Below are 55,464 nucleotides of genomic sequence, written 5' to 3'. Positions count from 1 at the left end.
ATTAATGCAACGATTTATGAAGCCGATCTGTTAGGCATACGAGGCGGAGAAGCTTTACTTGAAATGACACGAGTAAGTTACGGTTTTGATGATAAGCCACTCGAATTTACGGTAACAAAATATCGCAGTGACAAATATCATTACAATATTGAGCTTACAAGATAAAACGCTAATACAATTGGGGATGTGGAGATAATGACAAGTTTAACTCAAGTCAAACAATATGGTTTATATGTAAATGGGGAATGGGAAACAACAGCAGAAAAAATGGAAGTCTTAAATAAATATACGCAGCAGCCTGCAGCTGAAATCTCAGTAGCCAAAAAAGACGATGTAAATAAAGCTGTGGCCAGCGCGAAAGAGGCGTTAAAAAACACTTTTTCACCATATGAACGCTACGAGGTATTAATGAAGGCAGCTGAGTTATTACTAAGCCGTCAAGAAGAATTTGCTGAAATTTTGGCTGTTGAAGTTGGAAAGTCTATTCGTGAATCTCGCGGAGAAGTTGAGCGCGCCGCTACAACTTTACAAATTTCAGCGGAAGAGGCAAAGCGTATTCATGGAGAAGGTGTGCCTGTTGAATCAGCTCAAGGCTCAGAGAATCGTATGGCTTTTACAGTAAAAGTCCCGGTTGGAGTTGTTGCAGCTATCACACCGTTTAATGTACCTATCAATCTAGTTTGTCATAAACTTGGACCGGCAATTGCAGCTGGGAATAGCGTAGTATTAAAGCCTGCTGAAGTCACTCCAATTTGTGCGCTCAAGCTAGCTGAGTTAATGGAAGAAGCAGGGCTGCCAAAAGGGCGCCTTCAAGTATTGACTGGAGATGGGGCAGAAATTGGTGAATGGTTATTAGAAAACCAAGATGTTAATATGTTTACGTTCACAGGAAGCCCAAGAGTAGGAGAACTTATCCGATCTAAGGCGGGTTTACGTAAAGTTTCACTTGAACTAGGAAATAATTCGGCTACTGTCGTACATAAAGACGCTGATTTAGAAAAAGCTGCATCTTTAATTTCTCAAAAAAGCTTTAATAACGCAGGACAAGTTTGCATTTCCGTTCAACGAATTTATGTTCATACGAATATTTATACTGCTTTTGTTAATAAGCTAAAAGAAAAAACAGAAAAGTTAGTAGTCGGTAATCCAATGGATGAGCAAACTGATATTGGACCTATGATTCGTCTTAAAGAAGCAGAGCGAGTGGAAGAATGGGTAAAAGAAGCGGTGGAAGAAGGGGCGAAAATTGAACTAGGAGGAAAGCGTGACGGTGCTTTTTATCTTCCTACAATTTTGACTAATGTAAATGATGAGATGAAAGTTTGTCGTCAAGAAGTATTCGGGCCAGTAGTAGCCATTGCTCAATATGATGAGATTGATGAAGTGATTTCAAAAGTAAATGATTCTGACTATGGGTTACAGGCAGGCCTTTTTACGAACGACTTACAGTTTGCTATGAAGGCAGCTCGTGAAATCGAAGTAGGCGGATTAATTGTAAATGATGCTTCAGCGTATCGTGTCGATCATATGCCGTATGGCGGTGTGAAAAAGAGCGGTAACGGAAAAGAAGGTCCAAAATATGCAATTGAAGAAATGACGGAAGAACGTATCATTGTTCTAAATTTATAATGTATTAGTTTAAATGAAAGACCTAGATTCTTAATTTTCTAGGTCTTTCATTTGGAAAATAACAAAGAAAAAATGACGAAGGTGAACAAACATGGAGTTCCTAACAATCCTTCTTCCTATTTTCGGGATTTTTGCACTTGGATTTATTGGACAAAAGAAAATAGGATTTGATACCAAAACGATTTCAACAATGGCACTTTATTTGATGTCTCCAGTTCTAGTGTTCAAAACATTTTACACAACCAAATTTACGATTGATTACTTATATCTTACGTTATACACATTTGCACTTTGCTTTGCATTAATTGCTGTCGTCTATATTATTGCTTATTTTCAGCGATATTCTACTTCAGAAACCTGTGGAATGATATTAGCGTCTTCATTTATGAATAATGGAAACTACGGTACACCTGTTGTTTTATTACTTTTTGGCGTTACCGGCTTAGACTCTGCCATTATTCTCATGGTCATACAGCAACTGGTCATGTGTACAGTTGGAGTTTACTATGCTGCGAAAGGAAGTCCAAATGGAAATGGTATAAAATCAGCTATTGACGCAGTCCGACGGATACCAATTGTGTATGGGGGACTTTTAGGAGCTATATTTCAGTTTCTTCATATTCCGTTAAGCAACTCTGTAAAAGAAGCGGTTGATTTAGTAGCCGGTGCAGCTATTCCTACCATCATGATTGTACTTGGCATGCAGCTTGCTAAAATATCAATTAGAAATTTAGCCAAAGCCAAAGTTTCATGGTCATTAGCGATCAAGCTTGTAATCTCGCCGTTTATTGCTTATATACTAACGCTTCTGCTACCTGTGGATGAGATGGTGAAACAAATCATGATTATTATGGCTGCTATGCCCACAGCTGCTAATACAACTATGTACGCGCTGCAATTTAATACAGAGCCGGAGTTTGTATCAAGCGCAACGTTAATTAGTACCTCTCTAAGCCTTGCTACATTGCCTATCATTTTTCTAATTGTTTTGTAAAATAACACAGAAAAACGTTTCAATATAGGTTGAAAAAATAATTTTATTATATGACTTTAAAAGGAGTAGTCAACGTGAATTCTCCTCATAACGCAGTTTTAAAAAGATATTTAAAGTTTATTTTCTATTTTAGTTTTGTGTTCTTCTTATACTTCTACTTCACATACAGTTTTCAACACTATCTGACTAAATATTTGTTTCTTAATTGTTTACTGACAGGGATCTCTTTTTTAATTCGAAATTTAAGAGGTTATACGGAAAAACTGTAAAGGCACTGGTAACGGAAAAAACTTATTAAAAGGACCTATGGATTCTTTTAATAAGTTTTTTTGGGTTTTAGTATGATCCTTGAGTATATCTATACAGCAGAGGGGCTCCAATCACTAGTTAATAAAAAGAGTGCCTTACAGCTCATATAAAAATGCAAGAGAAATAAATAACAATTTTACTAAATTTCTTGCCTTCATCTAATCTACATAGTATATTTAAATCGTAATAATTACGATTTGTGTATAGGAGTGTTCTAATGAAGAAAATACCTGTTACCGTTTTAAGTGGCTATTTAGGCTCTGGAAAAACTACATTATTAAATCATATTTTAAAGAATCGACAAGGATTAAGAGTAGCAGTCATTGTAAATGACATGAGTGAAGTCAATATCGATGCTGAACTAGTAAAGCAGGGTGGAGATTTATCTCGAACTGAAGAAAAGCTTGTTGAAATGTCAAATGGGTGTATTTGCTGTACTTTAAGAGAAGATCTTCTAATTGAAGTAGAGAAATTAGCTAAAAGAGGAAATATTGATTATATAGTAATTGAGTCTACAGGCATAAGTGAACCCGTTCCTGTAGCACAAACGTTTTCATATATCGATGAAGAAGTAGGAATTGATCTAACTCAATTCTGTAAACTTGATACGATGGTGACGGTTGTAGATGCAAATCGCTTCTGGAAAGATTTCGAGTCAGGAGATTCTTTACTTGATCGTAAAGAATCGTTAGGAGAAGAGGATACAAGGGAAATAGCAGATCTGCTAATTGATCAAATTGAATTTTGTGATGTGCTGATTCTAAACAAATGTGACCTCGTAACAGAAGATGAGCTGCTGAAATTAGAGAACGTACTAAGAACATTACAACCTAGTGCTAAAATTATTCGTGCTAGTCATTCACAAGTTGAGTTAGGGAAAATTTTAAATACGAACTTATTTGATTTCGATAAAGCGAGCGCTTCGGCTGGCTGGATAAAGGAACTCAATGAAGGTCATCATGCGCATACACCTGAAACAGAGGAATATGGAATCAGTTCTTTTGTCTATGACATAAAAAGGCCTTTTCATTCAGAACGTTTTACTGAATGGGTTTATTCAATGCCAAAGCAAATAGTGAGAGCTAAAGGGATTGCATGGTGCGCTAGCCGAAATAATGTAGCGCTTTTAATGTCTCAAGCTGGACCATCTGTAAGTATTGAGCCTATTTCTTATTGGGTTGCCTCCTTGCCAAGAAACCAACAAGAGCAAATTATTAAACAAAATCCGCATTTATTGGATGAATGGGATGATCAGTTTGGTGACCGTCATACCAAATTAGTATTTATCGGTGTGGATTTAGAACAAGATAAAATTGAAAAGGAATTAGACCAATGTCTTCTAACGGAGGAAGAGCTGGAAGAGGATTGGAGTGAGTTTACAGATTCCTTCACTTGGAAGTTACAACAGGCGTAGTAGAAAATATCTTATCTCATTTGTTCTCATTTGTGGCTTCTAAAATGTCAAAAGGTTTGATGTATACTGCAATCGAAGGAAGCAGGTTAATACTTTTTAACCTGCTTATTCTTCATAAGGTGTAATCATTGTTTTTTTATAATAAAACGTAAAGAAAGCGAGAATATGATGATTTTATCTGATAAAACTATCGAACAGAAAATAAAAGACAAACAATTACATATTGAACCGTTAACGGATAATCAAATTCAACCTGCTTCAGTGGATTTAAGAATAGGATCTAGCTATTTAAAGGTTAAAGAGCATCAAGTAGGTGTTATGTCTTTAGACCAAGAAATTAAATATGAACGCCTAAAAAGTGATGAAATAATTATTCCGCCGCATTCTTTCTTGCTGGCAACTACATTGGAGTACATTAAACTTCCCAACGATTTAACTGCTTTTGTAGAAGGCAGAAGCTCTATAGGCAGAATGGGGTTGTTTATCCAAAATGCCGGCTGGGTAGATCCAGGGTTTGAAGGACAAATTACTCTTGAACTATATAATGCTAACCGCCTGCCCATAAGGCTAATTAAAGGGTGGAGAATTTGCCAACTAGTATTTGCCCAAATGGATCAATCGACCATTAATCCTTACAGAGGAAAATATCAGGGACAAAAGAATGCTACCGGCAGTAAAATTTTCTTAGATGAGGGTAGATAGAGGAATTAAGATTAATAGAAGAATTCCGGTATGATGTGAAACAACAGAGTATAACAAAAGATATATTGAAACTAAAAGTAAGCGCTCAGGTCATATGAAAGAAACGAAACATTGAATATAAAAGAAGAAATGAGTGAAGATAGGTGAAAAAAATTGAAATATATATACTTGGTGGTTTTTTAGGGAGTGGAAAAACGACCTTATTACAAACTATTTTAGAACAAGAGAAGAAACGAAAGAAAAAAGTGGCTGTTTTATTAAATGAAATAGGAGAGCACTCTGTTGATACAGATATTATTGGAAGAGAAACGCCGTTAAGAGAGCTTTTAAATGGCTGTATTTGCTGCACGATGAAGGATCAATTAGAACTGCAGCTATTATCTCTCTATCAACAGCATCAACCAGATGTTATTTACATAGAAACAACGGGAGTTGCACATCCTTTAGAAGTTTTAGACGCCTGTTTATCCCCTATTATTGCGCCATATATTGATGTTAAGTCTATTATTAGCGTCATTGATTTAAGCAGATGGAAAGATCGTAAGAAATTGAATAAATCAATTCAGAAGCTGCTTGTAGAACAAATAAAATATAGTGATCATTTAATCTTAAATAAAAGTGATTTAGTGACCAAAGAAGATCAATTATCTCTACAAGAGGAAATAAGAGAGGTGAATACTAAGGCTCAAATGAGCAAAACAACATATGGGAATATTTCATCCCTAGAAGAAATTAATCATTCCTTTCATTCCTCTGTGGATAATCATACTGAACTACACGTTCATCACCATCTGCATATTCAAACGATGACTTATCAATTTGAAGGTAAAGTTATAAAAGAAGAATTTGAAAAATGGATAAAAGAACTGCCTGGTACTATTTATCGAATAAAAGGCTTTTTACAGTTTGTAGGAAGTGAGGAAGATACTTATTTATTTCAATATTCATATGGAATTCCTTACTCTTTTCCACAAAAAAAATCCTTTCCAAACAATCTCGTCTTTATTGGCGAAAGATTTGATAAAGAAAAGTTAAACAAAGAGTTAAAAAGCTTAGAAGAAAGCGCGAAGCAAAAAAGCTTTTTATAAAAAAGACGACATCTTCACAATTTACCTATCCAATAAGGGGGATAGGTTGTTTGGTTCTGATTAAAGTAGAAGAAAAGGTGTAAGAAAAGCCTCAATTTTCTATCAGTAGATCGTTTTCCTTAAAAGCATAAGGGGGGAAATAAATGAACCTAGATCATTTATACAAGCATGTAATAATGGATCATGCGAAAAATAGAAGAAACCACAGAACGATGGAATCCTACACTCATAAAGTGCATTATAAAAACCCTACTTGTGGGGATATCATGACAATGTATGCAGTCATTAAAGGCGATCGAGTGCAAGATATATCTTTTATAGGAGAAGGTTGTTTTATTAGTATGGCTTCTTCATCAATGTTTACAACCATAGCGAAAGATAAAAAAACAGAAGAAATCAAGGATATTTCTACCCTTATAAAAAATATGATTGTACGTGGAAGTAAAGTAGAAGATCCTCAAATACAAGATGCGATTAGTTTAAAAGATATTCATAAGCTGCCTGCAAGACATAATTGTGCGTTAATGCCCTGGCAAGCATTTGATAAATTGTTAAAAGTGAAACAAGAACAACAAATTAAGTAAGAAGCAAAAAAAATTATGCAGCTCCATTTTGGACAAATCGTCTCAAAGTCATTGTAAGACCTTAATTAAATGGTGTCCATGAATCCATACTAACTCCAGTTGTTATACATGAAATCATCCATATTATAGGCTTTGAAGATGAAACAACTAGAGTATATTTCTATTTTCTTTAATGAGTTACCTCGCTTCTAATGTTGAGGTAGCTTTTTATTTTGTGTGAATACCTTCACTTGATAAACGAATATTGCCTATGTTCATAATTAGATTCCAAAGGCGTTTGTTTTATGGTAAACAAGCTACTTAAAACACATACAAATACTTTGCACCAGAACCCGACGAGGTCGTTCGATTAGAAATTTTGCAAGATGACTATCAGGATTTTTCTGTTTTTATAAAAATCTCTGCTACTTTCTTTCTGAATCTTTCAGATATATTGTGGAGTATGCGTTTTCATAATATGGTATACATACAAAATCAATAAAAAAGGAGAATACTATGAAACAGTCATTAAAAGAATTTCCTAAAGATTTTATGTGGGGCGGTGCAATCGCAGCCAATCAAGCTGAAGGAGCTTATCTGGAGGACGGAAAAGGTTTAGATATATCATCTGGATTTGCAAATGGGATTAAGCATGCTCATGATAAAGTAATTGACGAGAATAAATTCTATCCAAACCATGAAGCGATAGATTTTTATCATCGATACAAAGAAGACTTAGCCTTGATGGAAGAAATGAATTTTAATGTGTTTCGCACGTCTATTAATTGGTCAAGAATTTTTCCAAATGGAGATGATGTAGAGCCAAATGAGGCTGGACTAAAGTTTTACGATGATTTATTTGATGAAATGATTAAAAGGGGCATGAAACCCTTAATTACGTTAAGTCATTATGAAACGCCTTTACACCTTGTTGAAAAATATGGGAGCTGGAGAAACAGAAAGTTAATTACTTTCTTTTTAAATTATTGTGAGACAGTGTTTGAAAGATACAAGGACAAAGTGAAATATTGGCTTACTTTTAATGAGATCAATAATATGAGAAGAATGCCTGGGGGAGCTGGCGGTATCTTTTTTGAAGAAGGTGAAAACAGACAGCAAGTAGTCTATCAGGCTAGCCATAACATGTTTGTAGCGAACAGCTTGGCTATTAAAAAGTTTAGAACGATTATTCCTGATGGTAAAATTGGCTGCATGCTTTCACTGAGCAATGTTTACCCGCATACATGTAAGCCAGAAGATGTATTTGAAACAATGGAGTTACGCAGAAGGTCACTGATGTTTGGAGATGTAATGATCAGAGGGGAGTATCCAAGCTACACTTCAAGAATTTGGGAAGAAGAAGGCGTAGAAGTAAACATGCAGCCGGGAGATGAAGAAATTATTAAATGTTATACGAGTGATTTCCTTGCTTTAAGCTACTACAGAACTTCAACTCATGAGTATGGCCAGCCATTCTATGGTGATACAGGAGGAGATCAAGGAACGCCAAATCCGTATATTGGGACTACCCCTTGGGGATGGCAAATTGATCCTCTAGGGTTAAGATATACACTTAACGAACTTTATGATCGATATCAGCTTCCACTTTTTCTTGTGGAGAATGGACTAGGTCAAATCGATGAAATAGATGAGAATGGTGAAATTAACGATTTTTATCGTATTGAATACGTGAGGGATCATGTGAAAGCCATGAAAGAAGCTTTACAAGATGGGGTAGAAATTATGGGCTATACTTATTGGGGACCCATTGACATTATCAGTGCCGGGACGGCTGAAATGAAAAAAAGGTATGGTTTCATTTACGTTGATCGTGACAACGAAGGGAACGGCACCATGGAGCGAAGAAAGAAAGCTTCATTTGATTGGTATGCAAACTTAATAAAAAATAATGGAAACAATATCTAGAAAGCACAAAGCAGAAAGCACGCTCAGTGCCTTCTGCTTTCTATTCAAGATTATTGTTTTTGTAAAAGTAATCTCTTTCTGTTTTTCTTTTGGCAAAAGTAGATAAATTGTTACTATTTTTCTTATAGTTAAGGCTAAATAATTCACCGAAGACGCAGTCAAGGACGTAGAGCATCGCATTTCTCGATGTAAACGATCCCATTTTATATCTGCTTTCTGTCGAATGAATACGCAACGTCACATGAGCTAATTTTTCATAGGGCCAAGCGTTTTTAGAAGCAGTCAATAAAATAAATGGAATGTTGTTTGTTACTAGCTCATCGATAATGTAATGCATTTGATGACTATTAGAATACTGGGAAATTACCACTGCTGCTTTTTTAATATTTGTAGGATTATCATCTCGAAAACTTTGAGCTTCCTGAAATCCATTTAATGGCTCAAGAACGGATAGAAGTCCTAAACGAATCATTTTATAGTGTAAGTCTTCCGCAATGATTAATGATTCTCCGCGTCCATAAATATAAGTGATGTCTGCTTTATTAATCAATTGCGCAGCCATTTTAATATCAGAAATGTTCAGTGCTTTGTACTCATATTCTAAGGCTTGAAGTGACAGGCGATAGAACGTATTAGCAATTTCTTCTGTTGTAGCTTCCTCTGGGATTGGTAAATCAACAGACGGCATTTGTCCATCAAGTGCAAATGATGTCAATTCAGAAGCAAGTTTAATCTTAAAATCAGAAAAACCTTTTACACCTAATTTCTTACAAAGACGAATGATTGAGGCCTGAGAGACGTGACATTCTTCACTAAGTTCTTCTAATGAAATGTTAACTACTATTCTTGGATATTCTAAAATAAATGATGCAATAACATTCTCTGTACTCGTAAGATTATTTGTTTGTTTTAAATTATCAAAAATCATATTTATCACCTAATAGAAAGTAGGAACAACAATGAACCATAGAGAGATTGCCAAAAAAATAATAGAAGAAAGTGGCGGTATAGAGAACATTTCCAGCGTCACTCATTGTTCTACTCGATTACGAATCTTTATTAAGGATAAGTCTAAAGTAAATCAAGAACAAATACAAGCTATAAAGCCAGTTTTAGGAGTGGTTTTCCCAGAAGACGAACTGCAAATTGTGCTTGGTCAAAATATGATACCTATTTATGAAAGCGTTTCTAAAACATTTGAATCTCAATCAACAAATAGTAGTGCTAGCACAAATGAAACGCAAGAAGCTAGTCAAAGTAGTCATACGACGAAGAGTACGGAAACTGGTAAGAAGACGATCGGTAAATTTTTATATAAAGTTCTTGCATTTGTATCGGCTGCAGTTACACCAATGATTCCTGGTCTTGTTGCTGGAGGTATGCTAAAAGTATTTCTTTTATTAGCTACACTTGTATTTCCAGCATTCGAGAGCTCTTCTACGTATTCGATGCTAAATATGTTAGCGGATGTACCATTTTACTTTATGCCTATTTTTGTCGCTTATGGTGCTAGTAAAAAGCTAGGAGGCACGCCTTTATATAGTATGACTGTTGCAGCAGCACTTGTTTATCCTACTTTTATGACTGCTGTTACGGAAGGGACAAGTTTATCACTTTTAAATATCCCAGTGACACTCGTAAAGTATAATAGCACGCTGCTTCCAGCATTATTAATTAGTATATTTGCTTATTATTGCGAGAAATTTTTAGTGAAAGTAATTCCTGGTATCATTCGTCCAGTATTTGTTGGAATGCTGACTATTACAGCTGCATATATCCTTGGAATTACAGTACTAGGGCCACTAGGTGATATAGTTGGTAGCTATGTTGTTCATATTTTCTTATGGTCATCAGTAAATATTGGACCTTTTGCTGTGGGTATTTTAGCAGCATGTATGCCTTGGCTAGTAATGACAGGTATGCATCATGCCGTCACACCATTTATGGTACAAGCTATTACAAACCCTGGATATGACGGATTATTCAAACCAGCATATCTGCTGCATAACATGGCTGAAGGCGGAGCTTGTTTAGGGGTAGCTTTACGTACGAAAGACAAGGCTTTAAAAGCAGAATGCTATAGTTTGGCGGTGGGGTGTATTTTAGCTGGCGTTACTGAACCAGCGCTTTATGGAGTGAATTTAAGATTAAAAAAGCCCATGTATGGCGTAATGGCTGGCAGTGCTTTAGGGGGGATTGTAGCAGGACTAATGGGTGCAACAGCATATGTATACGGCTATTCTACTATACTAGCAATTCCAATTTTCCAACAAACTATCATGGCAATTGTAACCGCTATTATCGTCTCAATTGTCTCAGCTTGTATCATAACGATCATTATTGGATTTGACGAAGAATTACTTCGATAATTATGTAAAAGGATGGGAGAATAATGTTTAATATTTTCAAAAAGAAAGAGAAAGTTACCGAGATATATTCACCTGTAGAAGGGATTATTCATCATTTAGAAACTGCTTCAGACCTCGTTTTTAAACAAAAAATAATGGGAGACGGGTTCTATGCGTTACCTCATGCCAAAGAAATATATGCACCTATCGAAGGAGTAATCGATTCTATTTTTCCAACTAAACATGCCTTTACAATGAAAACTGACAGTGGAATCAGCATTTTGGTTCATATTGGTACCGACACAGTACAGCTAGAGGGCATCCCTTTTGAACTCAGTGCTAAAGAGGGAGACTATGTGAAACCAGGTGACTTACTCGGTACTGCTGACTTTGATTATATAAAAGACAAGGGTAAGGGAACAGAAGTATATGTGGTTTTTCCAGAACTTGATGATTCAAGAGAATTAACGCTGACTAAAAGGGAGAGAGTTAGTAGTCAAGATGTTATTGGTACGATTTGATTGTTCGGCAAACATAGAAGATAATGGTGTCTGCATGTAGAATAGTGAAAAGAGGTAACAAAAAAGACTAAGCGCCTTCGCGTTAGTCTTTTTTTATTTGCGCTACAATTTTTGTGAGAATATATCAGATGTTTTGTACAAAGATTGCCCGCGCTTAAAAGGTAATTTTGAGGTGATGCAACAACTCTTCAGCACTTTCATGGACTTGTTCGTTCGTTAAGATACGTGCTCCTTGTTTTATGAAAGAGGGCAAAAATCGCATACCGGTCAAGTTAGCTGTTGCTTGAAACGGTTTGGTTAGTTCACTCATGCTGAAAAGGTTAGATCCACCAGCTTGATAGGCTGCTTCAGGTCCGCCTGTTGAAATGGCTAACATAAACTCTTTTCCATGCAATTTTGTGCCTTCAGATCCGTATGCCCAACCATAACTAAGAACAACATCCTGCCACTCCTTTAATAAAGAAGGACTGCTGTACCAGTAGAGCGGGAATTGAAACACAATCCGTTCGTGTTCAAGCAGCAATTGTTGTTCGTAAGCAACATCAATAGTACCGTTTGGATATGTGGCATATAAATCATGAACAGTAATGTCGCTCTCTTGACTCAAGCGATCTTTCCATGTTTTGTTAATGGTTGAAGTGGTTAAATTGGGATGTGCAACAATAACTAATGTTTTTTTCATAACTAAACTCCTTTTATATTTGTATATACAAATGATGTGTTAAAAATTTTTACTTTTCTTCAAAAGTGACCTCTACGTCTTTTCGGTTTTCAAACATGTGATAGAAGGCCTCAGCAATATTTGCAGGTGAGACGTACGTTCCTTCTTCAACAAAACCCTTAATAGTCAACGTTCCAACGTAAATTCCTTTTGGAGCAAGTTCTTGATTTAAGCTATATGCTAAATTACGAATGCCTGCTTTTCCAATCGCTAATGAAGAATAGTCAGCATATGGATGAAGAGCTAATCCGCCGCCTGTTAACAAAATGGCTCCGTTTTGCATATGGGGAACTGTTTCTTTAACAGCAGTAAGAGCTCCAGCTACACTGATTTTAAAATCTTCTACTAATTGATCAGCGCTCAATGTTGTTGGTTTGCCAGGTCTTCCTGAAGCAGCATTATATAAAAGAACATCAACTTTTCCATAAGTTTTAATTACTTTATCAATGGCTTTTCTTAAAGATTCTTCAGAAGAGACATCACCTGGAAATCCTTTTGCTATAATTCCGTCGTTTTTAAGCTCATCTTCATATCTCTGTAAGGAGTCCATACTACGGGAAATCATAGCCACTTTAAACCCTTCTTTTCCAAATTTCTTTGCTGTATTTAAGCTAATCCCTGGACCAGAACCAACAATTAGTAATAGTTTTTCAGACACATTGAATCCTCCCATTATATTTGTATATGCAAATGAAGGGGTAAAAAAATTACGATTCTTTCTCTAACTTATTGCTCGCTTCATGCAGCATTTTACTTAAGTCTTTACTAAATTCATCTCCTAATATTTCTGAGTAATTAGTAAACAATTCTTTTAAAGAAACGCGAAACTGATGATACACTTTTTCTCCTTCATCCGTTAACGAGATCCGCGTCTGCTTTCCATCCATTTTTTTGACGACAAGCTTTAATTTTTCAAGTTTATCAATAAACCTCGTACTTGTAGAAGGAGCAATTGATAGCTTGTGGCACAGTTCTTTCTGAGTGATATCCGGATGAAACTTTACAATCATAATCATGTAAAGGTAGGAGGGAGCGACGTCACCAAAATCAAATGTTTTTTCAGCTAATTTTGTAATGTTGCGAGCAAATCGGCTAGCTGTAAAGTAAAGGCAGTGTATTAATATTTGTTCTTCTTCGTTATTCATGTAATCATTCCTTTTCTTCATTTGCATATACAAATTAACACGGAATAAAAGTAAAGTCAACTAAGTTGTGGTTGAATGTTTGGTTCAGTTATGCCGTCAACGAGAAAATAATAAAAACGAAAAATATACGTGAAAACGCAGGTTTTGTTTATAGATGATTGTTATAATACGAATAGTGCAGGGGCGATTGCAAGCCTAATACAGAGATAAAATCGGAGGTAGCAAAATGGGGAAAAGTGCAATGTTTACAGATTTTAATTTTAAATTAGTGGTTATTGAAGCTTTATTAGATCAAGAGCCATTATTTCTAGAAGAATTAACCGATTTAAAAGATAAGTATACCAATAATTTTGAATGGTATTCTGGTGCTGGCCCAATTGTTGAGATCAAAGATTATTTAGAAGAGTTAACTCTGGAAAAGAGTGATTTGGAAAAGGTTGAATGCCTTTGCTTTGATGGAGGTAATGAAATTTATCATATTCTAAAGCCAGACTGGGATGGAGAAGATAGTTTATTTGATGTACGGTCTGTTGAAGGATTTCAGAACTTAACGAATTTAAAAACAGTGGACTATATTTCAATGTGTGATCCACAAGTATTAGAACCATTTAAGCAAGCTGGAATTGAGATTGAGGATTAATGAGAAGGATGTTATTGTGCTAAAAGAAGCAATCCGTCTTTATGAAGAATAACGTTTCCTCATTATTGCCATCTAGAATTGCCATCTAGAAAAATCAATAAGCAATTCTCCTATACTCCGTTTACAAAAACAGAAAACCCAACCTTTAGAGCTCACAGGTTGGGTTTTCTATTTTTAGTTTGTATACGCCACATATGTTTAGTAAATATGATACCTCTTTGCAATACAAACTAAAAAAACGTTATTGGCTTTGAATTTGAAGTTGAATTCTTGTAATTGAATTCTCTATTCCATCTGCCATTACCTCATCAATCACGTATTCCTCATATGCATACTCCCCTATTTTTAACCCTTTTTCTCTAACGAATTGAATAATTCGATCGTAAGCATGTTCAGTTTCGGCACCTTTTTGATACCCAACAACATATAGTCCCTGGGGACGTGTATGACAATGAATTTTTTCTATCTCTTCTGGGATTTTGATATACAAATGTTCGTAATTGTAAAACTCTTTTTTTTGAATTTGTTCTCTCGCAAGCATTGCTCCAATTGGATATCCTCGGTCTAATTTATGAAGTTGAGTATAATGAATGAGCTCCGGAATAACTGTAGTATATTTTTGTTCGGCTTCTTCTAAAATATTTTCACTAATCATAAAGGTTTCTTCATCTAAATATTGCAATGAAATAGAAGAAAAATCAGTTTTTAAAGCATGTTCTGCTAACTGTAAACGCGTTTGAATAATTGCTTGTAAATGATTAAGGCTCTTAATTTTTTCTTCAATTTCAAGAGATTTTTCCTTTAAAAGAGTAATCATATTTATTGGTTTTTTATCTTTTAAAAGAACTTTTATCTCTTTTAATGGAACACCAAATTCTTTAAATAAGGCAATCACTTGAAAGACTTCAAATTGTTCATACGAATAGTATCTATATCCATTCTCTTTTTTTATTTGAGGTGAAAGTAACCCTATCTCGTCATAATGAAATAGAGTTTGCTTTTTTACACGACAGAGATTCGCGAATTCACCAGTACTAAAGTACTTTTCCAACTCTTCACTCATAAAATCCTCCTTGACTATACGGTAACCATATACTTTATGATGTTCATTGTACTGGAAAGGGGATATAAACAGCAATGACGAGTCCTTTATTTCATTAAAGTAAGTGAAAAGGCAAATTGATGATGAATTTGAAGATAAAGCAATGAATAGAATTAAAGTTTGTTTAATTAGAGAAAAGAAAGAGTAGATAAGATGCAAATGATAAAAAAGAAAAAATCCTCCGTAGGTCAACTCCTTCAAGGTATATGGTCAAAAAATCGTAAAGGAATTAGCCTTACCTATATGCTCACTCTTGTTGAAAATGTTTGCGATCTTCTTTACGCTGCAACAATTGGTTTTGCAATCGATGGGTTGCTTAAAGGGAATCCGGCTAGCCTTATACCACTTGCTCTACTATGGATCCTTCACCTAGGGGTTGGCTTGTTCAGACACGTTTACGATACCAAAGTATTCGTTGGAATTTATTCTAATGTTGCTGCAGAAATGGTAGAGCGCCAGCGTGCTGATGGAGTAAAAGGAACTCGAATTGTAGGGCGTGTCTCATTGTCTCGAGAGGTAGTAGATTTCTTTCAGATGGAGCTGCCAGCAGTTGTAACAACGGTTATTCGATTTTTAGGCGCTATTATCATGTTATTTCTTTATGACCAGTTTATTGGGTTCTTAAGTTTATTGGCACTAATTCCAATACTAATCATAAACCATTGGTTCGGTCGACGTTCTTATCGTTTGAATCACGCACTTAACAACCGGATTGAAGAAGAGGCAGATATAGTCGTTCATCGTCCACTTACCATTGTTCAAAAACATTTTGCACGATTACGTTTGTGGCGTGTTGCTATTTCTAACGCTGAGGCTAAAACATGGGGGATGATGGAGATTGTCGTCATTCTCTTAACCCTAGCTACACTACTTAGACTTACAGGTGTTCAGGGTACTACGCCTGGTGCTATTTATGCAGTTCTAGCTTATATTTGGATGTTTCAAGAGGCAGTAGTTGGTCTTCCTGAAATTGTGCAAAATATTTCGCGTGTACTTGATATTGGTGAACGCGTTGCTGAAGACGTTAACAGCTAAAACTACAAAAGCTTAGCCAACCATTATTGCTATGTTATCCCCTAAATTATTGTTGTTGTCTTTTCAGAGAAATAAGCCCGTAAATATAGGTTAGGAGGAATTTTAATGAAAAAGATTGAAACTGATCGATTACTATTGAGAAACTTTTCTAAAGCAGACTCTCAAGCTCTTTTGGAATACTTGGCTAATCCAAGGGTAAACTGCTTTCTTGAAGACAAAGTTCACACAATAGAGGAAGCTACTTTAAAAGCTCAAAAAAGAAGAAAAGATGACTCTTTTGTTGCAGTCTGCTTAAAAGGCAGTGATTATCTAATAGGAGAAATATTCTACTTAAAGGAAGATCCAGATACTTATTCCATTGGTTGGCACTTTAATGCTCAATATGAGGGGAAAGGGTACGCAAGCGAGAGTGTGAAGGAGTGCCTTAGGTATCTGTTTACTCAATTGGATGCAAGAAGAATCTATGCATACGTTGAGGAGGATAACTATAAATCACAAAAACTATGTGAAAAATTAGGAATGCGTAAAGAAGGACGTTTTGTTGAGTTTATTTCGTTTACTAAATACGAAGATGGAACACCTAAGTATGAAAATACTCTTCAGTATGCATTATTGAAAAAAGAGTGGATAAAAAATACTTCTTTTAATGAACCTGAGGAATAAGTATCTCCTTAATTCATCTAGATAAACAGAATTAGTATTAAATCCATTAATATTTAGTAATCTAAGATATATGCAATTTGTAGAAAAGCTATGTATTTGTCGTTATCTAATGTAAACATTAAAACCTTTATAATAAAAAACCCCAGATATTTTGATTATCTGGGGTTTAAGTAGGGGAGACAAAAGCTGTTTTTAATCATCTTTTTTATCTATTTTTACGTACATAAAGGCAAATAATAAAAGTAACACAATACTAATAGGGAAAATAACGTAGGAATCTGTCGCTTCACTCACACTAGATTTTAATGTGTAGTTGTAAACAACAAGTCCAATCGCAACAATAGCTATTAATATTTGATATGTTCTTTTTTTACTAAACATACAAAACAATCCCCTTTACCTGAATAAGCTACTCCAAGGGTGTAGTGAAACTTACTTTAGAAAATCATTAATAAACGTATCTATTTCTAGGGGTACTTATAATGCGTCAAAAGCACCTGGTGTAGCTCTAGCTGTCCTTTTCAACGCTAATTTCATAGCTTTTGTTTTGGAGTATTTAGCAACTCTGCTACCAGGCTTTTTAATTCTTGAATAGTAATCATAAGATTTAGCAAGTTTGTTAGCAAATTTAGTTGCACCACCTGTAACTTTAACAGTTTTTTTAATTTTTAATACTTTAGAAATCGAATAGCATTTGATGTTATGGCAGCAGCTATTTCTTTCTAGTTAACATAAAACATATTATCGGAAATAAAAAGTATCATTCTACTAAAATTTAATGATACTTTTTATTTTATACAAATTACATATATAATGTTAATAAATAACAATTATGGAGGCGTTTTTCATGAAGATTGAAGAAATATTTGGCGATTTACCCGAACTTGAAACAGAACGTCTGATATTAAGAAAAATAACGTTACATGATGTTGAAGATATGTACTCTTATTGCTCTAACGAAGAAGTATCTAAATACGTTACGTGGGACACTCATCAAGCACTTGACGATACTACTAACTTCGTTAAATTCGTGTTAAATCAATATGAGAATAGAAAAATTGCTCCCTGGGCGATAGAGTATAAAGAAAATGGCAAACTTATAGGTACTATTGATTTTATCTCTTGGCATACAGAACACAATATAGCTGAAATCGGATATATCATTTCTAAAGATTATTGGGGAAACGGTATAGCAACAGAAGCCGCAAACGAAGTGATTAAATTTGGTTTTAACCATATGGAACTTATTCGTGTCCAAGCAAGATGCTTTGTAGAAAACAAAGGATCAGCATGTGTAATGAAAAAATTGGGCATGTCCTTTGAAGGAACCCTTAGAAAAGCCATGTTTATAAAGGGAAAACATCAAAATTTAAAAATGTATTCAATATTAAAAGAAGAGTTCTTATACAATCATGAGTCATCATCAGAAAATGTATACCATATACAAAGCTAGTTTACATAAACACTCTTTCCAGAAGACACGAAAAAAGAGAACCCTTATGGGAGTAAGGGTTCTACAAGGGTCACTTTTATAGAATATTCAGCTTTTTATACATCCTTGATATGACGAATTTCTCCTTACAAGTAGTTGAAGAGATGATGCATAAAAAGCGCACCTTTTATTCATATGCAGCAACACGTTAAAAATATCCTTTAATTATATAAAATGGTAATATACTTATATTTCAATACTTCGGATACGTATGAACAAACCCTTATAAAAAAGCAACCTCGTTCATTGGCCACTCCATGCCGAGGTTGCTTTTTTATAACGTTATTCAAGTTCTAATTTTCACTCAAAGCTTTCGACCATCTCATTTTCTGATGCTCTTAACCACTTTTAAGGGTGAGTTAGATTTCCTAATACTGTATAACCCTTAGTACAACTTAATTTAATATGTACAAGATTACATTTTAACGGTATTGCTTCCTATATACCAGTTCTTAATTGATTCCCAAGATTTAGAGTATTTTACGATAGGCAAATATTTTTGTCAAAGCTCTCTAATCAAAAACCTTCTCCATGTTCTTTCCCCCATGTATGCATCAGGTCTAAGATGGGCATTAACGTTTTTCCCTTGCTGGTTAAGGAATAGTCCACTTTAGGTGGTACAGTATTGTATTGAGTCCTATTAATTAAGTCATCTTGCTCAAGTTCTTTTAATTGTTTCGTCATTACTTTATGGCTCACACCAGGTAACAAATGACGTAATTCACTATACCTTAATGTCCCGTCTACGCCTAAATGCCATAGGATCAACGTTTTCCATTTATTACCTATTTTTCCTAATGTATATTCAATAGAACATTTTAATTTTCCTGTATCGTCTATCGGAGTGCTCATTCCATTCTTCAGTCCTTTCTTACCTTTAGGTTAGTTTCTTACAAAAAAGTGCGTTCTTCCATAATTTAAAATTGTGAAATACACTATTTATGTGTTCGACAGCAAACACTAAAATCATTAAAAATATTGGAGGAATATAAATTATGTTCACATATCCTAAAACATTTTCTCATATTGGTCTTTCAGTACCTAACCTAGATGAGGCAATTAAATTCTATACTGATGTGTTCGGTTGGTACGTTATTATGGAACCTTCAGATGTAGAAAATGATGACACACCTATCGGTCAAATGTGTCGAGATGTATTTGGAGATGACTGGGATAAATTCAGAATTGCACATTTAGCTACGGGAGATAAAATTGGCGTAGAAATGTTTGAGTTCCCTGAAAATGAAAAACCTGAAAATAACTTTGAGTATTGGAAAACAGGAATTTTCCATTTCTGCATTCAGGATCCAGATATTGAAGGTCTTGTAGAGAAAATTAAGCAACATGGTGGTAAACAACGTATGCCTATCAGAGAATATTACCCAGGAGAAAAACCATATAAAATGGTTTATGTAGAAGATCCATTTGGAAATATTTTTGAAATTTATACGCATAGCTATGAGTTAACTTATTCACAAGGCGCTTACTAATAAATAATCTCTTTCCACCAGCAAAATCTTTTGCTGGTGTTTTTTATTATATGGTAGCGCCATGTTACAAAACAATAAAAAAGAGAGTTTATTAATATTTCTAAATTTAATGATCCAATGGTTTTTGACACTGCGAAACAGAAGTAAAAAGAAAAGGCCGTAAAAGTATACTGACTCCAAACTTGATGATAATAGAAAGAAGAGTGCATAATGAAATATGCATGTTTTTTTCTAAACTATAAGCAGCCGTATGAAATATATTAAAACTATATTCGTAAAAAAGAAGGGGACTGTTCTATGAAAGCTGTACAAGTAACAGGGTATGGAGACGTAAGTAAATTAAGCCTAGTAGAAATTCCTATACCTGAACCGAAAGAAAATGAAGTTCTTATAAAAGTGAAGGCCTGTGCTATTAACAATACAGAAATTTGGATGAGAGAGGGTGCTTACGGTACTGACTCAAAATCTGGATGGCGACCGGAAGGAGTCCAGTTTCCACGTACACCAGGATCTGATATAACGGGAAAAGTAGTAAAAGCAGGAAAGTTAGTAGAGGATTCTATAGTGGGAAAAGATGTTGTGTTATTCCCTTTTATATCTAGTGGAGAAGAAGGGTACGAACATATTTCTGATGATATGTCCTTTATAGGTTCAGAATACGATGGTGGTTATGCTGAATATGTGGTTTGGCCTGCTGAACTTTGCTTTGACATGCCCCTATCAAGCTATTCAGAAAGTGCTGTTTTTTCGGTAAGTGGGTTAACTGCTTGGCACATGGTCAACCAAATTCAAGCTCAACCAGGTGAGACAGTTATAGTAACTGGAGCAAATGGTGGTGTGGGATCATTAAATGTACAGATTGCCTCTAAAGTCTTTGGTGCTAAAGTTATTGCAATCACGGGGGACTTAGAGAATCAAGAAAGAATTAAGGAATTGGGAGCCACACACGTATTATCATATAAATCTGATGCTCTTTCAGAAGACATTTTAGAACTGAACGGAGGTCCGGTCGATTCCGTTCTAGATGTTGTAGGAGATGCTTTGTTTTCCATATCTCTTCAAGTGTTAAAAAACGGCGGGAAATTTTGCATTTCAGGTTCTGCTGGTGGTCAGCATACAAATTTTGATTTTAGAACATTGTATCTAAAACATATTACAATGTATGGATCTGTGTTGGGAACGAGAGCAGAGTTTAAAGATATGCTTAAGGCCATTTCTGAGGGGGAAATTAAACCGGTTATCGATAAAATTTTCCCTTTAGACAAAGCAAAAGAAGCCCAAGTGTATTTTAAAAATAAAGGGAAGTTAGGGAAGATTTTATTACTTCCCGAAGAATAACCTTGTATCACAAAGGGTTCTTTCAACGAGCATGAAAGAACCCTTTTAACATTATTTTTGGTTTTTGTTTGCTTGAGCGTTTTGACGTTTAACGTGTTGTACGTCAGTCTCGCTAGCAAATTCCGTACCGTATTTGCCAGAAGATGCTTGAGCATTCTTTTGCTTCACGTGTTGTACATCTGTTCCTGAAGCTGTCTTGTTAGAGTATTTGTTTTCCATTACTATCACCTCCACAAGAATTAATATATCCAAGTGGAGAGACAGTATCCTTAGAAGTACCTGGTAAGAAAAAATGGAAATTTAAGGAAGTATTGTGCATACCACTATGAGGCAACATGTACAAGAAAACACCGTCAATAAGTTGTTCAAATTTTTACCGATTACATATTATAATCCTTAGGCAGCATGCTCTTAAGATAATTCGTTGTGTAATTTTAGAATAGATGTACACCTTAAAATAGAGAGGTGTATAAAATCATGAAAAAGAATAGACTATTTTTAATACTGTTAGTTATCACTTGTTGGTCCAGCTTTTCATTTATGAAAGGCAAGGATTTTAAACGTTTTCTTCCAGCGTCCATTGCTATTTGTATGGTAACTAAATACCTTAATTCTTATGCTAAAAGAAAGAATTTTTGGTCTTTTAAACAAAGTATACATCCGAAAATTCCTGGTGAAGATGTGTGGACATGGGGGCCCTTTTTTACTGTATCCATGTGGGTGCTTAAATCCACATACCGTAAATTGCCTGTGTATATAGCTGTAAACTTTATGATTCATACTACATTTACATTTGTAGTTGTACCTAAATTAAAAAAGGGCAGCATCTTTAAGCTTAAGAAAATTAATCCTTTTCAGTACGTAACCATTTTGACTGTTAGACAACTTCTGTTATATGGTTTTCAACATATGAGTGAGTTTATAATGTCGAAGAAACTAGAGATAAAGTCGGATAATGGGGAGCATTAATAGGAGCATTCCTTTATTGGGTAAGTGATAAAAGTATCTAAGCATCTTCATCAGTACACAGGTCACGAGCCGTTTGGATAAAGGCATCCGTTTCTTTTGATGTACCTTTCCTAGCACTGCTATATTAATTTCTCTGAACGTGTTGGGCTTTAACTCTCTAGAAACTACTTGTTCTGGCAGTGACAAGTAGTTTCTTTTTGTTGTAATCGTAATTCCTAATCCTCCTTGTACCATACTTAAGGCTGTGTCATATGTAGTTCTTCGCCGTCTTTTGTAAAACTTCCGGTTTTCGATATCTGAACAATAAGCTGAATTTGCGATTTTGTCATATCAATTTTGTTATATACCATATAATTAATATGCATTTTATTTATGTTGGAACCTAATGTACCATAAAGGAGAATTAAACTTCAAGAAATCAACCGGAGGTAATTAGTATGGTCAATCGTAATAAATTGTTTCTGCTTGCACTTATACTAGCTGCATTTAACCTTAGGCCGGGTCTAACTTCAGTTAGCCCAGTATTGCATGGAATAACGAAGGATCTAGGTATGAGTTCAACTTTAGCTAGTTTGCTCACTTCCATTCCTTTGGTATGTTTTGGTTTTTGTTCGTTATTTGCTGGTCGTTTAGCAAATCGCTATCAACCAGAGAAGATGATTACTTTTGCTATAACTTGCATAGGTATTGCAACGTTTCTAAGGGCCTTTACGAATTCCTCAATTTACCTGTTAATAACGGCTTTATTAATTGGTGCAGGAATTGGTGTTGTAAGCCCTTTGCTTTCTGGTTTCATTAAAAGTCATTTTCCAGACAAGGCAGCATCGATGATAGGCATATACTCTACTTCAATGGTAGTGGGTGCATCTATTTCTATTGGGCTAACGACACCACTTCAACACTGGTTCAATCATTCATGGAAAAATGGATTAGCATTTTGGAGTATTCTTGCGCTACTCGCTATTCCACTTTGGCTTGTGGTAATAAAACAATCTCGTATTCCTGCAAGTAGTTTTTCACAAAAGACGAAGGTTTCTTTACCATTAAAAAATAAAAAAGCCTGGCTATTAACTTCTTTTGTAGGGATTGTAACTCTGTTGTTTTATTGTTTTGCAGCATGGCTACCAGCCATTGTAGAGGAAAAAGGATGGACGCCAGCATTTGGTGGTCTTGTAGGTACAATCGCTATGATTGCACAGCTACCAGCTACGCTTTTATTACCTAGTCTTTTAAAAGTGCTACCGAGCAGAAGGTTTTGGATTACAACCTTTACCTTGAGTATAATAATTGGTTTATCCCTTTTATGTTTTACAAACGTAACACCTATTGTTTCAAGTATATGTTTAGGAGTTGGTGCCGGTGGTCTTGTGTCGCTAACTTTGTTGTTACCATTAGATATGGCATCTTCCCCTATGGAAGCAAGTACTTGGTCAGCAATGACTCAAGCAATTGGATATATGATCGGTGCAGTCGGCCCGTTCATAATTGGATTTCTGCGTGATTATCTAGGAAGTTTTGTTCCGACGTTATATCTTCTTATAATTATAGGGTTCATTGCCATCTTATTAGGATGGAAAATCACAAAACCAGCTAGGGGTAAAGCAGAGGGTCTACCTGTGAAATAAAAACCACGAAGTAAATCGTGGTTTTTATTTTAACTTTTGAGAAAGCCTATATAACAACTTTTAAAGTATAGAGTGATATTACTGTGTGCAAGAGGGGGAGATCCCATGAATGCATTTGATCAGATAAATAGTAGCGATTATATAGAATCACGCGTGGGTATCGCCTACTAATAAGACTTTATATTATTCGATTATTAGCTAAAGATATATTTTTCTATCTTTCTGAGGTGACGTTATGGATTTACATGATTTAACAAGCCATCTTATTCATCGTACAGATGTAAGAGCAATGAATTATTTCAAGAAAAAGCTCAAACCTTATGGCATGACTCCAGTACGATGGAGCATCATTAGTGTTCTAGACTCTCACAAAGGGATAACCCAAACAGAACTAGCAGAAGCAATTGATAAGAAACAAACAACTATTGTAGAAATGATTTATGCGATGGAGGAAAAAGGACTCATAAAAAGAATGTACAGTGAACGAGATCGTCGCTTACACTATCTATTTCTTACAGAAAGGGGAGAAGAGTTAAAGGAAACTCTTTCACCTTTAGTTAAAGACGTTCACCTCTTCGTCACGCGTCAATTAAGTGATGAAGAAAATACTCAACTAAAGACATTGTTAAACAAAGTATATAACGGTATACAATAAGCCGTGTTACTGAATATTCCTTTCTCTAATCAGGACGTATACGGATTCTTCCATCATCCTTTTTTTTGATCAACAACGATTAAAAATAGTAGAAAGAAAAAAGACAGCCACTTTTTGAATCAACCGGCTGTCTTTTTTATATGCACTAAATAGCAACACATGTTTCTTTAAGTGCTATTTAAGCATCTTCTTGAGCAAAAAGAGTGAGAGCTGTTTGAATAAAGGCATCTGTTGCTTTGGATGTATCTTTACTATCTAGCACTGCTATATTGATATCTCTAAACGTATCTGGTTTTAATTCACGAAAAACGACTTGGTCTGGCAACCACCAAATATTTTGTTTCGTTGTAATGGTAATTCCTAATCCTTCTTGTATCATACTTAATCCTGTCTCTATATAATCCATTTCAAACCGTACTTTAGGAGTCAAGTTATACTCGTTGAATAAAGCATGAATTTGTACCTCATAACCGCATTTTCCAATTAGTATATCTTCACCTTGTAGGTCAGGGATACTTATTGTTTCTTTCTGAGATAAAGGATGGCTTGAGTGCATAAGTACAATCAGTTGATCTTTTATCAAAGGTACGGTGTCAAAATCTTTATCAGGAGGAATAATAATTCCTACATCAATGCATTTGGAACGTAACCACTCTTTTACTTGATCTACACTACCTTCCGAAAGCTTGATTTCTATACCAGGATACTGACTTTCCATTGTACGTATGATTTTAGGAATAAACCTCGTACAAGCAGTTCGGTAAGCGCCAATGTGTACCTTCCCAATTTCTAACCCCTGTTCAGCCACAATTAATTCATCTACTTTTTGTAATTCACTCAGGATTGTTCTAAAAGTAATTAATATGCGCTCTCCTACATCTGTAAAAGATAATCCATTCTTCTTATCTCTCTTGATTAACTTCGTTCCTAGTTGCGATTCAATTGTTGCTACAGCGCGACTTACCGCAGGTTGTGTCATATGTAGCTCTTCACCGGCTTTTGTAAAACTTCCTGTTTCTGATATCCGGACAATAAGTTCAATTTGTGATTTGTTCATATCAATTTTGTTATCTCCTGTATAATTAATATGCATTTCATTTGTATTAGAATCCAATGTATCATGAAAGAGAATTAAACTTCAAGAAATTAACCGAAGATAATTAGGATTAGCGATTGTAATAAATTATTTTCATTTGTGCTTATAGTACTGTTTTGAGGATTTTATTTTTAAAGTGCATTTGGCTTTAGTAAATGAGATCTCAATAGTGTATTTGCTACTGTAATGTTAGCTTGTACTCATATGATGTATCTAATTGATTTAGGAAAGCGGGGTGCTAACAAATGGAGAATAACTCGAAGTTACAGCAGGCGATAAAAATATATAAAGCACTCGGTGAACCAACACGATTAAAAATTGCTCGTTTGCTTGCTAATGAAGCAAATTTATGTTGTTCGGATATTGGGACAAAACTTGAATCAATTGCTGGATCAACTTTATCCCATCACTTAAAACAATTAACTGATTGCGGACTTCTGTTTACTTACAAAGAAGGAACATATATATATTACAGCCTAGACCGTGAGTTAATTGGAAAGTATGCTCCATATGTGATGGAGTAATTTCTCTTATTTCTATACTTAAGGAAATATAGAAATAAGAGGTATGATTTTTCTTGTCTGGATTATGGCTAAAGTGCTTAATAGGTATCCTCATCTAAATTCTGAGTATATCCATTACTGGTACTTTAGATAAAAAGGCTAAAGCAAATCACTTATCGTTATCATAAGCGCGTTAAATTCATGGTGTGTCACCTTTATAAAACATTTTTTAAGAAACTGTAAAGGTCACTTTGTCTACGCGCAAAGATCAGCTCTTTACAGTTAACTTTTCAAACACTCGGTTAATTTACGAACTTAAATCTGTATTTCTAGAAATACCGAAATATAAAAACAAAAGGTGTGATTTATTTTGTCAAATATATGGAAAATTTATTTATTAGCTGCCATTAGTTTTCTTAATGGCACATCAGAATATGTTATTGCCGGAATCTTAGACAGAATTGCTGAGGCCAATAACATTTCAGTTTCATCTGCAGGACAGCTAATTACTGTGTTCTCAATAGCTTTTGGAGCAGGGACACCTTTTCTAATTGCTATGACTGCTCGACTGGAACGAAAAAAACTGCTTGTCTATGCTTTAACCGTTTTCTCTGTCATTAATATTCTTATTGCGATTATAACAGGATATGAAATGCTAATGGCAGCTAGAATCATCTCTGCTCTGAGTGCCGGTGTTATTCAAGTTACGCTTCTAACCCTTGCTGCAGTTTTAGCAGCTCCAGGAAAGCAGGGAGGTGCGATTGCTACAGTTGTTACGGGGCAAAGTACTGCTTTGGTTGTAGGTGTACCTATAGGAAGAGTTGTGGCTTCGCATTATGATTGGAATGTAATATTCATTGGGCTTGGTGTAGTAGGCTTACTTTTCACCGCCTTAGCGTCGTTTACTATACCAAAAACAGTTGCTGAAGAACCTGTACCTTTGCGTGAGCAGTTTAAATTTCTTATGAAACCACGAATCTCAGCATACTTGCTCATCACGTTTCTATGGTTAGGTTCATATTCCATTGTATTTACGTACATTTCACCGTATTTCTTAAATACATTCGGAATGAGCAATCAAGGGGTAACTACAGCTCTCTTTATATTTGGTATTGCTAGCGCTATTGGATCCAAATTAGGAGGTTTTAGTACAGATAAGTGGGGATCATTTCGTACATTAACTGGAGGAATATTACTCCATGCTATTGCACTAATGCTATTTCCGTTTATCGGTCACTTTGCTTTTCTTTTCTATGTATTGCTTATTTTCTGGGCGCTTTCAGCTTGGTCTTCCGGTGCGCCAATACAATTTCAGCTTATAAGCCTTGCTCCTGCTGCAGCAAGCATTGTACTTAGTTTACACAGTGCTTTTGGACAACTTGGAATGGCAGCTGGAGCTGGTATCGGCGGTGTTGCTGTCAAAAATGGCTTGTTGAATTATATTCCTTGGATTGGGGCTTTTGCTCTTGCCGTTTCTGTCGTAGTAATTGTTGTCGACAACGTTTTATCTAAACGAAAACAGACTAAACAAGCTCAGAGCAATCTTTGTATAGAAAAATAAAAGTCTCATATCTAACGTAGCAAAAGGCCACTTGTTTTATACAAGTGGCTTTTTACGTTGGCTATTTTTTTGTTTTGAATCACTATACAAAGCGAACATCGATTAAATCGCTTAACCTCATTTTGTTCCTTCATAAACCATCCATTGAAATGGATACAATTAAAGAAAACTCTGTACACCTTAATGGGAGCCTTACATACAAATAAACAAGTATACCTTAGATAGTATGTATAACAAAAACGAGATGCAAACGATTATGCATCCCGTCATGTGAAGAAGGGAAAATCAGCTTTTAATGCAGCATATGATCTTTAAGGAACACCTCATTTACGTAATTACATTGCCTAATGAAACAGTAACTTGAAAAAGTATATTCTCTTTAACAAACACCTCATTTAAGCATTGAGCTAAAAAAATATACAATGTGAACGAAATCGTTCTTGGTCTGGGACAAACACCTCATTTGTATAGTGATAAATGAATATTATTGTCTACCCATTATATATATTCTTACTACGTTCATGACTACCATCCCCTTATGAATCAAACATACATCGATTTACAATAAGGTTTTCTGAAATAGGCCTGCTGTAGACACCTCATCCTAAATGTAAGAAGCTTTGTAATGATTAGTTGTAATCAATAACTTGTTTTCCTTCTTCCCTAAATAGAATATCCCAATAGCCTCTTTATAATTCAGTAAAGTTAACAGGTGTTTTTTGGATTACATATGCTCTTCATTTATAAGAAAGATTAAATAATGAATTATTAGGAATAGCTATAATAAATGAAGATATACACATATTCAATACGCTCGAATATTCATAAGCCATGCTACATATGCCTATCATAAGTCTTGGTAACGGAAAGATGAATAGCTAGAACTTGTTGAAGGGGATATTTTTCTTGTTTGCTATCAATCCTACTATGTGTTACACTACAGATAACTTATTTTTGTTCGGTATATTGAGAAAAGAAAAAACCCTAAGTAGAAGTTTTTATCTTGAAATAGTATGTTTGGGCAAGATTAGTAATACATTTGTGGAGTATTCCACAGCAGGAGGCAACATTATGACACAAGGTACAGTAAAATGGTTTAATGCAGACAAAGGTTTCGGTTTCATCGAAGTTGAAGGCGGAGAAGATGTATTCGTTCATTTCAGTGCTATTCAAGGTGAAGGTTTCAAATCATTAGAAGAAGGTCAAAAAGTTACTTTTGATATCGAGCAAGGTCAACGCGGAGCACAAGCTGCTAACGTTCACAAAGCATAATTAAAAGTGATAAAAAAAGACTCCTGTGAAGGGGTCTTTTTTTTATGGTGTCATAATTAGCATACTATTGGTTCAATAGAAAACCCAGGCTTTGAAAAAGCCTGGGTTTTAGACAAGACGATTGGTACAAGGTTAACTAGTTATAACATACAACAGAAATAGAAAGCAAATAGGAACCAAGACTTCTTTATGGATAAATAGTGTTTAATCTTTTAGAAAGCATAGGTTTATATTATTTTTTATGCGGATTACGGGGGATTTTATCAATAAGCCGTTTTTTAGCTTCCATCTGACTTTTACACAAAGGACATTTCTGATGACTATCGTAAGAGAAGTCTTTCCTCATCCAGCCTTTACACTCTTCTACTGTACATTCCCAAATTTCTGTTTCCTCTTGAATCGGAGGTTCTTGATTTCTTTTACTATAATGCATATTAATCACTACTCCTCTCCTTAGAAGTATACCTTATAAAGAGAACATACATACTAGACTTGAGTCAATAACTTGGACACAAAAAAACTGTCTCAAATAAGACAGTCTAAAAACGAACCTCTATTAGAAAATAGGTAAATTATCTTCAGTCGATGATTGATAGCCATCACCTAAAATCCAAATTTGCTGATTATCTGGTGCGGAGTTCTTAGTGTATAAGACACTTTTTGGTGAAAGCACAGTGCTAGCTGTACCTGCTTTGATAATGTTAGAACTTGAACCTAAAGTTGGAGAGTATTGATAGTTTACAGTATCTGTATCAATTTCAAAATGTAAGTGTGCTCCTGTAGAATACTTTCCTGTGTTTCCGTAAATACCTAAAGACGTATCTTTTGTGACGCTTTGACCTTTTGCTACTTTTATTGATGCGAGGTGATTATAACGAATTACAATGTCTTTGGTCGCTTTTGTACTATGAATGTATGCTTGAGGATATTTTACTATAATCGTATTACCTAGAACCCCATCATATCCAGTGGCTAAAACTTTCCCTTTACCACTTGCCCAAACTGTACGATTACTTGTTGCTGAGACTAAATCCCAACCGTAATGTTTGAAGCCAAACTTTTGTTGGTATTTAGTATTGAGGTATCCGGCTGTAATTCGTGCATTATTAATTGGTTGAATTAACTTTTGCGAAGCCGCCTCTGCAAACGTTGGTAAAGCTATTCCCATAGAAAAAACAAATAATGTAACTAAACTAAGTATTTTTTTCATATTACCCTCCTTTTTTGTCTATATTATCATATAAATGTAATAAAAAATCCAAATTTACCAAAAAATAATATTTTACATTAAAGATACAATCTATATACAGCTATGTATTCATGTAGTGACCTTGGTTTAACTATGATTAAAGAAAATCAATATTCTGAAAGGAAGCTATATATTTTTTCTAATAGATACAATTATTGTGCTAGAATCAAACAACTCATGTTTTATAAAACATGAGTTGTTGTTTAACTAATTTTTTCTACAATTATATAATGTTTATTAATAGTACCTGTAGAACAATGTCCAACAATTGAAATATTCTTTATTATAGATTCGACGTTATTCATAGAAATAATTTGGAAAACTTTATAGTTTTCATTGAAAAAAGAACATTTGTTCCTATATAATATAGAGAACGAATGTTCTTTTTTGTAGGTTCTTTGAATCTAGTATGAGTAGCTATCAAACAGAGTCATTATATGTACCGACATGAAGACATTCCTTGCTTTGTTTTGTTTCTCTATATTAAATGCAAACGTTGAAGAAGAGGAGAAAATGAGATTGTTGGAGGATATTGTAATCAGCGTAAAAGAAGCCCATGCGCTTGCCAAAACGATTGTTTAAATTTGGCTTTCCCTTCAAGAACACCCAACTATACCATCATCTTAAAGAGAAAAGATAACCAAGATATAAATTATATAAAATTAGTTTTCTAAGGAGAAATAACATTGAACTCTACACTCAATAATTCAGAAGATATAAAAAGGGAAGAAGGACAAAAGCAGCTGCTTGAAAAAAGTCTTCAAGCTCATAGAAATAAAAAATGGATAATCAACTTTACTTGTACTATATCTTTTCTTTTAGCAGTATTATGTTTTTGCTTCCAAGTGCCAGAGGCTATAATTATTACTGTTATCTTACTGTTCATATGTGTAACTTTCCAAACCGCACATAAAATGTTAGATAGAAAAATAGAGCTGCGCTTGAAACGTATAAAGCAGGATCATAGAAAGACCATATTCAAGATAAAATAAATCCTAACTTCCTGCCTATATTTTTCTAAAGTTTAGACAATCTTGCCGCGAACCAATAACGCGTCATTTTTTTGCCTGTTAGTTTAAAGTTAAAGGTTTTTGAATAGATGTAATCCAAGAATGAACGCTTTTTTACTTGTTATTGAACTCACTCGATGCTTTAGTTTAAAAAAGGAGGGTTTTATGAATTACTCTAAACTGCTTCAATATCAAGGCTGTATTTATTTAAACTCTATATTTGAACCTGAGGATAACGCGTTAATAGTGGATATTGAACGTTGCAAAGTTAATGGAAATGCAGCTGAAGAGATAACAGGAGAAAGCACTTCTTCTTCGTATGCCTCTATTGATGTGGATTACGCACTCCCTATAATTCGACTTACATTTGATTGGTACATTGCATACTCTGTTAGAAACGAAAGTTTTACTGTAATAGATGAATATGAAATGTATACAGGAAGCGCTTTTGCAGTTTATTCAAAGTCCAGATATCTAGATTTTATCGAAATTGGTACCATAGCTGACGATATACACCCTGGCCCGTTTAAACACTATGGAATACATGCTTTAAATCATATAATTGATGTGGTTTCAACTGAACCTCCAAGTATTTCAGTAATACAAAGAGATCGCGAACCAAAGTGAAAAAATGAGGTTAATATGTAGCACATTAACTATATTAAGAGGGGAGTAACGCTTAAGGAATCAAGAGGTGTTACGAGACGAGGATAGCTTTGCTATATCATTTGGAATATTTAAGACGCGATTCGAGGAAAGAAATACAAACCACGTATTATTAATTGAAGAGGGCTATAAACATAAGGGGTAAAAACAATGGAATTTTATGAGGCGTTAACCTATGTAAATGAGAATTTTTATAAACCCAATCACTTCGCTATAAAAGCTATTCGAGAAGAAGCTCAAAATTCAGATTATGGCGCTGGTATCTTTCAGTTAAATTCAAAATCTGTACGATTTAGGGTGGCGAAAACTACACCTAATAAGGTAGGACAGTTTGTATCCTTTTGGGAAAAAGATGCGACTCATAAAAACCAGGCCTTTTCGGATGGAAAAGCTACCGATCTATTAGTTATTAATACCTTCACTAGTACAAATAGATTTGGACAGTTCATTTTTCCAAAAGAAATTCTTTTAAAACAAAAAATCCTTGAAACGGCTACCACAAAAGGTAAGATGGCAATTAGAGTGTATCCGATATGGGATAAACCAACTAGCAAACAAGCTATTGAAACACAAAAATGGCAATTAGAATATTTTGTTGAGACGAACGATGCGAACAATTTCCCCCGTCAAAAATTCTTAAAGCTATACTTCGAGAGTCCCAACGATTAAAGTCTTACATACAAATAAACAAGTTTACCTTACGTACTATAAGAGAGGCCAATGCGTAACAAAGACAGGATTCATTCAGTTTGTTGATTCTCTTGGTAATTTATTTACCTTCATGGATCACATGCGGTTAAGTGAACCAATCGATGTCCGCTTTGTATAGTGAGCAAACATACTTAAAATGTTTATAATTTTAATAACTATCAAGTCAATTGAAGAAGGGCATTTCCTACATTTGAAGAATAGTAACACCATTAAATGAATTGACGGCTGACTATATCATTGCGAGAGCCACAGATTAAAAAATTGAATAGGAGTGTTCCTTGATGACAAATAGCAAAATGAATCCTAAGGTCGATGAATTTTTAACTAAAGCTAAAAAGTGGAAAGAAGAATATGAGACGTTGAGAAAGATTGTTCTTGACTGTGAGTTGACCGAAGATTTTAAGTGGATGAATCCTTGTTATACGTTTGAGAAAAAAAACATTGTTTTAATACATGGATTTAAAGAATACTGTGCGCTGCTGTTTCCTAAAGGTTCTCTGCTACAAGATTCTCATGGTATTTTAATCCAACAAACGGAGAATGTACAAGGGGCGCGACAAATTCGGTTTACCAATGTGCAAGAAATAATTGAAAAGGAAGCCATCTTAAAAGCTTATATTTATGAGGCTATTGAGGTGGAAAAAGCCGGATTAAAAGTCAAAGTTAAAAAGCCTGAAGAACTCATTATTCCTGAAGAGCTACAGTATAAATTTGATGAAATACCTGCTTTAGAAACTGCTTTTACTACATTGACTCCAGGACGGCAAAGAGCATATATTCTTCATTTTTCTGCGGCCAAACAATCTAAGACTCGAGCATCAAGAGTTGAAAAATGCATTCCAAACATTCTTAATGGAAAAGGATTAAATGATTAGTACATTTTATTTAAAACATGGCCAATATAAATTGTTAATGTATTTGAGTTAAAAATGAAATAAGGTTAAGTGAACTGACTGGTGTTCCATTTGTATAAAAGTAGAGTAGATTAAAAAATTTTTTATTTGAGGAGAAGATGCTATGGAAGTTTTTGCAGAATATTTAGCGCGTATAGATAGCCCTGCCCACCGTGACCGAATGGAGGAGGTTTTGGCTTGGGTTGCTAATACTTTCCCGAATTTGGAACCACAAATGAAATGGAATACGCCAATGTTTACTGATCATGGAACATTTATCATCGGCTTTGCCTCAGCGAAACATCATTTGAGCGTTTCACCTGAAGAAACAGGCATGGCGCACTTTAATCATGACATTGATCAGGCTGGATACAGCGCTACCAAAGGTCTGTTTCGAATTTTATGGACTGAGCGGGTAAACTATGAATTACTTAAGAAAATAATCGAGTTTAATATGTTAGATAAGAAAGACTGTTCAACTTTTTGGCGTAAATAAAAAGCAGATTATGAACGGAGAAGAAGGAGGGTACAGAACGGTGGACTTTGAAATGGTTATGAAAGAACTTGAAGCGCTTGGCACAGAACGAATTAAAAAGACTTACATAAACAATGGTGCATACGATCCACTTTTTGGAGTAGCAACAGGAAAAATGAAGCCGATTGCAAAGAAAATCAAGAAAAATCAGGCTTTAGCCGAGCAGCTTTATGCGTCTGGAAATTACGATGCTATGTATTTTGCTGGTATCATTGCAGACCCAACAGAGATGACTGCGGAGGATTTTGAGCGTTGGATTGATAAAGCGTATTTCTACATGCTATCCGATTATGTAGTTGCAGTAACTTTGTCAGAAACCGATTTTGCGCAAGTTGTTGCTGATAAATGGGTGGCAAGCGGTGAAGAATTGAAAATGTCGGCAGGTTGGAGTTGCTACTGCTGGCTTTTGGGTAATCGTCCTGACGATGAATTTAGCACAAGCAAGATTGCCGATATGCTTAATCAAGTGAAAAATACGATTCACGATTCTCCAGATCGAACGAAATCGGCTATGAATAATTTTATCTATACAGTCGGTGTTTCATATTTGCCACTTCATGAAAAGGCCCTTGAAACGGCAAAGACAGTAGGTCCAGTCGAAGTTAAGAAGGATAAGAAAAAAAGTAGTATTCTTCTTGCGTCTGAAAACATTCAAAAGGATATAGATAGAGGACGACTTGGTTTCAAACGCAAACATGTAAGGTGTTAGCATAATTTGTAATGGAGCTGCACTACCTGAAACGAGACTCATAAGTATTTAATGATAATTAGCTTACTATACGCATGATGTTTTGTTTCTCCATAAATCATCCATTGAAGAAGTGGCAGGGGATAAAAGCTAAAAAACTCTTGTGAAATGGAGAGAATAAAAATGAAAATCCAAAAGGGAAATCTAAGAATCTGTCATAAAGGACACAAATATTATAAAAGCAGTAACTGTCCGACCTGCCCAACCTGTGAGCAAGAACGAAAACCTGACAATGGATTTCTTTCCGTGCTATCAGCACCAGCAAGACGAGCATTGGAAAACAAGGGGATAACTTCTTTGCAGCAGCTATCAACATTTAGTGAAAAAGAGATATTACAATTTCATGGTATGGGCCAGCTTCTTTACCTAAACTTAGAGAAGCTTTAAAGAACAATGGGTTAGCCTTTAAAAATTAAACATCAAGGATAGTTAAAGCAAGAAATAGATCTGGATAAAGTGTATGAATACGCTGAATTTCCGGATATGGAAGGGTGTTAAGAGATAAATAGGGGGAAAAAGAAGGGCTGGAGATTTAGATAATGAATAACAAACTAGATAAAGCATTAGCGTTACGAAAGAATGGAAATCACAAAGAATCTAACGAATTGCTAAGTGAATTAGTTAAGGAATGTCCAGACAATGCTTTATATAACTATCAATGTGCTTGGAGCTTTGACGTATTAGGAGAAGAAGAAAAGGCAGTGCCCTTTTACGAAAATGCCATAAAGATAGGATTACCTCCTAAAGATATGGAAGGTGCAGTATTAGGATTGGGCAGCACATATAGAGCCTTGGGGGAGTATGAAAAGTCAAAAGAGACATTTTTAAAAGGAATAGAATTATTCCCAGATAATCATGTAATTAAAGTGTTTTATTCTATGACCTTATACAATTTAAAAGAGCATAGCAAAGCGATGGAACTGATACTGAAATGCTTACTAAATACGACAAATGACAATGAAATACTAAGTTATAAAAGAGCCTTACATTTCTATTCAGATAAACTTGATCAGACTTGGAAGTAGCTTGTAAAATTCACTGCATATAAGTTCTTTTCCTGAAACGAGGAGAGGACTTTTTTGTAACAATATTGGCAGGCTTCCTTTGATAAAATGACTTTTAAAATGATAGACTGTGAAGAAATACATTTAAACTATAGGAGGCTTTGTTGAACAAGAAAGCCCTTACATATTATATATGTCTAATATGTAAGGAGCCCTATACGAATTACGTTTGAAATAGGAGATTCCTGCTTTGGATCTTGCGCTTCTTTTTTTGTTGAAGCACTTATGTTTGTACAACCCTATCCTTACTAAACTCTTCTTCAATTAGCTTATCCATGAGAAAATGATAAAAAACGTGATAATTTGTTTTAGTTAGTTTGTCCAGTTCCTGGTGAGTGATGATATTATGTTGGATGAGTAAACCTATAGCAGCTGATATACAATTTACTTTTAAATCTTCTTCCCCTAACATATAAATCACCTTCCCTTATTTACTAAGTAACCCATTCTATATAATAGGCATACTTAAGACACGGACTGATATAAGCTCTTTTCTCAAATTATGGATCTCGTGCTGATAAAAAATGATCATAAAATATTCTCAACACTTTTTGATGCATACTGTTATCTTTATATACTTTGCTTTTTTTTCCTGCAAAAAAAACAAAATGATTTCAAATTTCCCTTATTATGGAATAATTCATTTATTTTTGACAGTTAGGGGAGCTTCTGAACGTTCAGTATGTATTTAAATGCCAACACTAAAAACTTATGAACGCCATCCAAGGAAAGCGAATAATGGAATTTATTTTAATTGGTTCCTATTATTTCTCTTATGTAAATACGAAATAAATGTGGTTTTCCTGTAGGTGAAAAAGGGGATTTTAACCATGTTATAAACCTCCCTGTAGGTAATTATTAAATTATATAGGGAAATTTACATTTCAATAAAATACTGTTATTACAAGTTAGTGAGGTAGAAGTATGGAAGAAAACAATAGTGAAAATTTAAAATCGGAAATTATAAAAAAGCACGAGGTATTATTTGCAAAGAGATTGAAGCTTGAGAGTGAAGCAAGCCGTTTGATGTTAGAAATCAATTTATTGGATGCACGGAATACTCTTGATAAAGTAAGTCAGTTAAACCAACAGATAGATGATATAACCTCTGAAATGGATTATTTGAAACAAGCTCTTGAAGCCATTAATTAATTCTATAAGTATAAGCACGAGCAAATTAGAAAAAAGTGATCAACATGGAAGAGAAAGAAGGTATTTCTATGAAATCTATATTATTAATTGGACAATCAAATATGGCAGGCAGAGGATTTATTGAGGATGTACCGCCGATTTATAATGAGCATATACATATGTTGAGAAACGGTAGATGGCAAACGATGGCAGAACCACTTAATTTTGATCGTCACATATCTGGTGTTGGGCCGGCAGCCTCTTTTGCCCAAGCTTGGACAGAGGATCATCCGGGCGAGTCCATTGGGTTAATACCATGTGCCGAGGGAGGAAGCTCAATTGATGAGTGGACAATTGACGGACTATTAACCAGACACGCGATTTCTGAAGCAAAATTCGCAATGGAAACAAGTGAGTTAGTGGGAATTCTGTGGCATCAAGGAGAAAGCGACAGTTACGGAGAACGTTATAAGACGTATGAAGATAAACTGCTTTCATTATTTAAACACTTGAGAGAAGAATTGAATGCACCAGATATCCCGATTATTATTGGTGAGTTGGGACATTACCTTGGAGACGTCGGATTTGGAAAAAGCGCCGTAGAATATAAACAAATAAACGAGATATTATCTAAAGTTGCTCATACTGAAAAAAATTGTTATTTTGTAACATCAAAAGACTTAACAGCAAATCCAGATGGCATTCATATTGATGCCGTCTCTCAAAGAAAGTTTGGATTAAGATACTATGAGGCTTTTTCAAAACAAAAGCATGTTTTAGATGTTTTGGACGTTGAGCATGAATGGATTGAAAAGGAAGCAAAGCGTGAACTAACTAAAAATGAACGTATATTTGTTGAAAGTATGAAGCTTGCCTTGGGACAAGTAAGTTTTGAGGAGTTTTCTCTTAATATCTCTATTATTAATGAAAGTAAGTAAACCAGAATTAAAAGGTTGAGGCAGGTTACAGGATAAATCCAACAGAAAGCTTGTAGTATTGCTGAAGAAGGAGAAAAGCAATGAAAAAAGCTCTCATTTTTTGTTCAGTCCTTATACTCCTACTCGTAGGAGCAGGAATGTACATGAATCATTCTAAAGAAAAACAAATGGAGCAAAAACAATATGATCAAATGTTCCATAAGGCAGAGGAGGCAGCCGTTACATATTTTAAAGAAAAGAGACATAAAGACCTGGTGGTGAAAAAGGCAGATTTTGCGGACCGTGGTTTTGATTATATAGAGGTAACGGGAAAGGTGAAAGAAGGCGAATCGAAGCAATACGTAGTAAACGTCAGCTACAATGATAACTACCGCGTTACTTCTATTGTAGATATGGATTAAAAACAGATAGAAAATGCTAAAAAAGCACTCACCACAAGTGAGTGCTTTCTCATTAAATAAACAATCCAACCATAATACCTGTTAAAATCGATCCCATTGTCGCTACTAACAGCATCTTCAAGCCGAACTTTGCAACGCGTGAAGCTTGTTCGCCGTTGATTGCTTGGATCGTACCAAGAACGATACCAATTGAGCTGAAGTTTGCAAATGAGATTAAGTAAGCTGATACGATACCAATCGTTTTTTCAGAAAGGTGAGGCATCATTTTTTGGAAGTCAAGCATGGCAACGAATTCGTTTGCTACTACTTTTGTTCCCATTACGCCGCCCGCTCTCATCAGTTCGTCTGCCGGGATACCCATGATAAAGGCAATTGGGTAGAAGATATAACCTAAAATATCTTGAACCGTTAATCCGATTACGCCGTTTAATACGTAGTTCACTAATGCTAAAAGACCAACGTATGTAACAAGCATCGCTGCTACGATTAACGCAACGCGTCCGCCGTCTAGGGCACCGTCACCGATTGCTTCAAACAGCGTGCCTTGTTTAGCAGGCGCTTTGATATCGACTTCGTTTTCATCTTCTACTTTTACTGGTGCAACGATAGAAGAAACGATTAAGCCAGAGAATACGTTTAGCGGAAGGGCAATTAATACGTATTCAGCCGGAATCATCTGCATGTACGCGCCTAGAATCGAACAAGAAACGGATACTAAAGACGTTGTTGTAACGATAAATAAACGGTTTGGTGTTAAACCTCCGATGTGGTTTTTCACCGCAATTAGCGCCGTTGTATCACCAAAAATCATTGCGTTCACGGCTGTGAAGCTTTCAATTTGGGGAAGTCCGGTAATTTTTGAAACAAGTCCTCCGATATATTTGATCCCAAAGGGTAAAATACGAGAGTAGTTTAAAATACTTAATAATGCTGAAACGAATACAATCATAACTAACGTTTGGATAAAGAAAATGCCTTTTCCTGCAAGATCTCCAAACACGAACGAAATTCCGTCGTTACCAAATGATAAGATCTTTGTAAATACACTTGTGATAAAGTCAAGCACCTTGCGACCAATCGATGTATTCATCATAAAAGCAGAGATAGCAAGCTGGATGACAAGCATAACTGCGATGCCTTTATAGTTGATAAGTTTCCTGTCGTTTGACATGAGGAATGCAACTGCTAAGATAATTACAATCCCGATAATTCCCATTAAAATTGACATTTACTTTTCTCCTTACATGTATCCTATATTTATAAAAGAGGGACGTGCATAGAAATGACTATATAAATCGGCCTCTATTTTATACAAAAACGGAACTTCTACGCCAATTTTGTTAAAAATGGGCAAAATTTTTTAGGCCATTATAAAAAATGACGTAATTGTAAAATAATATTTACTATGTGCTAATATGTAAAAAAACATGCGGAACTGACATAATAACTTATATTTCGACAGCCTCTACTATCTTAAATCATTTTGAACAAAAGAAAAAGGGGAAATGAAGATATTTTTAATATAATTGTGAAATATTTTTAAAAATTTATGATACTTCCGGTTCTTGGAATTCTAATATGAGAAGTAAAAAAGAGACAAAATGACCTATAATACGTCGTTTGAGAGAAATGTTTCCTTTTTAATGGTAGAATATTCATGAGGAATGACAAAGTAGTTGTATAAAGGCGTTAGCAATGAATAGTATTCAAACATTTTTTTCAAAGCATCCCAAATGGTCGTATACCGGAAATTTTGTGGTAACACTGGCGTGCGTAGCGATGTTTCCATCTTTGTTTATGCCGACCGTTCCAGGAGTGCTGCTTGGATTTGTCGCAGCTACCGCTATTAATTATGCATTAGGACTTAAGTGGAAGCCGCTGAGAGAGCTAACAAGTAAATAAAATGCTCTATAAATGTGGTAAACTAGTAAAAATGATAAAAGAGGTGTAAACATAATGACAACACCCGAGAGAAAGCTGATTCATTTAGCAACCGGCATGCCCGAACAAATGGCATACGGCTCTGACAAAGAAATGCGGACAGGTATATGCAAAAAGCAAGTAGACGAAACGTTTTTAGCAAAAGAAGGGTTTCAAGGCGACGGCGTAGCTGACTTAAGGTATCACGGCGGACCGGATCGTGCGGTGTGCGTGTATCCGTATGAGCACTACAAAAAATGGAACGAAGAGTTTGATACGGAGCTGCCAATGTCTGCGTTTGGAGAAAATCTTGTCTTAGCGGGCATGGTTGAAAAAGACGTATGTATTGGAGACGTTTATCAAGTGGGAGACGCCGTTATTCAAGTGACGCAAGGGCGAAACCCATGTGACACGATTACAAAGAGAACAGGCGTTAAAGGTCTTTTAAAACGAATGATTGAGACAAGCTATACCGGCTACCTTTGCCGCGTGCTGAAAGAAGGCACAATTACGAAAGACGCGGAAGTGAAATTAATTCAAGCCCATCCAGACCAAGTATCCGTTTGGTTCACGCTTGATTTATATTTCCATCATTCAAAAGATGTAGAAGGGATGAAGCGAGCGTTAGAAGTTTCTGAACTTGCGGAAGACTGGAAAAATAAATTTCAAACGCGGATTGAAAAGGCTCTTTCTGTCGCGCAGCGATAAAAAGTAAATGCCCTCCAATCGTTAGAACGTATCTAACGATTGGAGGGCATTTTTTTCTTAGAAGCGTCCGTATCCTAAGAAATGATCTTGATAGTAAGAAACATCTAGGTCAGCTACTGCTACACCGTGTGAACCAGCATGAATCATTTGGCCGTTTCCGATGTAGATTCCCATGTGAGATGGGCCGCTTGTGTATGTGTTTTGGAAGAATACTAGATCGCCTGGTTGTGGAGACGAAATTTTTGTCGCCATGTTCCAGTAGTTGGCTACGCTTGTACGTGAAATGCTGTGACCGCTATGGTTGAACACGTATGCGATAAAGCCTGAGCAGTCAAATCCGCTTGGTGTGTTTCCTGCCCATTGGTAAGGTGATCCTACTAAACTACGTGCAACATTTACTGTGCTTCCAGAAGCCGTGCTTGTTGTTGGAGCAGGTGCTGGTGTGCTAGTTTCTTTTGCTGCTGATGTAGTTGCAGATGCTGTAGAAGTAGAAGGAGTTGATGTGCTTACACCTTTTACTTGGCTTGCGCTAGGTTTACCTGATGCAATTGTTACGTAGCTTGAGCTTTTTGAAATCCATTTGTTTGGTGCAATTTCAACTAAGCCGTTTGCTTCTTTTAAAATAGCAAACTCTTGACCTTGTGTTGCAGTTCCAACAACTGGAGATGAAAAGCTAGCTCCTTGACGAATATTTAACGCACTCACGTTTACGATGACTTTTTGATTAGTAGTAGTTGCTTGTTGTTGAGGTACGCTTGGCGTTACCTTTTCTTGTACGGGTGCTGGTGCAGCGCCTCCGTCATTTGCACTTGCTGAAGTTGTGCTAAATGTTAGGGCAGCGGGAACAAGTAATGCTGCTAACCCCATATTCATAACTGTACGATTTGCTTTCTTTAGCATGTTCTTTCTCCCTTTCCATAACTTGTTTTATTCACAACTGTGAGTCTATCAATCCTGACAGGAAAAGTAAACATCTAATTCCAAATTACGACATTTTGTAACATAGTTTTAATATTAAAGGGCGATATAAGTAGAATTGTCACCATCTCTGTAATAATTCTGACAATTCATCTAGGTAGAAATGTTTAGGAGATTCATAGATTTATTAGAAAATATGTAAGGAGGATGGAATTTTTCCGTTTTTCCGTTAAAAAAGAGGGTGCAAAATAAAAACCAGCAGCTAAATAGCTGCTGGTTTTTAGGGTTATAGTCCCATTGAAATATATTTCACTTCTAAATAGTCTTCGATGCCGTAATGACTTCCTTCACGGCCAAGACCGCTTTCTTTGAAGCCGCCGAACGGAGCCTGTGCGGCTGATGGAGAGCCGTCGTTTACCCCAACAATTCCGTATTCTAATTCTTCAGAGATATACGTTGCTTCTTTGATGTTTTCTGTGAAAACGTATGCCGCCAAGCCGTAAGGGCTGTTGTTTGCTCGTTCGATCGCTTCATCAATTGTTTTAAATGTAGCGACAGGAGCCAGAGGGCCAAACGTTTCATCAAACATACAGTTCATGTCATCAGTTACATTTGTTAAAATAGTCGGTTCCATAAAAAATCCGTTTTCCGTTGTCACAGCTTGTCCGCCGAGAACAATTTCAGCGCCTTTTGCTTTGGCATCTTCAATTTGTTTTTGCACTTTTTCAACAGCTTTTTCATTGATAAGAGGGCCTACGTCCGTGTCTTTTTCCAAGCCGTTTCCTACTTTTAGCTCAGCTGTTTTTTCTTTGAATTTTTCAACAAAAGCTGCTTCAATCGATTCGTGCACGTAAATACGGTTTGTACAAATACACGTCTGGCCGGCATTAATAAATTTAGATGCGACTGCGCCTTCAACGGTTGCGTCAAGATCAGCGTGTTTTGTGACGATGAACGGGGCATGTCCGCCAAGTTCAAGCGATAATTTTTTGACCGTATCCGCTGCGCCGCGCATTAAATGTTTTCCGACAGCCGTTGAACCTGTGAATGTTAGCTTGCGGATGCGTCCGTCTTTTTGCCACGTATCACCGATTGCCGCTGCGTCTCCTGTTACAACATTTAGTACACCTTTTGGTACGCCGGCTTCTTCTGCCAGTTCAGTCAAGCGAAAAGCGGTAAACGGCGTTTCTTCAGATGGTTTTAACACGATTGTACAGCCTGCAGCAAGAGCCGGAGCTACTTTACGTGTAATCATGGCTGCCGGGAAGTTCCACGGTGTAATCGCTGCAACGACGCCAACCGGCTGTTTTTTTACAGTGATGCGCTTGTTTTCGTAAGGTGCTGGAATCGTTTCTCCGTAGATGCGTTTTCCTTCTTCAGCAAACCAAGCGATATAGTCATTTCCGTATTGAATTTCGCCTTTTGCTTCTTCAACCGGCTTTCCTTGTTCCGTTGTCATAATTTCAGCTAATTCATCTTGATGCTGTTCAATGAGCTGATGCCACTTCATTAAAATGGTACTGCGTTCTTGCGCCGTTTTTTTCGACCACGTTTTAAAAGCTGTCGCCGCGGCATCAGCAGCCGCTGCGGCTTCTTTTTCTCCGCCTTTTGGAATATGGCCAATCACTTCTTTTGTTGCGGGATTTACTACGTCAATTGTGTCTTCAGTCGTTTTCCATTCTCCGTTAATATACAATTTATTTGGGTACATGATGTGTCCTCCTTAGATGTTTTAATTAGTTAAGATGGAATAAAAGAAATAAACTTTTTAGCCGCGGGGGACAAATAGCTGTTTTCTTTCCATGCGATGCCAATTGTCCTCATGCAGTAGGGCTGAATGACTTTAATCAGTTTGAACGTCGTTTTGTCGAGCGAATGGAGGTCCGGCGTCAGCGTAATGCCAAAACCTGTAGAGACGCACGCTAAAATAGAAGAAAGCTCTTCACCTTCAAAAATGACGCGCGGAGTAAAACCGGCTTGTTCGCAAAACGTATCCATCAGCGTACGAAGCCCATAGCCTGCTTTATAAGTGACAAAGTGCTCATCTTTTAACGACTTTAAATCAAGCTGATCATACTTAGCTAAAGCGTGATTCCGTGAAACCACGATAAAAAGTTCTTCTTTATAAACGGGTTCAACGTTTATCAGTTTGTCCTCGATCGGAATTAACGATACAAAGCCAATATCTGCTTCGCCGGACTGCAGCATACGGATAATGCCGTTTGAGCCCGTTTGAGTTAAGCGGTAATCAATGTGAGGGTATTCAGTCTGAAAAGAGTGAATAAGCCCCACCACAAAATCCGATTGAACAAATGCAATCGATAAATGTCCGTATTCAGGATCTGTAAAGTCCTGTAATTCTTGTTTTCCTATTTCAATTTCTTTTAACGCATTTTCCACACGATGAAGAAAAATTTCTCCGTATTTCGTGAGCTTGATATTTCGTCCGATACGTTCAAACAAAGGAACTTCGAGCTCTGCTTCGAGTTTGGCAATCGACCTGCTAAGAGCCGGCTGCGAAATTGCTGCTTGCTCGGCTGCTTTAGAATAGTGCTGAATGCGCGCTAGCGTCTGAAAATACTTTAGCTGGTGCCACTCCATAAAACGACTCCTTTAAGCTTTTCTTTGTCATCTGCCTATTTAGCTTATCTACTTTTTTATATTAAATCTATTACCACTTAGTTATTAAAACTATGCATGAAGGTTATAGATAAAAAACGATATCGTCATTGGGAATCCACGTTATCTTTTTCTGGATTAGCTTATAAATAAGAAAGATAAGCTTTCATAAAAGAAAAGAACAAAATCATTATTTATAACTACTATGCATCGATTACATAAAAAACATGCAATTGAAGCGAGTAAAAAAGAGGCGTAGTATACAAGGAGGAATGAACGCGTGAGTCATTTACATTCATATATGTAGGAGTGGTTGTTGTATGAAACAGTCATCATCTTTTATTAACGGGATTCTTTTAGCTGCTCTTGTACTGATTTGGGGATTAACGTGGCCGGTATCGAAGCTGGCGCTTGGGTATTCATCGCCCATTTTGTTATCTGGCGTGAGGTCATTACTTGCAGGAATCGTATTATTAGCAGTTGCACTGCCACGATATAAACGGCTTCACTGGAAGCAGAACTGGCATAAATACATGGTATCAGGTTTATTTAATGCCATCTTATTCTACGGACTGCAAACGCTCGGACTTATGTTTATGCCAGCGGGTGTCTTCAGCGTGATTGTCTACTTGCAGCCCGTGCTTATTGGCATCATTGCATGGCTATGGATTGGAGAAAGCATGAACGCTGTGAAAGTAGGGGGCTTGCTTCTTGGGTTTGTGGGCGTAGCCACTATCAGCATGGGGGAATTATCTGCTAATGCTTCAGCCGTTGGAATTATTCTTGCTGTCCTTACAGCGCTGAGCTGGGCGATTGGAACGGTCTATATCAAACGTATTAGCGACAGCGTAGACGGCATTTGGCTTATTACCATTCAAAGTCTTGTCGGCGGAGTGGTTATGACAGCGACAGGCAGTGGAGTAGAAGGGTGGTCTCATATGGTGTGGAATTCATCATCTGTGCTGCTGCTTTTATTTTTAGCACTGTTTTCCGTTGCCGTTGCGTGGCTTATTTATTTTCATTTAATCAGCCACGGAGATGCCAGCAAAGTGGCGTCGTTTAATTTTCTTGTTCCGATTATTTCAATTGTCATTGGAACACTCTTTTTAGACGAACCGTTTACATCGTCACTTCTTGTAGGGTTAGCGCTTATTATTATCAGTATTTATTTAGTGAATAAAAAAGCGAAGAATAAAAAGGCAAGACCTTCTGCTGGAGGAGACCAGGCAGCTTGAAATCACCCATAAAAAACCGTATTCGCAACTCGAATACGGTTTTTCTTCTATTCAGCAACTTCTGTTTCATTTGCTTTTAGCTTTTCATAGAATACGCCAAGCGAAGTCGTTACATACGGAACAAGCCATAATAACCCGATGCCAAGCGTAATCAAGCTTAAAATTCCCCAGCCGATAAAGCTTAAAACGAGTAAAAAGTAGGTCCACTTGTAGCCGTTCATTAACCGTCTGCTTTCAGTAATAGACTGGTTCACCGAATAATCTGGGTTATCGCGGAATACGTAGTAAGCCTGTGAATAGGCAAGGCTTTTGATGATGCCGGGAATGATTAGTAAAATACTCCACAGCACGGTATAAATAATCGTTAGCAAGTAAAGTCCGAGGGTTCTAAAGTATAATCCCGCAGATGAAAACGAATCAAACACGTTTCCTACACGTACACTTTCTCCTCGCACCAGACGCAATAGTACCCAGTAGTAAGAAAAAAAGAGCGGTACGAGCAGCAGAGATACAATATTAGCTAAGGTAGACTGTGAGTATTCGGTTTCAGACCCGCTTGGAAATCCGTTAACAAGAAAGTCAATAAGTCCTGGAATACCGGCAGCAATTAGGTACGTAACGAACGTAAGCAGTACGGCGAATCCCCAGCGGTTTTTCAGCGCTGTGAGTGCACCTTGCTTCACTTCTTTTATTCTCATAACTTGATGTCCCCCTCTAGGTGAGTTTATACAGAGAATTTAACCTGTACATTAGTCAATATATTAGCGATTTTTAAATATATGAATGCTTGCACTAATAAGTTGGATAAAGTTTTTTAGAGACTTGAAATTTATGGAAAGTCCTTTAAAATGGAAGTATAAGGATATTTTAAGTCGGAAGGAGGGACGGAAATGACGCTTGTGTATTTGCTGATTCTGGCAGTCGTTTATATCTTTCTGGATCTTGCCATGCGAAAGAAGCTGAATACAAAGATGAAAAAAAGCTATTGGAGAAGCTTTAAAGGAAGGCGTCCGCTGTTTATCACACTTGAAATGGTGATGCTTGCTGCGTTTGTAGTGCTGATCTTTGTTATACCTCCAGCCTATACCTCCGTTTTTATGTTTCTTTTCTTTTTTTTCCTGTACGTAATTCGAGGATTTGAAGAATGGAAGTTTGAAAGAAAACAAAAAGAGCACTATCACTCGTGGTTTGGTGCAACTTTTTTCTTGTTTGGGACGTTTATACTACTGATGACAGATATGTAAAACAAAATTGTGAAACGACGAAACGAACCGCGGTTGATTTCCGTGCAAGACTTCGCTTTCCGCGGGCGGCCGGTGAGCCTCCTCGTCGCGTACGCTCCTGCGGGGTCTCACTTGTTCCGTTTTTCCCGCAGGAGTCTTCGTCTTGCCCTCCAATCAACCATTAGAAGCACCTACATATATGAAACAAACCTACATGCACCATATCCATAAAAAAATCCGAACGAATTGGATTCTGCATCAAGAATCAAGTTCGTTCGAATTTTTCTTCAATTAAATAAACTACTTATATACAAGCCTCTTTTTTTACGTAAAGCATTGAACAACTGTGCCTTTATTCTTCTCTACGTTAACACGAGCATACGCGCCGTTAATAAGCGTGAGCTGAGGAGGAAGGTGGCCGCAGTCGATGTCATAGATAACTGGAATATGTAAGTCAGAGGCGAGGTCATGATACACGTCTTCAGCAGTGTAGGAATCAACGGGTTCATTAGCTATGCTTCTGCCAAATAAAATACCCGAGCAGTTATCAAACCAGCCCGCTAGCTTAAGCTGAAGAAGCGAACGGCGAAGGTCTACAGTCGTCAGTTCACAGTTGTCAAAATACCAAATCACCGGTTCAGCAGGAATATGTTTTTCTCGAAAAGCTTTTACATCTCCAAAAGGAGTTCCCGCTAAGTGTCTGATCACGTCGATACATCCTCCAAGCAAGCGCCCTTCGAGGTGAACGTCACGTGACTCTGTATGTTTCCAAGCCGTTTGTTCCGTTAAATGAAACACGCATGGTGACGGGTTATCGTGCTGCCATTCTGTTTGATAGGAATCAGAAGAAACTTGAACCACGCTTTCGCCTTCTTTGGTCGTTAATACTTGCTGCCACATCGCAGTCGTTGGATCCCAGTACTCTCCGCGTAAATCCACAAAGTTCGTTCCATGAGCCGTTGCGATTCCCGTATTAAGTGTAATAGCCAGCAGAAGAACGCTGGTGTCAGAGTAACCAAGCACCCATTTTGTTTTCCATTTTGTAAAGTCAAGATGTTCAAGAATTTCAATGAGCAGCTCGCCTCCCCAAGGCGGGATAAGGATATCAATGTTTTCATCAGTAATCATGGCTTGAAGCTCATTTGCACGTTTTTTAGGAGAAGCAGATTTTGCTTTGTGCTGCGTCCACAAGGTTTCTCCGGGTATAACAGAAAAACCTTTTTCCTCCATTCGTTCACACGATAAAGAAAACATGGAGTGAAGAGGCTTCGGTACACCAGAAGACGGTGCGGTTACGCCAATAGTTGGGTTAGGTGTAAGGAAAGGATAAGTAATCATAGCAGCCTCCTTCAAAGGTTTTAGCTTATTTTACCAGCGAGAGAAATACGGAACAAGCTTATTTTTTATTTAATTTAAGAAGATTGATAGGTTTTGTAAAAAGAATGCGTATTAATAGATGTAAAAGCAAGGAGAAAGGAGCAATGTCATGGAAGATGACTGGATTGTTGCGAGTATAATGCGTAAAAAAGAAAAAGGGCTGGAGCTGTTAATTGATCAGTACGGAGGATTAATTACGGCTATCGTCCGCAAGCATTTAGGCACGTTAAAAAGCTATGAAGAAGAATGTATAAACGACGTATTATTAGCGGTATGGCACCATATTCACCGCTTTGATTCGGAGAAAAATACGTTTAAAAACTGGGTTGCGGCTGTTGCTAAGTACAAAGCCATTGACTATCAGCGCAAATACATAAAAACACAGCATGAATCGCTTAGCGAAGCGGAGTTTGGTGAAACATCAGGAGTTCATAACGTTCAAAGGGACGACGTGGAAGAACTTTTAGGTCACTTAAGTGAAGGAGACCGCGAGCTGTTTAAAGCGTATTACTTACAAGAAATCGAGCTGAAGCAAATTGCGAAAAAACAAGAGACCACCATCAGCAATTTATACAACCGGCTGTCGCGCGGACGAAAAAAATTAAAAGCCATTTTTAAATAAGAAATAAGGAGGGACAAAGATGAAAAATGAGTACGACTTTTTAAATGGATCTTCTATAGACGTTGATGAATATGAAGAAATCGAGCTAACGGCAAGCGAGAAAAAACGAATGAAAAAACGTTTAAAACGTGAAATAAAGCCGGCGCGGAAAAAAGCGCGTCCGCTGATTGCCGCTGCGGTGCTGCTGCTTGCTGTGACGCCTGTAATGATGCAAAACGAAACGGTATGGGCATCGGCTGTGCGAATCAGTCAGCAGCTCGGTCAGCAAATTGAGCTGCTTATGAACAAGCCTGAAGGCAGTTTGAGCAGCTATAAAAAAGCGGTAAATGAAACGGCAACGGACCAAGGCATTCAAGTAAAAGTAAATGAAATGATGCTTGATGACGGACAGGTACTGCTTGGGTTAACCATTAGCGCAGATGAATTTAGAAGAACGGCACTAGGTCTTAACCGAAACACCCCAATTCGACCGGGAGAGCTGCGCGTGAAAATTGGCAATATGTCGTTTTTTGATTCTGCTTCAAGTATTAGAGAGGAACCAATCAAAAACAAAGACGGAAGCTGGGACTATCTGTACGCTTTAAAATTAACGCAAGCGGACACGAACGGAGACGGGAAAATCGATGTGGAAGGCTACAGCGTGCTAGATCATATTGATCCAAACAAAAACTATCAAATCAGCGCGCAGTTCACAAGCCTCGAATTTGAAAAGAATCCTGGTCAGACGAAAAGTGGGAACTACCGGGATTCGTACGGAGAAATTAAAGGGAATTGGACTGTACACACCAGCGTAAACGGCTCAAAAATTATTGCTGATACTAAAGTGTATCCGTTAAACAAGGAAATTCCGATTAGCGAAAAGGGAATAGAAGGCGTATTGTCTATTAAAGAAGTTCGCGTATCGCCTGTTTCGATTAAAATGCACTATACGTTTACATCATCAAAAGGAAGCATCCGAGGCGGAACGGATGTCGGTGTAGACATAAAAGATCAAAACGGAAGAAATCTTTCTGAAAGCGGCAGTGGAGGAGGAACAGACACAGTGATAGAGATGGACGGAGAGTACCGAAATGATAAGGACGTCACTATGCTTCGATTTATTCCGTATGTAAGTGATCACGAAAAAGACTGGTCAAAAGACTTAACTTCAGACGCCTTTAATTTGAAGGTAAATGACAACTAACCAAAATAAAAACCAGAGGCCTGCTTAGCGGGCATCTGGTTTTTTATTAAATATCCATTTTATTTAACAAGCGAAGAAACGTTTGTAATTCTTCATCCGTAAAATGGCTAAGCTTTTCACCGTATTCTTTAGTGAGCACTTTTTCCATTTCTTCTGCAAACGCTTTTCCTTTATCCGTAATCGATAAGTAGACAACGCGGCGGTCTTTTTGACTGCGTACGCGCGTGACAAATTCTCTTTCCATGAGACGGTCGCTGACGCACGTCATGCTGCTGTTTGAGATGTGCATATGCTCGGCAATCTCAGAAACGATATGATTGCCTTCTTTATACAGCAGGCGAAGCGCTAAAAATTCATTTAAAGGAATATATGATTTTAAAGTGGGGATAACCGACAGCTGCATTTTTTTCGTTTGGTTTCGCATCGTGGAAACCACATTTTGGATAAGTTGATCTCGTGTATTCATAGAGGTTGCATGCTCCTTTTTCCGTTCAAACAATTCTTTTTCTTTTCTATTGTACCATATTGTACATAAAGAGAAGCGGCAGGTTTTTTAGAGGGAAAAAGAGAAGTAGTAGGTATCTGTTGCGATAGAAAGGGGCTTGAGTGATGGGAAAGGTAATTGAATTTAAAACGACGCTGCTTCCTTTTGATGGAGCAAAAAAGCTTGTGAACGCAAATAATTCGGAAAGTGACTTACTATACAAAGAATATTATGACCTTGGAGACGGCAAGCAGCTGTGCACACTTGTGTTTGAACGCTATTTTTTCCGCACCGGCGGCAGAGGATCACTAACCATTATTCTAGAAAATGTGTCGGGTCCAAACAAAGTTAAGTGTATTCCTTCAGGAAGCGCAGAAGGAGTATTAAATATTGACTGGGGAGCAAGCAAAGATTTTGTACGATGGGTCGAAAACGCACTGTCTGCTTATACGCTAGAAGAACCGCAGAGATAAAGGTAAAGCTGGAGAAGGCAATACGCTTCTTCAGCTTTTTTGTGAAGGAAATGACGATTAGAGAAATGAAAAGATGCAAAAGCTACTGTAGAAATAAGAACTTTATGTGGACAATAATCATTTTTTCTCTTTTTACCGGATAAATGAGTATAATATGAAATTGCAGGAAGACTTCACATTTACATAACAAAGGAGAACAACATAATGAAAAAACTCACCATCGTATTATTTGTTTTAATGATAGCTATAGTAGGCTGTTCAAAAGGAAATGATTCACGTTCAAAAGAAGTAAAAGGAACGATTGAAGTACCGGAATCCATTCAAGCAAATGAACAAGTCAAGCTTAAAGTCCTTGTGACACAAGGAGATAAAAAAGTAGAAAACGCGGACGACGTACAGTTCCAAGTTGAAAAAGAAGGCTACATCAATCAAGAAATGACAAAAGCACCGCACGAAGGAAAAGGCGTCTACAGCACGGACTATACGTTTAAAGAAGACGGCGAATATATGATTACCGCTCATGTTACGGTAGATGGTGACATGAAAATGTTTACGAAAAAAGTAGAGGTAGGCAAGTCTAAAGAGTAGTACCTTATATAGCCATTTAAAAAGAGAATGCCTTGTGCATTCTCTTTTTTTTCATAAGGTCGCTTCTTCAATGTCTTTTACCGCCAGCACAAAATGGTTTAATTTTTTAATCATTTCGTTTCTTCCTAGACAGTAAACCAAACGTTAGGAAACTTATGTTAAAATTAGGATAATAACAGTAATCTTATTCAACTAACGGGACAGTCAAGTTGAACAAACCCTTTTTTCTAAAAAAGAATATTCTCTTTCCTTAGGGAATTAACAATTGGGGATGAAAAGAATGAACCATTTTCTGAATCAAATTGCCAAGGACTTAACTAATACGAACTTAGAAAGGTATTGGCCAAATTTTGAACTTGTTGCCTATGCATTGTACGACCAAAACAGTGTATTCCTGTTCAATCATCCTAGGTATAATGACATTCCTCCTAAATCATATGAAATTTTAAAACGGGACGAGCAGTTTGTGGGAAATACGCTTATTCTATTTGATGGCTATCCTACGGCTATTGCTGATATGGAACTGTACGATGACTATGAAGGACTTTTTTCGATATTGGTTCACGAATTATTCCACGGAAATCAATATGTAAAAGGGGAAAAACGCTTTCCTGATGAAACGATGGGAATAACCTATCCCTTAACAAAAGAGAATGTAGAAATTCGAAATCGGGAAAGAAAAAGTCTTTATAATGCATTGATAGAAACTAGTATCAGTAACAAGAAGCAGTATTTGAACGAATTTATCAGCCTAAGGGAAAAAAGGACAGAAGGAATAAAAGAGCATTTAACATATGAAAACTTAATTGAATCTGTTGAAGGACCAGCCTGGTACGTTGAACTAAAGGCTTTTTCAGAAAAATCTTCGCTTCCTAATGATTTGGTTTTAAAAAAATATGGAAAAAATCTAATAGACGTGGTTGAATCCACTTCTAATATAAGGCGCAGCTGTTATAGTTCAGGCTTATTTATGTGTTTGTTGCTGGATGAATTGTTACCTGATTGGAAAGAAAGTTTTTTTGAGGCTAAAACAACACTATTTGAGTTAATTAAAATTCTTGATATTCCCCCTCGAAAACAGGCAATTGAAGAGGTTCAAATAAGCCCGGAAACAGAAGCAGCAGTAAATTTTGCGGTTGAATCAAGGAAGAAAGAACTTGATGAATTCGAAGCACAGATAGGAACCCATCTTTTCATTGAAGGAGAAATCATTGCTTTATCCTTTGATCCGATGAATATTGTTCCTTTGGAAGGCAGGTTATTACATAAAAATTATATAAAAGTAAGGATAATTAACCAAGAATACCTTATTCAACAACCATCCCTTTCCTATTGTGCGGTTGGATTGAAAAATATAAATAAATTACTTATCGTATTACAGGATAAACCATTGGAAACGGGTGATTCACTTTTTATCACTGGTATTGGAGAAATAAAGGGTCAGTATGAAATACAAAAAGATACGATCAATTTGGTTGTTAATTAGATTGTAAGGACGCAGTTTATAAGAAGCGGGGTCCCTTATATAATAAAGAAAACTCGCAAATTTCTACTGCGAGTTTTCTTTTGAGCCTCTATAACATAGCAATAATATTTATGAAAACAGCGTTTTTTAAGAAGGTCGCCTTAATCTACGTAGTTCGACAGCTCAATCAAATTGTAATCAGGATCTCTAATATAAACAGAAACAATAGGCCCTACAGCACCTGTACGTCTGACCGGCCCTTCTTCAATTTCTACATTATGTTTTTGTGAATGATGGATTATGCTTTCGATCTTTTCTTCTGTAATAAAACATAAATCAGCGGAACCCGGAAGAGGGTGATTTGCTTTAGGCTCAAATTCATGCCCTGCTTGATGTAAGTTTATTTTTTGTTCACCAAAACGAAGCGCTACTCTTCCTTCTCCGAACGTTTCTTTTTGCATGCCTAAGATAACCGTATAAAAGTGAATGGTTTTTTCAATGTCTTTTACTGTTAACACAAAATGGTCTAATTTTTTAATCATTTCGTTTCCTCCTAACAATGTACACTTTCTTCCTCTGAGGGTAGGGTAAGTACTGGGGGAGATCTGAGAGGGTTTTCTATAAATAAGTATATCATTTGTAAAGTGGAGCATAGCCAGAGACAGCTTTATATTCATTTTTAGTTCAAAAGAGCGTTTTATAAATAGCCTGTTTTAAAATATTATGGTTTTACACAATTAAAGGTTTGTGGAATTTTATGTTAATATTGGATGAAGAGTAGCATTTATTTTAATAACTTATTCGGGAAGATTTGTTGATTAGATGTGTTGAAAATTTAAATACATATATGAATGGAGATGCTCGTATGTCTATGGGGATACTTTCTTTAATCACTTTTGTTATCTGGTTTGTAGTCATTCAAGAGTTTTTAAAACCTGAAAAGAATCAGAGTAACCGAAAAATAATGATGTTAACATCCGCAGGCTCCTTGCTGACGTTAGCTCTGACCATTTCACTTTTTCAAACGCTATAAAAATACCTTAAAAAGCGGTTTTTCGTCTGCTACAAGAAGCGTAATACATGCGACCCTGAGTTCTTTCGTGGTTGTATTGTATGATTTGGTTTTCGGAAAATGATGGGGAAGGGGAGAGTAGAGATTGTGAAGAGGAACTACACATTACTGTTTTATTTTCTGTTTGTATTGTCAATGATAGGCGGTCTAGCGTTAAGAGATACGTTTTCCTATTCAATGATGGTTGGAGGCGGAATAGGGCTCACCTTTCTTTTTTACTCCGCTTATTCTGCAGAAAAAAAGAAAAAGAAGCATGTGAACTGATGGTTCGCATGCTTCTTTTTTTATGTTTTTTTGTACGACTATCTTATTTATAAATGGTGGACGGAATTTTAAACGTATGAATGCCGTTAGAATACGGGCCGTACTCATACTCACCAAATATAATGGCAATGCCGCTACTTGTATAGTAAAACTGATCGTCTTTTACATTTACAGACTTAAATTCATTAACCCAGAACTGAGCACCTTTTTTATTACGCGCAATCATTTCATTCCGGATATAGTTATTAACTTTATTCAACTTCGTATTATTGTTAATAATATCTTTTAAGCTAATTTGTCGAGCTTTTAACAAATCGTAATTGTAAGTATCAATCCAAGCGTTGCCGTGAACGCCGCCAGCGTACGCATCATTCGTAACAGCAACACTTAAAATATTATCTTGGTTGTAAGGTACAGAGTATGTCATATTACGAGAATAAGGACCTGGCGCCCAGCCGTTTTTGCGGTCTTCCTTCTCTTGTTCTTTTAGCTCGTTATGTTCTTTTTGTGCTTCTTTCGCAATATTTAAGAACTTTCGATTATAGCTAGCCTCAAATGGTTTATTGATAAGAGCAGATACCTGAGGGTAACTAATGTTGCTTGCTAAAGATTTCTTCGTAACTGTTACCCCTAACGCTTGAATTTTGTCACGAGGGGCTTTTTCATACTTAATACTTGATGACTTTTGAGCATAGGTACCCTTTGATACCCCATACAGAGCACCAAATTTGCTAGATTCAGAATACACGCGGAATACTTGCCCTTTTGTCACTTTTCTAGCCGCTGCTAACTTGTTGTTTTTAATGTTGTAAAGATTCGTGTTCTTTAAAACGGTAACGCGTCCTATTTGCCCTTTAACCAGTTCCTGATTCCCCCACACGACTTTTGCTTCTGCAACTGTTTGCGGAGCAAGCGGTGAAAATAACAAAGCAAAACCTAAAACAACTGCGCTAACCCTTTTGAACCTTTTCATAAAAGCCCCCTAAAGTGATTTTTGTAGGTTTTAAAACTAATACATACTTTATTTTCCAAAAAAGCTCATTCACTAGTATAGCACAACTTTACATTTTTTTACTTTTGTTAATTCCTTTTTACGTAATTATTTTTCGACTTACTTTTATTAGAAAAAATAGACCAGCACTTACCACTTTATGCCTTCAGTAAAA

The 55,464-nt window shown here is 36.4% G+C and carries 64 protein-coding genes and 1 pseudogene (1 of these 65 cut by a window edge); 43 read left to right on the top strand and 22 right to left on the bottom strand.

The annotated features are described in order from the left end of the window. The 8 genes from MKX72_RS18130 to MKX72_RS18095 form a co-directional block, all read left to right on the top strand. On the top strand, nucleotides 1-165 hold the final stretch of the coding sequence (locus tag MKX72_RS18130; protein WP_155007777.1) for a GntR family transcriptional regulator. 570 nt of this gene lie to the left of the window's left edge; 165 of the gene's 735 nt are visible here — the last part of the coding sequence; the start codon falls outside the window, past its left edge; the stop codon is at nucleotides 163-165. Nucleotides 166-195: 30 nt separating this feature from the next. Continuing rightward, entirely contained in the window at nucleotides 196-1,629 is a 1,434-nt protein-coding gene (locus MKX72_RS18125; protein WP_155007778.1) for an aldehyde dehydrogenase family protein, read from the top strand. Between the two features lie 91 nt (nucleotides 1,630-1,720). Next, a complete protein-coding gene (locus tag MKX72_RS18120) occupies nucleotides 1,721-2,623 on the top strand; it encodes an AEC family transporter (protein WP_028414821.1) in 903 nt (300 codons plus the stop codon). 526 nt (nucleotides 2,624-3,149) lie between these two features. Then, complete coding sequence (locus MKX72_RS18115; protein WP_154989978.1) at nucleotides 3,150-4,346, top strand: GTP-binding protein; 1,197 nt, start codon at nucleotides 3,150-3,152, stop codon at nucleotides 4,344-4,346. 168 nt (nucleotides 4,347-4,514) lie between these two features. After that, complete coding sequence (gene dcd, locus MKX72_RS18110) at nucleotides 4,515-5,048, top strand: dCTP deaminase (RefSeq protein WP_155008236.1); 534 nt, start codon at nucleotides 4,515-4,517, stop codon at nucleotides 5,046-5,048. 143 nt (nucleotides 5,049-5,191) lie between these two features. Then, nucleotides 5,192-6,136: a CobW family GTP-binding protein gene (locus MKX72_RS18105; protein ID WP_155007779.1), complete on the top strand. Its 945-nt coding sequence runs from the start codon at nucleotides 5,192-5,194 to the stop codon at nucleotides 6,134-6,136. Between the two features lie 143 nt (nucleotides 6,137-6,279). Next, the gene (gene sufU / locus MKX72_RS18100) at nucleotides 6,280-6,720 is read left to right on the top strand and encodes a Fe-S cluster assembly sulfur transfer protein SufU (protein ID WP_154989982.1); all 441 of its coding nucleotides are present in this window, start codon (nucleotides 6,280-6,282) and stop codon (nucleotides 6,718-6,720) included. 495 nt (nucleotides 6,721-7,215) lie between these two features. Next, on the top strand, nucleotides 7,216-8,625 hold the full coding sequence (locus MKX72_RS18095) for a glycoside hydrolase family 1 protein (protein WP_034267302.1): 1,410 nt from the start codon (nucleotides 7,216-7,218) through the stop codon (nucleotides 8,623-8,625). A 40-nt stretch (nucleotides 8,626-8,665) separates the two neighbouring features. Here MKX72_RS18095 and MKX72_RS18090 read toward each other — a convergent pair whose 3' ends face one another. Then, nucleotides 8,666-9,553 carry a MurR/RpiR family transcriptional regulator gene (locus tag MKX72_RS18090; protein ID WP_033580092.1) on the bottom strand — a complete coding sequence of 296 codons (888 nt, stop codon included), beginning with the start codon at nucleotides 9,551-9,553 and terminating at the stop codon, nucleotides 8,666-8,668. 31 nt (nucleotides 9,554-9,584) lie between these two features. Between MKX72_RS18090 and MKX72_RS18085 the strand changes: the two genes are divergently transcribed. Beyond that, entirely contained in the window at nucleotides 9,585-10,994 is a 1,410-nt protein-coding gene (locus tag MKX72_RS18085) for a PTS transporter subunit EIIC (RefSeq protein WP_202188188.1), read from the top strand. A 23-nt stretch (nucleotides 10,995-11,017) separates the two neighbouring features. Beyond that, nucleotides 11,018-11,494 carry a PTS sugar transporter subunit IIA gene (locus MKX72_RS18080; RefSeq protein ID WP_034267296.1) on the top strand — a complete coding sequence of 159 codons (477 nt, stop codon included), beginning with the start codon at nucleotides 11,018-11,020 and terminating at the stop codon, nucleotides 11,492-11,494. A gap of 154 nt (nucleotides 11,495-11,648) precedes the next feature. Here MKX72_RS18080 and MKX72_RS18075 read toward each other — a convergent pair whose 3' ends face one another. Genes MKX72_RS18075 through MKX72_RS18065 form a run of 3 tightly spaced genes read right to left on the bottom strand, consistent with a single transcriptional unit; the run spans nucleotide 11,649 to nucleotide 13,360 of the window. Beyond that, nucleotides 11,649-12,176 carry an NAD(P)H-dependent oxidoreductase gene (locus tag MKX72_RS18075; protein ID WP_034267293.1) on the bottom strand — a complete coding sequence of 176 codons (528 nt, stop codon included), beginning with the start codon at nucleotides 12,174-12,176 and terminating at the stop codon, nucleotides 11,649-11,651. 49 nt (nucleotides 12,177-12,225) lie between these two features. Next, nucleotides 12,226-12,873, bottom strand: a complete 648-nt coding sequence (locus tag MKX72_RS18070) for an SDR family NAD(P)-dependent oxidoreductase (RefSeq protein WP_155007780.1) — start codon at nucleotides 12,871-12,873, stop codon at nucleotides 12,226-12,228. 49 nt (nucleotides 12,874-12,922) lie between these two features. Next, a complete protein-coding gene (locus MKX72_RS18065; RefSeq protein WP_014458900.1) occupies nucleotides 12,923-13,360 on the bottom strand; it encodes a MarR family winged helix-turn-helix transcriptional regulator in 438 nt (145 codons plus the stop codon). Nucleotides 13,361-13,586: 226 nt separating this feature from the next. On the opposite strand from MKX72_RS18065, the gene MKX72_RS18060 reads away from it, so the two are divergent. Next, the gene (locus MKX72_RS18060) at nucleotides 13,587-14,000 is read left to right on the top strand and encodes a DUF6892 domain-containing protein (RefSeq protein ID WP_155007781.1); all 414 of its coding nucleotides are present in this window, start codon (nucleotides 13,587-13,589) and stop codon (nucleotides 13,998-14,000) included. Nucleotides 14,001-14,241: 241 nt separating this feature from the next. On the opposite strand, the gene MKX72_RS18055 is transcribed toward MKX72_RS18060, so the two are convergent. Next, on the bottom strand, nucleotides 14,242-15,063 hold the full coding sequence (locus MKX72_RS18055; protein ID WP_034267284.1) for a MerR family transcriptional regulator: 822 nt from the start codon (nucleotides 15,061-15,063) through the stop codon (nucleotides 14,242-14,244). A 192-nt stretch (nucleotides 15,064-15,255) separates the two neighbouring features. Between MKX72_RS18055 and MKX72_RS18050 the strand changes: the two genes are divergently transcribed. Both MKX72_RS18050 and MKX72_RS18045 read left to right on the top strand, forming a co-directional pair. Beyond that, nucleotides 15,256-16,137, top strand: a complete 882-nt coding sequence (locus tag MKX72_RS18050; RefSeq protein WP_033580099.1) for an ABC transporter six-transmembrane domain-containing protein — start codon at nucleotides 15,256-15,258, stop codon at nucleotides 16,135-16,137. A 105-nt stretch (nucleotides 16,138-16,242) separates the two neighbouring features. After that, nucleotides 16,243-16,800 carry a GNAT family N-acetyltransferase gene (locus MKX72_RS18045; protein ID WP_155007782.1) on the top strand — a complete coding sequence of 186 codons (558 nt, stop codon included), beginning with the start codon at nucleotides 16,243-16,245 and terminating at the stop codon, nucleotides 16,798-16,800. Nucleotides 16,801-16,992: 192 nt separating this feature from the next. On the opposite strand, the gene MKX72_RS18040 is transcribed toward MKX72_RS18045, so the two are convergent. Then, entirely contained in the window at nucleotides 16,993-17,181 is a 189-nt protein-coding gene (locus tag MKX72_RS18040) for a hypothetical protein (RefSeq protein WP_098626318.1), read from the bottom strand. 466 nt (nucleotides 17,182-17,647) lie between these two features. Between MKX72_RS18040 and MKX72_RS18035 the strand changes: the two genes are divergently transcribed. After that, on the top strand, nucleotides 17,648-18,253 hold the full coding sequence (locus tag MKX72_RS18035) for a GNAT family N-acetyltransferase (RefSeq protein WP_098626320.1): 606 nt from the start codon (nucleotides 17,648-17,650) through the stop codon (nucleotides 18,251-18,253). Between the two features lie 555 nt (nucleotides 18,254-18,808). Here the strand turns inward: MKX72_RS18035 and MKX72_RS18030 are convergent. Further along, nucleotides 18,809-19,144, bottom strand: a complete 336-nt coding sequence (locus MKX72_RS18030) for a winged helix-turn-helix transcriptional regulator (RefSeq protein ID WP_155007783.1) — start codon at nucleotides 19,142-19,144, stop codon at nucleotides 18,809-18,811. Nucleotides 19,145-19,287: 143 nt separating this feature from the next. Here MKX72_RS18030 and MKX72_RS18025 point away from each other — a divergent pair, with 143 nt between their 5' ends. Continuing rightward, on the top strand, nucleotides 19,288-19,782 hold the full coding sequence (locus MKX72_RS18025) for a lactoylglutathione lyase family protein (RefSeq protein ID WP_154991873.1): 495 nt from the start codon (nucleotides 19,288-19,290) through the stop codon (nucleotides 19,780-19,782). A 297-nt stretch (nucleotides 19,783-20,079) separates the two neighbouring features. Next, on the top strand, nucleotides 20,080-21,120 hold the full coding sequence (locus MKX72_RS18020) for a zinc-binding dehydrogenase (RefSeq protein WP_154991874.1): 1,041 nt from the start codon (nucleotides 20,080-20,082) through the stop codon (nucleotides 21,118-21,120). 51 nt (nucleotides 21,121-21,171) lie between these two features. On the opposite strand, the gene MKX72_RS18015 is transcribed toward MKX72_RS18020, so the two are convergent. Next, on the bottom strand, nucleotides 21,172-21,339 hold the full coding sequence (locus tag MKX72_RS18015) for a gamma-type small acid-soluble spore protein (protein WP_033580113.1): 168 nt from the start codon (nucleotides 21,337-21,339) through the stop codon (nucleotides 21,172-21,174). Between the two features lie 258 nt (nucleotides 21,340-21,597). Here MKX72_RS18015 and MKX72_RS18010 point away from each other — a divergent pair, with 258 nt between their 5' ends. The 3 genes from MKX72_RS18010 to MKX72_RS18000 all read left to right on the top strand — a co-directional run bounded on the left by MKX72_RS18010 (nucleotide 21,598) and on the right by MKX72_RS18000 (nucleotide 24,369). Further along, nucleotides 21,598-22,089 carry a hypothetical protein gene (locus tag MKX72_RS18010; RefSeq protein WP_154990006.1) on the top strand — a complete coding sequence of 164 codons (492 nt, stop codon included), beginning with the start codon at nucleotides 21,598-21,600 and terminating at the stop codon, nucleotides 22,087-22,089. Between the two features lie 437 nt (nucleotides 22,090-22,526). Next, nucleotides 22,527-23,714: an MFS transporter gene (locus MKX72_RS18005; protein WP_154991875.1), complete on the top strand. Its 1,188-nt coding sequence runs from the start codon at nucleotides 22,527-22,529 to the stop codon at nucleotides 23,712-23,714. 235 nt (nucleotides 23,715-23,949) lie between these two features. Next, nucleotides 23,950-24,369, top strand: coding sequence for a MarR family winged helix-turn-helix transcriptional regulator (locus tag MKX72_RS18000; protein ID WP_098112504.1), 420 nt, complete (start codon nucleotides 23,950-23,952; stop codon nucleotides 24,367-24,369). A gap of 178 nt (nucleotides 24,370-24,547) precedes the next feature. Here MKX72_RS18000 and MKX72_RS17995 read toward each other — a convergent pair whose 3' ends face one another. After that, a complete protein-coding gene (locus tag MKX72_RS17995) occupies nucleotides 24,548-25,426 on the bottom strand; it encodes a LysR family transcriptional regulator (protein ID WP_165636282.1) in 879 nt (292 codons plus the stop codon). A 284-nt stretch (nucleotides 25,427-25,710) separates the two neighbouring features. Between MKX72_RS17995 and MKX72_RS17990 the strand changes: the two genes are divergently transcribed. The 3 genes from MKX72_RS17990 to MKX72_RS17980 all read left to right on the top strand — a co-directional run bounded on the left by MKX72_RS17990 (nucleotide 25,711) and on the right by MKX72_RS17980 (nucleotide 28,801). Next, nucleotides 25,711-25,989, top strand: coding sequence for an ArsR/SmtB family transcription factor (locus MKX72_RS17990; RefSeq protein ID WP_154991877.1), 279 nt, complete (start codon nucleotides 25,711-25,713; stop codon nucleotides 25,987-25,989). 349 nt (nucleotides 25,990-26,338) lie between these two features. Then, nucleotides 26,339-27,529, top strand: coding sequence for an MFS transporter (locus tag MKX72_RS17985; protein WP_186808511.1), 1,191 nt, complete (start codon nucleotides 26,339-26,341; stop codon nucleotides 27,527-27,529). A 1,071-nt stretch (nucleotides 27,530-28,600) separates the two neighbouring features. Next, nucleotides 28,601-28,801: a cold-shock protein gene (locus MKX72_RS17980; RefSeq protein WP_033580115.1), complete on the top strand. Its 201-nt coding sequence runs from the start codon at nucleotides 28,601-28,603 to the stop codon at nucleotides 28,799-28,801. A gap of 232 nt (nucleotides 28,802-29,033) precedes the next feature. Here MKX72_RS17980 and MKX72_RS17975 read toward each other — a convergent pair whose 3' ends face one another. Both MKX72_RS17975 and MKX72_RS17970 read right to left on the bottom strand, forming a co-directional pair. Beyond that, entirely contained in the window at nucleotides 29,034-29,234 is a 201-nt protein-coding gene (locus tag MKX72_RS17975; protein ID WP_033580116.1) for a cold-inducible protein YdjO-related protein, read from the bottom strand. Between the two features lie 123 nt (nucleotides 29,235-29,357). Next, the gene (locus tag MKX72_RS17970) at nucleotides 29,358-30,011 is read right to left on the bottom strand and encodes a M23 family metallopeptidase (RefSeq protein WP_014458934.1); all 654 of its coding nucleotides are present in this window, start codon (nucleotides 30,009-30,011) and stop codon (nucleotides 29,358-29,360) included. A 725-nt stretch (nucleotides 30,012-30,736) separates the two neighbouring features. Between MKX72_RS17970 and MKX72_RS17965 the strand changes: the two genes are divergently transcribed. From MKX72_RS17965 to MKX72_RS17930, 8 genes and pseudogenes are all read left to right on the top strand, one after another. After that, on the top strand, nucleotides 30,737-31,042 hold the full coding sequence (locus tag MKX72_RS17965) for a hypothetical protein (protein ID WP_155007785.1): 306 nt from the start codon (nucleotides 30,737-30,739) through the stop codon (nucleotides 31,040-31,042). Between the two features lie 183 nt (nucleotides 31,043-31,225). Beyond that, on the top strand, nucleotides 31,226-31,687 hold the full coding sequence (locus MKX72_RS17960) for a hypothetical protein (protein ID WP_155007786.1): 462 nt from the start codon (nucleotides 31,226-31,228) through the stop codon (nucleotides 31,685-31,687). 189 nt (nucleotides 31,688-31,876) lie between these two features. Next, nucleotides 31,877-32,395: a MepB family protein gene (locus MKX72_RS17955; RefSeq protein WP_155007787.1), complete on the top strand. Its 519-nt coding sequence runs from the start codon at nucleotides 31,877-31,879 to the stop codon at nucleotides 32,393-32,395. A 323-nt stretch (nucleotides 32,396-32,718) separates the two neighbouring features. Then, nucleotides 32,719-33,312: a YdeI/OmpD-associated family protein gene (locus MKX72_RS17950; RefSeq protein WP_155007788.1), complete on the top strand. Its 594-nt coding sequence runs from the start codon at nucleotides 32,719-32,721 to the stop codon at nucleotides 33,310-33,312. 142 nt (nucleotides 33,313-33,454) lie between these two features. Continuing rightward, nucleotides 33,455-33,826 carry an iron chaperone gene (locus tag MKX72_RS17945; RefSeq protein ID WP_155007789.1) on the top strand — a complete coding sequence of 124 codons (372 nt, stop codon included), beginning with the start codon at nucleotides 33,455-33,457 and terminating at the stop codon, nucleotides 33,824-33,826. Nucleotides 33,827-33,866: 40 nt separating this feature from the next. Next, nucleotides 33,867-34,574, top strand: coding sequence for a DNA alkylation repair protein (locus MKX72_RS17940; protein WP_155007790.1), 708 nt, complete (start codon nucleotides 33,867-33,869; stop codon nucleotides 34,572-34,574). 162 nt (nucleotides 34,575-34,736) lie between these two features. Further along, a pseudogene (locus MKX72_RS17935) lies at nucleotides 34,737-35,029 on the top strand (RNA polymerase alpha subunit C-terminal domain-containing protein). A gap of 123 nt (nucleotides 35,030-35,152) precedes the next feature. Beyond that, complete coding sequence (locus MKX72_RS17930; RefSeq protein ID WP_155007791.1) at nucleotides 35,153-35,638, top strand: tetratricopeptide repeat protein; 486 nt, start codon at nucleotides 35,153-35,155, stop codon at nucleotides 35,636-35,638. 262 nt (nucleotides 35,639-35,900) lie between these two features. Here the strand turns inward: MKX72_RS17930 and MKX72_RS17925 are convergent, their stop codons facing one another. Next, nucleotides 35,901-36,089, bottom strand: a complete 189-nt coding sequence (locus MKX72_RS17925; protein WP_014458940.1) for a hypothetical protein — start codon at nucleotides 36,087-36,089, stop codon at nucleotides 35,901-35,903. 512 nt (nucleotides 36,090-36,601) lie between these two features. Between MKX72_RS17925 and MKX72_RS17920 the strand changes: the two genes are divergently transcribed. From MKX72_RS17920 to MKX72_RS17910, 3 genes are all read left to right on the top strand, one after another. Further along, nucleotides 36,602-36,829, top strand: a complete 228-nt coding sequence (locus MKX72_RS17920; protein WP_155007792.1) for a hypothetical protein — start codon at nucleotides 36,602-36,604, stop codon at nucleotides 36,827-36,829. Nucleotides 36,830-36,897: 68 nt separating this feature from the next. Then, nucleotides 36,898-37,746 (top strand): sialate O-acetylesterase, encoded by an 849-nt coding sequence (locus MKX72_RS17915; protein ID WP_155008238.1) that lies wholly within the window; start codon nucleotides 36,898-36,900, stop codon nucleotides 37,744-37,746. A 143-nt stretch (nucleotides 37,747-37,889) separates the two neighbouring features. Then, nucleotides 37,890-38,147 (top strand): hypothetical protein, encoded by a 258-nt coding sequence (locus MKX72_RS17910; protein WP_141541615.1) that lies wholly within the window; start codon nucleotides 37,890-37,892, stop codon nucleotides 38,145-38,147. Between the two features lie 52 nt (nucleotides 38,148-38,199). Here MKX72_RS17910 and MKX72_RS17905 read toward each other — a convergent pair whose 3' ends face one another. Next, entirely contained in the window at nucleotides 38,200-39,375 is a 1,176-nt protein-coding gene (locus tag MKX72_RS17905) for a NupC/NupG family nucleoside CNT transporter (RefSeq protein ID WP_098113255.1), read from the bottom strand. 467 nt (nucleotides 39,376-39,842) lie between these two features. On the opposite strand from MKX72_RS17905, the gene MKX72_RS17900 reads away from it, so the two are divergent. After that, the gene (locus MKX72_RS17900; protein WP_098626343.1) at nucleotides 39,843-40,049 is read left to right on the top strand and encodes a hypothetical protein; all 207 of its coding nucleotides are present in this window, start codon (nucleotides 39,843-39,845) and stop codon (nucleotides 40,047-40,049) included. A gap of 54 nt (nucleotides 40,050-40,103) precedes the next feature. After that, on the top strand, nucleotides 40,104-40,775 hold the full coding sequence (locus MKX72_RS17895) for an MOSC domain-containing protein (RefSeq protein WP_098626345.1): 672 nt from the start codon (nucleotides 40,104-40,106) through the stop codon (nucleotides 40,773-40,775). Between the two features lie 57 nt (nucleotides 40,776-40,832). On the opposite strand, the gene MKX72_RS17890 is transcribed toward MKX72_RS17895, so the two are convergent. The 3 genes from MKX72_RS17890 to MKX72_RS17880 all read right to left on the bottom strand — a co-directional run bounded on the left by MKX72_RS17890 (nucleotide 40,833) and on the right by MKX72_RS17880 (nucleotide 44,294). Then, entirely contained in the window at nucleotides 40,833-41,675 is an 843-nt protein-coding gene (locus MKX72_RS17890) for a C40 family peptidase (protein ID WP_098626347.1), read from the bottom strand. Between the two features lie 304 nt (nucleotides 41,676-41,979). Then, on the bottom strand, nucleotides 41,980-43,404 hold the full coding sequence (locus MKX72_RS17885; RefSeq protein ID WP_155007793.1) for an NAD-dependent succinate-semialdehyde dehydrogenase: 1,425 nt from the start codon (nucleotides 43,402-43,404) through the stop codon (nucleotides 41,980-41,982). A gap of 29 nt (nucleotides 43,405-43,433) precedes the next feature. Continuing rightward, the gene (locus MKX72_RS17880) at nucleotides 43,434-44,294 is read right to left on the bottom strand and encodes a LysR family transcriptional regulator (protein ID WP_034267104.1); all 861 of its coding nucleotides are present in this window, start codon (nucleotides 44,292-44,294) and stop codon (nucleotides 43,434-43,436) included. A 338-nt stretch (nucleotides 44,295-44,632) separates the two neighbouring features. On the opposite strand from MKX72_RS17880, the gene MKX72_RS17875 reads away from it, so the two are divergent. Further along, nucleotides 44,633-45,547, top strand: a complete 915-nt coding sequence (locus MKX72_RS17875; RefSeq protein WP_034267101.1) for a DMT family transporter — start codon at nucleotides 44,633-44,635, stop codon at nucleotides 45,545-45,547. 47 nt (nucleotides 45,548-45,594) lie between these two features. On the opposite strand, the gene MKX72_RS17870 is transcribed toward MKX72_RS17875, so the two are convergent. Further along, the gene (locus tag MKX72_RS17870; RefSeq protein ID WP_034267099.1) at nucleotides 45,595-46,245 is read right to left on the bottom strand and encodes a DUF975 family protein; all 651 of its coding nucleotides are present in this window, start codon (nucleotides 46,243-46,245) and stop codon (nucleotides 45,595-45,597) included. Between the two features lie 192 nt (nucleotides 46,246-46,437). Between MKX72_RS17870 and MKX72_RS17865 the strand changes: the two genes are divergently transcribed. Further along, nucleotides 46,438-46,791: a DUF4181 domain-containing protein gene (locus MKX72_RS17865; protein ID WP_049165850.1), complete on the top strand. Its 354-nt coding sequence runs from the start codon at nucleotides 46,438-46,440 to the stop codon at nucleotides 46,789-46,791. On the opposite strand, the gene MKX72_RS17860 is transcribed toward MKX72_RS17865, so the two are convergent. Both MKX72_RS17860 and MKX72_RS17855 read right to left on the bottom strand, forming a co-directional pair. After that, nucleotides 46,766-46,948, bottom strand: coding sequence for a hypothetical protein (locus MKX72_RS17860; RefSeq protein WP_155007794.1), 183 nt, complete (start codon nucleotides 46,946-46,948; stop codon nucleotides 46,766-46,768). The genes MKX72_RS17865 and MKX72_RS17860 overlap by 26 nt on opposite strands. A 146-nt stretch (nucleotides 46,949-47,094) precedes the next feature. Further along, on the bottom strand, nucleotides 47,095-48,108 hold the full coding sequence (locus MKX72_RS17855) for a S66 family peptidase (protein WP_155007795.1): 1,014 nt from the start codon (nucleotides 48,106-48,108) through the stop codon (nucleotides 47,095-47,097). A 148-nt stretch (nucleotides 48,109-48,256) separates the two neighbouring features. Between MKX72_RS17855 and MKX72_RS17850 the strand changes: the two genes are divergently transcribed. Continuing rightward, entirely contained in the window at nucleotides 48,257-48,769 is a 513-nt protein-coding gene (locus tag MKX72_RS17850; RefSeq protein WP_155007796.1) for a sigma-70 family RNA polymerase sigma factor, read from the top strand. 19 nt (nucleotides 48,770-48,788) lie between these two features. After that, the gene (locus MKX72_RS17845) at nucleotides 48,789-49,952 is read left to right on the top strand and encodes a DUF4179 domain-containing protein (protein WP_155007797.1); all 1,164 of its coding nucleotides are present in this window, start codon (nucleotides 48,789-48,791) and stop codon (nucleotides 49,950-49,952) included. Nucleotides 49,953-49,998: 46 nt separating this feature from the next. On the opposite strand, the gene MKX72_RS17840 is transcribed toward MKX72_RS17845, so the two are convergent. Continuing rightward, nucleotides 49,999-50,418 (bottom strand): MarR family winged helix-turn-helix transcriptional regulator, encoded by a 420-nt coding sequence (locus MKX72_RS17840; RefSeq protein ID WP_016765035.1) that lies wholly within the window; start codon nucleotides 50,416-50,418, stop codon nucleotides 49,999-50,001. Nucleotides 50,419-50,561: 143 nt separating this feature from the next. Here MKX72_RS17840 and MKX72_RS17835 point away from each other — a divergent pair, with 143 nt between their 5' ends. From MKX72_RS17835 to MKX72_RS17825, 3 genes are all read left to right on the top strand, one after another. Continuing rightward, nucleotides 50,562-50,909 carry a DUF6054 family protein gene (locus MKX72_RS17835; RefSeq protein ID WP_028414741.1) on the top strand — a complete coding sequence of 116 codons (348 nt, stop codon included), beginning with the start codon at nucleotides 50,562-50,564 and terminating at the stop codon, nucleotides 50,907-50,909. 204 nt (nucleotides 50,910-51,113) lie between these two features. Continuing rightward, nucleotides 51,114-51,497 (top strand): FixH family protein, encoded by a 384-nt coding sequence (locus MKX72_RS17830; RefSeq protein WP_154973942.1) that lies wholly within the window; start codon nucleotides 51,114-51,116, stop codon nucleotides 51,495-51,497. A 280-nt stretch (nucleotides 51,498-51,777) separates the two neighbouring features. Continuing rightward, nucleotides 51,778-52,983, top strand: coding sequence for a hypothetical protein (locus MKX72_RS17825; protein ID WP_154991892.1), 1,206 nt, complete (start codon nucleotides 51,778-51,780; stop codon nucleotides 52,981-52,983). Nucleotides 52,984-53,123: 140 nt separating this feature from the next. On the opposite strand, the gene MKX72_RS17820 is transcribed toward MKX72_RS17825, so the two are convergent. After that, entirely contained in the window at nucleotides 53,124-53,504 is a 381-nt protein-coding gene (locus MKX72_RS17820; protein ID WP_155007798.1) for a VOC family protein, read from the bottom strand. Nucleotides 53,505-53,827: 323 nt separating this feature from the next. Here MKX72_RS17820 and MKX72_RS17815 point away from each other — a divergent pair, with 323 nt between their 5' ends. Further along, nucleotides 53,828-53,995, top strand: coding sequence for a hypothetical protein (locus MKX72_RS17815; RefSeq protein ID WP_182030868.1), 168 nt, complete (start codon nucleotides 53,828-53,830; stop codon nucleotides 53,993-53,995). A 346-nt stretch (nucleotides 53,996-54,341) separates the two neighbouring features. Here MKX72_RS17815 and MKX72_RS17810 read toward each other — a convergent pair whose 3' ends face one another. Then, a complete protein-coding gene (locus tag MKX72_RS17810) occupies nucleotides 54,342-55,271 on the bottom strand; it encodes a DUF3298 and DUF4163 domain-containing protein (RefSeq protein ID WP_155007799.1) in 930 nt (309 codons plus the stop codon). Nucleotides 55,272-55,464: the final 193 nt, after the last annotated feature.

The organism is Priestia sp. FSL R5-0597 (assembly GCF_038006305.1).
Lineage (GTDB): Bacteria > Bacillota > Bacilli > Bacillales > Bacillaceae_H > Priestia > Priestia zanthoxyli.
Note: the sequence above shows the minus strand (reverse complement) of the source record. Positions and strands in the feature narration are given on the sequence as shown.

Coding starts and splice junctions, on each gene's coding strand:
- MKX72_RS18005 (WP_154991875.1), top strand. CDS start 22,527: ATGGTCAATCGTAATAAATTGTTTCTGCTTGCACTTATACTAGCTGCA.
- MKX72_RS17975 (WP_033580116.1), bottom strand. CDS start 29,234: ATGCATTATAGTAAAAGAAATCAAGAACCTCCGATTCAAGAGGAAACA.
- MKX72_RS18045 (WP_155007782.1), top strand. CDS start 16,243: ATGAAAAAGATTGAAACTGATCGATTACTATTGAGAAACTTTTCTAAA.
- MKX72_RS17960 (WP_155007786.1), top strand. CDS start 31,226: ATGAATTACTCTAAACTGCTTCAATATCAAGGCTGTATTTATTTAAAC.
- MKX72_RS18080 (WP_034267296.1), top strand. CDS start 11,018: ATGTTTAATATTTTCAAAAAGAAAGAGAAAGTTACCGAGATATATTCA.
- MKX72_RS18025 (WP_154991873.1), top strand. CDS start 19,288: ATGTTCACATATCCTAAAACATTTTCTCATATTGGTCTTTCAGTACCT.
- MKX72_RS17825 (WP_154991892.1), top strand. CDS start 51,778: ATGAACCATTTTCTGAATCAAATTGCCAAGGACTTAACTAATACGAAC.
- MKX72_RS18050 (WP_033580099.1), top strand. CDS start 15,256: ATGCAAATGATAAAAAAGAAAAAATCCTCCGTAGGTCAACTCCTTCAA.
- MKX72_RS18060 (WP_155007781.1), top strand. CDS start 13,587: ATGGGGAAAAGTGCAATGTTTACAGATTTTAATTTTAAATTAGTGGTT.
- MKX72_RS17820 (WP_155007798.1), bottom strand. CDS start 53,504: ATGATTAAAAAATTAGACCATTTTGTGTTAACAGTAAAAGACATTGAA.
- MKX72_RS17995 (WP_165636282.1), bottom strand. CDS start 25,426: ATGAACAAATCACAAATTGAACTTATTGTCCGGATATCAGAAACAGGA.
- MKX72_RS17845 (WP_155007797.1), top strand. CDS start 48,789: ATGAAAAATGAGTACGACTTTTTAAATGGATCTTCTATAGACGTTGAT.
- MKX72_RS17840 (WP_016765035.1), bottom strand. CDS start 50,418: ATGAATACACGAGATCAACTTATCCAAAATGTGGTTTCCACGATGCGA.
- MKX72_RS18035 (WP_098626320.1), top strand. CDS start 17,648: ATGAAGATTGAAGAAATATTTGGCGATTTACCCGAACTTGAAACAGAA.
- MKX72_RS17970 (WP_014458934.1), bottom strand. CDS start 30,011: ATGAAAAAAATACTTAGTTTAGTTACATTATTTGTTTTTTCTATGGGA.
- MKX72_RS17865 (WP_049165850.1), top strand. CDS start 46,438: ATGACGCTTGTGTATTTGCTGATTCTGGCAGTCGTTTATATCTTTCTG.
- sufU (WP_154989982.1), top strand. CDS start 6,280: ATGAACCTAGATCATTTATACAAGCATGTAATAATGGATCATGCGAAA.
- MKX72_RS17855 (WP_155007795.1), bottom strand. CDS start 48,108: ATGATTACTTATCCTTTCCTTACACCTAACCCAACTATTGGCGTAACC.
- MKX72_RS18010 (WP_154990006.1), top strand. CDS start 21,598: ATGAAAAAGAATAGACTATTTTTAATACTGTTAGTTATCACTTGTTGG.
- dcd (WP_155008236.1), top strand. CDS start 4,515: ATGATTTTATCTGATAAAACTATCGAACAGAAAATAAAAGACAAACAA.
- MKX72_RS17910 (WP_141541615.1), top strand. CDS start 37,890: ATGAATCATTCTAAAGAAAAACAAATGGAGCAAAAACAATATGATCAA.
- MKX72_RS17890 (WP_098626347.1), bottom strand. CDS start 41,675: ATGCTAAAGAAAGCAAATCGTACAGTTATGAATATGGGGTTAGCAGCA.
- MKX72_RS18030 (WP_155007783.1), bottom strand. CDS start 19,144: ATGAGCACTCCGATAGACGATACAGGAAAATTAAAATGTTCTATTGAA.
- MKX72_RS18040 (WP_098626318.1), bottom strand. CDS start 17,181: ATGTTTAGTAAAAAAAGAACATATCAAATATTAATAGCTATTGTTGCG.
- MKX72_RS18065 (WP_014458900.1), bottom strand. CDS start 13,360: ATGAATAACGAAGAAGAACAAATATTAATACACTGCCTTTACTTTACA.
- MKX72_RS18095 (WP_034267302.1), top strand. CDS start 7,216: ATGAAACAGTCATTAAAAGAATTTCCTAAAGATTTTATGTGGGGCGGT.
- MKX72_RS17900 (WP_098626343.1), top strand. CDS start 39,843: ATGAATAGTATTCAAACATTTTTTTCAAAGCATCCCAAATGGTCGTAT.
- MKX72_RS17990 (WP_154991877.1), top strand. CDS start 25,711: ATGGAGAATAACTCGAAGTTACAGCAGGCGATAAAAATATATAAAGCA.
- MKX72_RS17875 (WP_034267101.1), top strand. CDS start 44,633: ATGAAACAGTCATCATCTTTTATTAACGGGATTCTTTTAGCTGCTCTT.
- MKX72_RS17850 (WP_155007796.1), top strand. CDS start 48,257: ATGGAAGATGACTGGATTGTTGCGAGTATAATGCGTAAAAAAGAAAAA.
- MKX72_RS18075 (WP_034267293.1), bottom strand. CDS start 12,176: ATGAAAAAAACATTAGTTATTGTTGCACATCCCAATTTAACCACTTCA.
- MKX72_RS17915 (WP_155008238.1), top strand. CDS start 36,898: ATGAAATCTATATTATTAATTGGACAATCAAATATGGCAGGCAGAGGA.
- MKX72_RS18000 (WP_098112504.1), top strand. CDS start 23,950: ATGGATTTACATGATTTAACAAGCCATCTTATTCATCGTACAGATGTA.
- MKX72_RS17950 (WP_155007788.1), top strand. CDS start 32,719: ATGACAAATAGCAAAATGAATCCTAAGGTCGATGAATTTTTAACTAAA.
- MKX72_RS17880 (WP_034267104.1), bottom strand. CDS start 44,294: ATGGAGTGGCACCAGCTAAAGTATTTTCAGACGCTAGCGCGCATTCAG.
- MKX72_RS17830 (WP_154973942.1), top strand. CDS start 51,114: ATGAAAAAACTCACCATCGTATTATTTGTTTTAATGATAGCTATAGTA.
- MKX72_RS17885 (WP_155007793.1), bottom strand. CDS start 43,404: ATGTACCCAAATAAATTGTATATTAACGGAGAATGGAAAACGACTGAA.
- MKX72_RS17955 (WP_155007787.1), top strand. CDS start 31,877: ATGGAATTTTATGAGGCGTTAACCTATGTAAATGAGAATTTTTATAAA.
- MKX72_RS17815 (WP_182030868.1), top strand. CDS start 53,828: ATGTCTATGGGGATACTTTCTTTAATCACTTTTGTTATCTGGTTTGTA.
- MKX72_RS18015 (WP_033580113.1), bottom strand. CDS start 21,339: ATGGAAAACAAATACTCTAACAAGACAGCTTCAGGAACAGATGTACAA.
- MKX72_RS17925 (WP_014458940.1), bottom strand. CDS start 36,089: ATGTTAGGGGAAGAAGATTTAAAAGTAAATTGTATATCAGCTGCTATA.
- MKX72_RS17930 (WP_155007791.1), top strand. CDS start 35,153: ATGAATAACAAACTAGATAAAGCATTAGCGTTACGAAAGAATGGAAAT.
- MKX72_RS18125 (WP_155007778.1), top strand. CDS start 196: ATGACAAGTTTAACTCAAGTCAAACAATATGGTTTATATGTAAATGGG.
- MKX72_RS17945 (WP_155007789.1), top strand. CDS start 33,455: ATGGAAGTTTTTGCAGAATATTTAGCGCGTATAGATAGCCCTGCCCAC.
- MKX72_RS17835 (WP_028414741.1), top strand. CDS start 50,562: ATGGGAAAGGTAATTGAATTTAAAACGACGCTGCTTCCTTTTGATGGA.
- MKX72_RS18020 (WP_154991874.1), top strand. CDS start 20,080: ATGAAAGCTGTACAAGTAACAGGGTATGGAGACGTAAGTAAATTAAGC.
- MKX72_RS18115 (WP_154989978.1), top strand. CDS start 3,150: ATGAAGAAAATACCTGTTACCGTTTTAAGTGGCTATTTAGGCTCTGGA.
- MKX72_RS17980 (WP_033580115.1), top strand. CDS start 28,601: ATGACACAAGGTACAGTAAAATGGTTTAATGCAGACAAAGGTTTCGGT.
- MKX72_RS18090 (WP_033580092.1), bottom strand. CDS start 9,553: ATGATTTTTGATAATTTAAAACAAACAAATAATCTTACGAGTACAGAG.
- MKX72_RS17895 (WP_098626345.1), top strand. CDS start 40,104: ATGACAACACCCGAGAGAAAGCTGATTCATTTAGCAACCGGCATGCCC.
- MKX72_RS17870 (WP_034267099.1), bottom strand. CDS start 46,245: ATGAGAATAAAAGAAGTGAAGCAAGGTGCACTCACAGCGCTGAAAAAC.
- MKX72_RS18120 (WP_028414821.1), top strand. CDS start 1,721: ATGGAGTTCCTAACAATCCTTCTTCCTATTTTCGGGATTTTTGCACTT.
- MKX72_RS17810 (WP_155007799.1), bottom strand. CDS start 55,271: ATGAAAAGGTTCAAAAGGGTTAGCGCAGTTGTTTTAGGTTTTGCTTTG.
- MKX72_RS17905 (WP_098113255.1), bottom strand. CDS start 39,375: ATGTCAATTTTAATGGGAATTATCGGGATTGTAATTATCTTAGCAGTT.
- MKX72_RS18055 (WP_034267284.1), bottom strand. CDS start 15,063: ATGAGTGAAGAGTTGGAAAAGTACTTTAGTACTGGTGAATTCGCGAAT.
- MKX72_RS18085 (WP_202188188.1), top strand. CDS start 9,585: ATGAACCATAGAGAGATTGCCAAAAAAATAATAGAAGAAAGTGGCGGT.
- MKX72_RS17920 (WP_155007792.1), top strand. CDS start 36,602: ATGGAAGAAAACAATAGTGAAAATTTAAAATCGGAAATTATAAAAAAG.